Annotated in this window: 43 protein-coding genes and 1 pseudogene (1 of these 44 running past the window's edge); 27 read left to right on the top strand and 17 right to left on the bottom strand. The window is 44.2% G+C overall.

Annotated features, from left to right (window positions below; all coding sequences use genetic code 11):
• The 5 genes from AB6C75_RS09250 to AB6C75_RS09230 form a co-directional block, all read right to left on the bottom strand.
• Window positions 1-1,346: the 5' portion of a GGDEF domain-containing protein gene (locus tag AB6C75_RS09250; RefSeq protein WP_017096236.1), read on the bottom strand. 799 nt of this gene lie to the left of the window's left edge; only the first 1,346 of its 2,145 coding nucleotides appear in the window; the start codon lies at window positions 1,344-1,346; the stop codon falls past the left edge of the window.
• 319 nt (window positions 1,347-1,665) lie between these two features.
• Window positions 1,666-2,415 carry a phosphate ABC transporter ATP-binding protein PstB gene (pstB, locus tag AB6C75_RS09245; protein ID WP_009845819.1) on the bottom strand — a complete coding sequence of 250 codons (750 nt, stop codon included), beginning with the start codon at window positions 2,413-2,415 and terminating at the stop codon, window positions 1,666-1,668.
• 83 nt (window positions 2,416-2,498) lie between these two features.
• Window positions 2,499-3,362 carry a phosphate ABC transporter permease PstA gene (gene pstA, locus AB6C75_RS09240; protein ID WP_012600195.1) on the bottom strand — a complete coding sequence of 288 codons (864 nt, stop codon included), beginning with the start codon at window positions 3,360-3,362 and terminating at the stop codon, window positions 2,499-2,501.
• Between the two features lie 64 nt (window positions 3,363-3,426).
• Window positions 3,427-4,356 (bottom strand): phosphate ABC transporter permease subunit PstC, encoded by a 930-nt coding sequence (gene pstC, locus AB6C75_RS09235; RefSeq protein ID WP_009845821.1) that lies wholly within the window; start codon window positions 4,354-4,356, stop codon window positions 3,427-3,429.
• A gap of 124 nt (window positions 4,357-4,480) precedes the next feature.
• The gene (locus AB6C75_RS09230; protein ID WP_009845822.1) at window positions 4,481-5,302 is read right to left on the bottom strand and encodes a phosphate ABC transporter substrate-binding protein; all 822 of its coding nucleotides are present in this window, start codon (window positions 5,300-5,302) and stop codon (window positions 4,481-4,483) included.
• A 464-nt stretch (window positions 5,303-5,766) separates the two neighbouring features.
• On the opposite strand from AB6C75_RS09230, the gene AB6C75_RS09225 reads away from it, so the two are divergent.
• The gene (locus AB6C75_RS09225) at window positions 5,767-7,410 is read left to right on the top strand and encodes a methyl-accepting chemotaxis protein (protein WP_009845824.1); all 1,644 of its coding nucleotides are present in this window, start codon (window positions 5,767-5,769) and stop codon (window positions 7,408-7,410) included.
• A gap of 189 nt (window positions 7,411-7,599) precedes the next feature.
• On the opposite strand, the gene AB6C75_RS09220 is transcribed toward AB6C75_RS09225, so the two are convergent.
• Complete coding sequence (locus AB6C75_RS09220; protein ID WP_017101005.1) at window positions 7,600-8,493, bottom strand: lipase secretion chaperone; 894 nt, start codon at window positions 8,491-8,493, stop codon at window positions 7,600-7,602.
• A gap of 39 nt (window positions 8,494-8,532) precedes the next feature.
• Window positions 8,533-9,474, bottom strand: a complete 942-nt coding sequence (locus AB6C75_RS09215; protein WP_012600192.1) for a triacylglycerol lipase — start codon at window positions 9,472-9,474, stop codon at window positions 8,533-8,535.
• 515 nt (window positions 9,475-9,989) lie between these two features.
• Between AB6C75_RS09215 and AB6C75_RS09210 the strand changes: the two genes are divergently transcribed.
• Window positions 9,990-11,237: an SGNH/GDSL hydrolase family protein gene (locus AB6C75_RS09210; RefSeq protein WP_371710124.1), complete on the top strand. Its 1,248-nt coding sequence runs from the start codon at window positions 9,990-9,992 to the stop codon at window positions 11,235-11,237.
• 152 nt (window positions 11,238-11,389) lie between these two features.
• Here the strand turns inward: AB6C75_RS09210 and AB6C75_RS09205 are convergent, their stop codons facing one another.
• Window positions 11,390-12,721 (bottom strand): DEAD/DEAH box helicase, encoded by a 1,332-nt coding sequence (locus AB6C75_RS09205; RefSeq protein ID WP_372107607.1) that lies wholly within the window; start codon window positions 12,719-12,721, stop codon window positions 11,390-11,392.
• Between the two features lie 360 nt (window positions 12,722-13,081).
• Between AB6C75_RS09205 and AB6C75_RS09200 the strand changes: the two genes are divergently transcribed.
• Window positions 13,082-13,348, top strand: coding sequence for an Lpp/OprI family alanine-zipper lipoprotein (locus AB6C75_RS09200; protein ID WP_372107606.1), 267 nt, complete (start codon window positions 13,082-13,084; stop codon window positions 13,346-13,348).
• Window positions 13,349-13,504: 156 nt separating this feature from the next.
• Here the strand turns inward: AB6C75_RS09200 and AB6C75_RS09195 are convergent, their stop codons facing one another.
• On the bottom strand, window positions 13,505-14,479 hold the full coding sequence (locus AB6C75_RS09195) for a L,D-transpeptidase family protein (protein WP_372107605.1): 975 nt from the start codon (window positions 14,477-14,479) through the stop codon (window positions 13,505-13,507).
• A 346-nt stretch (window positions 14,480-14,825) separates the two neighbouring features.
• On the opposite strand from AB6C75_RS09195, the gene deoD reads away from it, so the two are divergent.
• The 4 genes from deoD (at window position 14,826) to AB6C75_RS09175 (ending at window position 20,322) form a co-directional block, all read left to right on the top strand.
• The gene (gene deoD / locus AB6C75_RS09190) at window positions 14,826-15,536 is read left to right on the top strand and encodes a purine-nucleoside phosphorylase (RefSeq protein WP_004732072.1); all 711 of its coding nucleotides are present in this window, start codon (window positions 14,826-14,828) and stop codon (window positions 15,534-15,536) included.
• A gap of 80 nt (window positions 15,537-15,616) precedes the next feature.
• The gene (locus AB6C75_RS09185; protein ID WP_372107604.1) at window positions 15,617-17,086 is read left to right on the top strand and encodes a lactate dehydrogenase; all 1,470 of its coding nucleotides are present in this window, start codon (window positions 15,617-15,619) and stop codon (window positions 17,084-17,086) included.
• 186 nt (window positions 17,087-17,272) lie between these two features.
• Complete coding sequence (locus tag AB6C75_RS09180; protein ID WP_372107603.1) at window positions 17,273-18,742, top strand: hypothetical protein; 1,470 nt, start codon at window positions 17,273-17,275, stop codon at window positions 18,740-18,742.
• Complete coding sequence (locus tag AB6C75_RS09175; RefSeq protein WP_029223713.1) at window positions 18,742-20,322, top strand: GGDEF domain-containing protein; 1,581 nt, start codon at window positions 18,742-18,744, stop codon at window positions 20,320-20,322. The genes AB6C75_RS09180 and AB6C75_RS09175 overlap by 1 nt, the downstream gene beginning before the upstream one ends.
• Before the next feature lie 71 nt (window positions 20,323-20,393).
• On the opposite strand, the gene AB6C75_RS09170 is transcribed toward AB6C75_RS09175, so the two are convergent.
• Window positions 20,394-21,302: a DMT family transporter gene (locus AB6C75_RS09170; RefSeq protein ID WP_029223175.1), complete on the bottom strand. Its 909-nt coding sequence runs from the start codon at window positions 21,300-21,302 to the stop codon at window positions 20,394-20,396.
• Window positions 21,303-21,585: 283 nt separating this feature from the next.
• Between AB6C75_RS09170 and AB6C75_RS09165 the strand changes: the two genes are divergently transcribed.
• The 5 genes from AB6C75_RS09165 (at window position 21,586) to AB6C75_RS09145 (ending at window position 26,523) form a co-directional block, all read left to right on the top strand.
• On the top strand, window positions 21,586-21,981 hold the full coding sequence (locus tag AB6C75_RS09165; RefSeq protein WP_372048880.1) for a DUF3302 domain-containing protein: 396 nt from the start codon (window positions 21,586-21,588) through the stop codon (window positions 21,979-21,981).
• Window positions 21,981-23,111 (top strand): HlyD family secretion protein, encoded by a 1,131-nt coding sequence (locus AB6C75_RS09160; RefSeq protein WP_372107602.1) that lies wholly within the window; start codon window positions 21,981-21,983, stop codon window positions 23,109-23,111. Before AB6C75_RS09165 ends, AB6C75_RS09160 begins: the two co-directional genes overlap by 1 nt.
• A gap of 326 nt (window positions 23,112-23,437) precedes the next feature.
• Window positions 23,438-23,986: an ECF-type riboflavin transporter substrate-binding protein gene (locus tag AB6C75_RS09155; protein ID WP_009845837.1), complete on the top strand. Its 549-nt coding sequence runs from the start codon at window positions 23,438-23,440 to the stop codon at window positions 23,984-23,986.
• A 6-nt stretch (window positions 23,987-23,992) separates the two neighbouring features.
• Window positions 23,993-25,687 carry an ABC transporter ATP-binding protein gene (locus tag AB6C75_RS09150; RefSeq protein WP_372107601.1) on the top strand — a complete coding sequence of 565 codons (1,695 nt, stop codon included), beginning with the start codon at window positions 23,993-23,995 and terminating at the stop codon, window positions 25,685-25,687.
• Complete coding sequence (locus tag AB6C75_RS09145; RefSeq protein ID WP_012600180.1) at window positions 25,684-26,523, top strand: energy-coupling factor transporter transmembrane protein EcfT; 840 nt, start codon at window positions 25,684-25,686, stop codon at window positions 26,521-26,523. Before AB6C75_RS09150 ends, AB6C75_RS09145 begins: the two co-directional genes overlap by 4 nt.
• A 152-nt stretch (window positions 26,524-26,675) precedes the next feature.
• Here the strand turns inward: AB6C75_RS09145 and glgB are convergent, their stop codons facing one another.
• The 3 genes from glgB to AB6C75_RS09130 form a co-directional block, all read right to left on the bottom strand.
• Window positions 26,676-28,856, bottom strand: a complete 2,181-nt coding sequence (glgB, locus tag AB6C75_RS09140; RefSeq protein WP_372107600.1) for a 1,4-alpha-glucan branching protein GlgB — start codon at window positions 28,854-28,856, stop codon at window positions 26,676-26,678.
• 175 nt (window positions 28,857-29,031) lie between these two features.
• Window positions 29,032-31,212, bottom strand: a complete 2,181-nt coding sequence (gene malQ, locus AB6C75_RS09135; protein WP_009845841.1) for a 4-alpha-glucanotransferase — start codon at window positions 31,210-31,212, stop codon at window positions 29,032-29,034.
• Between the two features lie 176 nt (window positions 31,213-31,388).
• The gene (locus AB6C75_RS09130; RefSeq protein WP_086050576.1) at window positions 31,389-33,842 is read right to left on the bottom strand and encodes a glycogen/starch/alpha-glucan phosphorylase; all 2,454 of its coding nucleotides are present in this window, start codon (window positions 33,840-33,842) and stop codon (window positions 31,389-31,391) included.
• Between the two features lie 566 nt (window positions 33,843-34,408).
• On the opposite strand from AB6C75_RS09130, the gene malT reads away from it, so the two are divergent.
• From malT to sstT, 7 genes and pseudogenes are all read left to right on the top strand, one after another.
• The gene (malT, locus tag AB6C75_RS09125; protein WP_029223176.1) at window positions 34,409-37,117 is read left to right on the top strand and encodes an HTH-type transcriptional regulator MalT; all 2,709 of its coding nucleotides are present in this window, start codon (window positions 34,409-34,411) and stop codon (window positions 37,115-37,117) included.
• A 556-nt stretch (window positions 37,118-37,673) separates the two neighbouring features.
• Window positions 37,674-38,594, top strand: a complete 921-nt coding sequence (locus AB6C75_RS09120) for a DUF368 domain-containing protein (protein ID WP_371710114.1) — start codon at window positions 37,674-37,676, stop codon at window positions 38,592-38,594.
• Between the two features lie 203 nt (window positions 38,595-38,797).
• Complete coding sequence (locus AB6C75_RS09115; RefSeq protein WP_371710113.1) at window positions 38,798-39,238, top strand: hypothetical protein; 441 nt, start codon at window positions 38,798-38,800, stop codon at window positions 39,236-39,238.
• Window positions 39,235-39,831 carry an SCO family protein gene (locus AB6C75_RS09110; RefSeq protein WP_372107599.1) on the top strand — a complete coding sequence of 199 codons (597 nt, stop codon included), beginning with the start codon at window positions 39,235-39,237 and terminating at the stop codon, window positions 39,829-39,831. Before AB6C75_RS09115 ends, AB6C75_RS09110 begins: the two co-directional genes overlap by 4 nt.
• A gap of 114 nt (window positions 39,832-39,945) precedes the next feature.
• The gene (locus AB6C75_RS09105) at window positions 39,946-40,404 is read left to right on the top strand and encodes a copper chaperone PCu(A)C (RefSeq protein WP_065678499.1); all 459 of its coding nucleotides are present in this window, start codon (window positions 39,946-39,948) and stop codon (window positions 40,402-40,404) included.
• A gap of 522 nt (window positions 40,405-40,926) precedes the next feature.
• Window positions 40,927-41,990 (top strand): annotated as a pseudogene (gene rsgA, locus AB6C75_RS09100) (ribosome small subunit-dependent GTPase A).
• Between the two features lie 427 nt (window positions 41,991-42,417).
• Window positions 42,418-43,635, top strand: coding sequence for a serine/threonine transporter SstT (sstT, locus tag AB6C75_RS09095; RefSeq protein WP_009845849.1), 1,218 nt, complete (start codon window positions 42,418-42,420; stop codon window positions 43,633-43,635).
• A gap of 418 nt (window positions 43,636-44,053) precedes the next feature.
• Here the strand turns inward: sstT and AB6C75_RS09090 are convergent, their stop codons facing one another.
• From AB6C75_RS09090 to AB6C75_RS09080, 3 genes are all read right to left on the bottom strand, one after another.
• The gene (locus tag AB6C75_RS09090; protein WP_372107608.1) at window positions 44,054-45,304 is read right to left on the bottom strand and encodes a tetratricopeptide repeat protein; all 1,251 of its coding nucleotides are present in this window, start codon (window positions 45,302-45,304) and stop codon (window positions 44,054-44,056) included.
• 309 nt (window positions 45,305-45,613) lie between these two features.
• Complete coding sequence (locus tag AB6C75_RS09085) at window positions 45,614-46,543, bottom strand: LysR family transcriptional regulator (protein ID WP_372107598.1); 930 nt, start codon at window positions 46,541-46,543, stop codon at window positions 45,614-45,616.
• A gap of 26 nt (window positions 46,544-46,569) precedes the next feature.
• The gene (locus tag AB6C75_RS09080; RefSeq protein ID WP_009845852.1) at window positions 46,570-47,010 is read right to left on the bottom strand and encodes an Lrp/AsnC family transcriptional regulator; all 441 of its coding nucleotides are present in this window, start codon (window positions 47,008-47,010) and stop codon (window positions 46,570-46,572) included.
• A 141-nt stretch (window positions 47,011-47,151) separates the two neighbouring features.
• On the opposite strand from AB6C75_RS09080, the gene AB6C75_RS09075 reads away from it, so the two are divergent.
• Window positions 47,152-47,736 (top strand): LysE family translocator, encoded by a 585-nt coding sequence (locus AB6C75_RS09075; RefSeq protein ID WP_029223716.1) that lies wholly within the window; start codon window positions 47,152-47,154, stop codon window positions 47,734-47,736.
• Window positions 47,737-47,789: 53 nt separating this feature from the next.
• Here the strand turns inward: AB6C75_RS09075 and AB6C75_RS09070 are convergent, their stop codons facing one another.
• Window positions 47,790-48,179: a DUF1294 domain-containing protein gene (locus AB6C75_RS09070; RefSeq protein WP_017101556.1), complete on the bottom strand. Its 390-nt coding sequence runs from the start codon at window positions 48,177-48,179 to the stop codon at window positions 47,790-47,792.
• 377 nt (window positions 48,180-48,556) lie between these two features.
• Between AB6C75_RS09070 and pulA the strand changes: the two genes are divergently transcribed.
• The 7 genes from pulA to AB6C75_RS09035 all read left to right on the top strand — a co-directional run.
• The gene (gene pulA / locus AB6C75_RS09065) at window positions 48,557-52,270 is read left to right on the top strand and encodes a pullulanase-type alpha-1,6-glucosidase (RefSeq protein WP_372107597.1); all 3,714 of its coding nucleotides are present in this window, start codon (window positions 48,557-48,559) and stop codon (window positions 52,268-52,270) included.
• 272 nt (window positions 52,271-52,542) lie between these two features.
• The gene (locus tag AB6C75_RS09060) at window positions 52,543-54,309 is read left to right on the top strand and encodes an alpha-amylase family protein (protein WP_372107596.1); all 1,767 of its coding nucleotides are present in this window, start codon (window positions 52,543-52,545) and stop codon (window positions 54,307-54,309) included.
• A 224-nt stretch (window positions 54,310-54,533) separates the two neighbouring features.
• Window positions 54,534-54,938: a DUF6088 family protein gene (locus AB6C75_RS09055; protein ID WP_017104303.1), complete on the top strand. Its 405-nt coding sequence runs from the start codon at window positions 54,534-54,536 to the stop codon at window positions 54,936-54,938.
• Window position 54,939: 1 nt separating this feature from the next.
• On the top strand, window positions 54,940-55,893 hold the full coding sequence (locus AB6C75_RS09050; RefSeq protein WP_102249439.1) for a nucleotidyl transferase AbiEii/AbiGii toxin family protein: 954 nt from the start codon (window positions 54,940-54,942) through the stop codon (window positions 55,891-55,893).
• Window positions 55,894-56,392: 499 nt separating this feature from the next.
• The gene (locus AB6C75_RS09045) at window positions 56,393-56,857 is read left to right on the top strand and encodes a cupin domain-containing protein (protein WP_017104305.1); all 465 of its coding nucleotides are present in this window, start codon (window positions 56,393-56,395) and stop codon (window positions 56,855-56,857) included.
• Between the two features lie 27 nt (window positions 56,858-56,884).
• The gene (locus AB6C75_RS09040) at window positions 56,885-57,250 is read left to right on the top strand and encodes a VOC family protein (RefSeq protein ID WP_017104306.1); all 366 of its coding nucleotides are present in this window, start codon (window positions 56,885-56,887) and stop codon (window positions 57,248-57,250) included.
• Window positions 57,251-57,400: 150 nt separating this feature from the next.
• A partial coding sequence (locus tag AB6C75_RS09035) for a transposase (RefSeq protein ID WP_170961672.1) occupies window positions 57,401-57,671 on the top strand: 271 nt, incomplete at its 3' end.

The raw sequence follows: 57,671 nt of genomic DNA, 5'->3' as shown, positions 1-57,671 counted from the left end.
GCCGTCCAGCCAACCCCGACAATATTGTAATCATGATAAATAGGGACCGATTCTTCAAAAGCGACTTGGTTAGGGTAAGTACGAGCTGCAGACACAATGTCACGCTCTACCAGCTCTGATCGATAATAAGACTCATCGACAATATCGCCTTTTATATCGGTACCCCAAGTACCTTGCATGTAACTGCAATTTTTATCGGTAAGGAAAACGGCTAATCGATCAATGCCTAAATGCTGAATAGCAAAACTGACGGCGGACTTACACACAGCACTGACGCTATCGCAGCGAGACAACTCAACCATACTCGAATGCAGCATTCGGATGTTCAGTTCTTGGCGTTTACGAATGTATATCTGAGACAGCAGAGAGCCGAACGATTCAAGCATCTGCTTTTGGTAATTGGTGATTGGCGAGCGGTGAATGTAGTTGTCCATGGCAATCCAACCTACGGGTTTATCCCCTTCACGCAAAATAAGCATGCCATTCCACCCTTGCCCTACAACCTTACCTTCAGTGTAGAGTGGAGCCTGTTCAATAACGACCAAGTTAGTGTGGTTGTCAGACAATGCCTCGATATATTCCGATTCAAGCTGATGCAGGTCATATTGAGTGTGATGTTCGCTGTTTGTTTTTCCTAGTTCATCGGTGCCGTAGGTGCCACTAAAACAACGTTTTTTCATATCAAGCAACATAAATATGGCGCGATCAAAACCAAGTCTATCGCGTACCGCCTCTACCGATGCTTTGTAGAGTGCATCCAATGATTCAGGGTTCGAGAGCTCTAACGCCACCTGATGAACCAATTTCATATTCTCGACAAACAACTCTCGAAGCTTAATTTCATCAAGATATTGCGCTTCACGTGTATCCCTATGCTTAATCTCGATAGCTGCATTTTTTTCTGCGCGAATACACTGCCAGCGAGCCGCCGCTAATTGAAGGCCATCCAGCCCTTGGTCAAAGGTTTGATTAACTTTTTCTGCGATGCAATTTTGAATAATTAAATAAGTTCTACAGGCTGGGGCGTTGTCGAGCATCATGATGAACGACTCTCCACCAAGCGCTTTACTGTGATCCCACTTGCACGTATTGAGCGACATCGGTAACACACCGTCTGCAGTGTCGAACTGTGAAACCCATGGCCAAAATGTTGAAGGGTAATGATCAAGAGAGGTTAATTCACCGTAGGAAAACAACGGTAACGAGTCGCTTTCTGGTATTGGCTCTGAAAATATTCCGATCCCTTGGGGACCAAGCATTTTAATCAGGTAGTCAAACAGAGACTCAGCCAATAAACGGTGGTCACGCGTAGCAGATATCTGTTTTGCAAAGGCTTTAACATGCACGGCGTTGATCCATTGGCTAATAAGAATAACGCAAAAATACAGAAGCCTTGATATGCAATCAATGTAACTAAAAATGAGATGTTAAGTGGGTCGCAATTTGACCTTTTGCATTATCACAAGCATGAGAAGGACTACAAAAATGGGATTTCCTGCCCAAAATTTCGTCGACATGTGATGCTTTTTAACAGCATAAAAAAGCCCCACCTAAAGTGGGGCAAAACTTCCATCGCTTATAGTTATAGTGATAATTCTGTAAATCGAATCGATTATCTAACCTGCGTTTCAGTTAGTGGTATTGACCACGTTATCGATTAAGCAATTAACCAAAGTCACCGTTTACATAACCTTTAGTGCGATCATCTTTTGGTTCGCTGAAGATAACGCTGGTTTCGTTGTGCTCTACAAGCTCCCCCATTAGGAAGAAAGCCGTACGGTCGGAGATACGACGAGCTTGCTGCATTGAGTGCGTTACGATAACGATAGTGAAGTTCTTCTTCAGATCTTCCATCAACTCTTCTATTTTATGAGTCGCAATTGGATCAAGAGCTGAAGTAGGTTCATCCATCAAAATTACGTCAGGTTGCATTGCGATGGTGCGAGCAATACACAGGCGCTGCTGCTGACCACCAGACAAACCGAATGCGTGTGCTTTCAAACGATCTTTCACTTCATCCCAAAGCGCCGCGCCGCGAAGTGAACTTTCAACCACTTCATCAATGTGCTTTTTGTCTTTGATCCCTTGAGCACGTAGTCCGTATGCCACGTTTTCATAGATGCTCATTGGGAATGGGTTTGGCTTTTGAAAAACCATGCCGACTTTAATACGTAGATCAGCCACATCGATATTGCCGTAGATGTTATCGCCATCCATCTCAAGAAGGCCGGTGATTTTTACACCTTCAATAAGATCGTTCATTCGGTTCAAGCAACGTAATAGCGTTGATTTACCACAACCCGACGGGCCAATCAAAGCGGTCACTTGGCGCTCTGGCACGGGTAGGTTGATTGATTTAAGCGCTTGGTTTTCGCCGTAAAAAAGGTCTAGGTCTTTAATATTAAATTTGTTCATATTCGTAATCTCGTAATCTCGTAATTCGTCAAAGTCTGTACTGTTTTTGTTTTAGGAGCTCATTTGGCTCTAGAAAACCCTGCTTAGTAAGTTGCAGTATTAAAACGTCTTGCGATCAACTTCGTGAGTGTGTTGATCAGCAGTACAAGAACAATCAGTACTGTTGCTGTGCCGTATGCTTGATTCCATTCTTCAATGGTAAATAGCTCAGTCGTTAACTTATATAAGTGAACGGTTAATGTACGGCCAGAATCCAATAGTGAATCTGGGATACGAGCAACCATACCTGCGGTCAAGAATACTGGCGCTGATTCACCAATAACACGACCAATACTCAGAATAACTGAAGTGATAATACCCGGCATTGCACTTGGTAGAATCAAACGCCAGATTGTGTAGATTTTAGAAGCACCTAAACCATACGATCCTTCGCGATAAGTTTGAGATACCGCCATCAATGCTTCTTCAGTAGTACGTATAATCACTGGAAGAATCAAGATACTCAGTGTCAACGCGCCCGATAGGATAGAGAAACCTAAACCTAAAATAGCCACGAAAAATGTCATACCAAACAAACCGAAGATGATTGACGGAATACCTGCTAATGACTCGGTACAAAATCGAATGATCTTAACTAAGCGACTGCCTACTTTTGCGTATTCAGTCAGGTAGATTGCCGTCATGATACCCAATGGCGCCGCAACCGCAATCGAAGCAATAACCATGTAGATGGTCGAGATGATCATCGGAAAAATGCCGTGCTCATCGCCCGTTCGCGTGTAGTCATCCGTGATGAAATTCCAATCAACGTGCTGTAAGCCGTTTGAGAGGATGTACCACATAATCCAGAACAAGAAGCCCACCGTTAACGCGGCAGCAGCCCATATAAAACCACTCAGAACGGCGTCTTTACGTGCGCGGGCTTTCTTTAACGCGATTTTATTCATCGTCTTACCTTGCAAGTTCGTAGGGTTAGCTTGAGGTGCTACGTTATTTTCTAAAGACATAATGTTACCTCGCCTTCTCACGGTTCAAGTAAAGGAGAATTGCATTCAGAGACATGATGAAAACAAGGAGAACAACACCCGTCGCATATAGCGCACTTGCGTGAATACCACTCGCGTAAGACATTTCAATCGCAATGTTCGCGGTTAGTGTACGCGCTGAATCTAAGATACCTTCAGGCATTGCAGGTGCATTACCCATCACCATAATGATTGCCATCGTTTCACCAAGAGCACGGCCAATACCCAAAATTACGCCCGTCATAATGCCTGAGCGAGCAGCCGGAACGAGCAACTTAAAGATGGTAAAGATCTTTGAAGCACCTAACGCTAAAGAACCTTCTTTGTACGTTCTTGGTACAGCACGGATTGAGGTTTCAGAAACCGTAATTACCGTCGGAAGGATCATCACACCCAGAACAATAATACCCGCCAAAATCGTGTTACCCGCAGGCACTTGAAATACGTTTTGAATCAGGGGAACGATAATAACGAGACCGAAGAAGCCGTAAACTACCGAAGGTATACCCGCTAGCAATTCGACAGCAGGACGAATGATGTCCGCCAGACGCTTTGGCGCGATTTCAGCAATAAAGATTGCCGTTAACACACCAATCGGCACACCGACCACTACTGCACCTAATGTCGATACGACAGATGCCACAATCATGGTAGCAACACCGTAAAGTGCTGGTGGTAGCCAGTTCTGTCCTAGCACGATGCCCGATAGGCCCGCTTCCTGGAACGCAGGGATACTTTCTCTAACGATGAAAAAAGCAATAACAGCAAGGGATACGATGCCGATGATTGCGCTAGTAAGGAATAAGCCGTGAAAAATACGCTCTTTCCAATCTACACGCTTCTTTTTACGTAAGCCGCGTTTCAGTTGAGTCGCTTCGCTATTCATAAGCTGTTCACTATTCGTTGCGATGGTCATAACAAGTCTCACATATCGAAATCCTTAACACGCTGTATAAGCGTACGGATTAACTCGAAGTGGGATAGAAAAGGCTCAGCCTGAAAAGGTAGGCTGAGCAATATTTAATTAATTGAGATATAGATTAGTTAACTGAGATGTAGCCTTTGTTCTCAACAAGAGATTGAGCTTCGTCAGTTAGCATCCAATCTAGGAACTTTTGAGTTTCAGAAGAAGGCTTACCTTCTTTGTAAAGTACTAGGAAAGGACGAGCTACTTTGTAAGAACCGTTCTTAACGTTGTCTACAGATGCTTCAGTACCGTCAATTGCAAGCGCGTTTACTGAGTTATCTACTGTACCTAAAGAGATATAGCCGATTGCGTAAGGGTTAGATGCAACCATTGTTTTTAGTGCACCGTTACCGTTAGCAACTTGAGCACGTTGAGAGATTGCTGATACTTTCGTGCCAGAAATCTTCATTTTAAGAGACATGATGTCTTCGAATGCACCGCGAGTACCAGATGCTGTATCACGAGTGATTGCTACGATTGGCTTGTCCGCACCACCAACGTCTTTCCAGTTTGTTACTTCACCTTTGTAGATAGCCGTTACTTGCTCAGCCGTTAGACCGTCAAGACCATTCTTAGGGTTAACCACGACTGCGATGCCGTCACGAGCAACCACTTCTTCAACTAGTGTTGTTTCTTTCTCGCTATCTTTAAGGTTACGAGAAGACATACCTAAATCTGCACTGCCGTTCTTCGCCGCTTTAACACCAGCAGACGAACCAGGGCCTTGTACTTCGATAAATACGTTTGAATTCGTTTTCATGTATGTTTCAGAGAAAACTTCCATCAGTGGCGTCACGCTGCTTGAACCAACTGCTGAAATAGTTTCTTTAGCTGAAGCTGGAGTCACTGTTAGTGCACCTAAAAGAGCGATTGCACCGATAACTGTCTTTTTCATCACAAATTTCCTTAAGTGGCGTTATTGCCGTTGTGTTTAACTTGAACGGTGCCCACTTTAGAATCTGAATGTGACAGTTGTGTTTCATTAAATTGAAGCCTATATGACAGCTGACATTTATTTTCGTCTTTTTTCGTGTCAAATAACCTTGAAGCAATAAGTTTAAATAACTCATAAACGTTAAACACTTATTTCAATCTATTTAACCCAAATCGTTCAACATTCCACCAATACCGAATATTACCAATTACCACACACCAAACCATAACGGAAAAACCATAGAGAAATAAAGAAAAACGCTCATTTTGCACAATAAATAACCGTAATTTATCAATTACCTATCGCATATATCTAAATCGAATGTATTACTGATTGAATTGTCATTCTCAGTAGTTAGAATCACGGGATAATTATAATAAAAGCAATTGCATCGGCTCATTTACTTATTTATAGAGGGACAATTCATGCGCCAACTTCTCAGTGGCTTATCAATTAAAATACAAATTCTTATTCCAGTACTCTTTTCCGTCGTATTACTTTTGACGGGTGTCATCATCGGTGGTGACAAGCTGGAAAACGCATTTAAAGATGTATCAACAGCAACAGATCAACTCATTCTACATAAAGAAGAACTCAGCGAAATCGTCGACAATAGTTACGGCATGCGCATCAAAGCAATCTATAGCTTGTTCAACCCTGATGATGTAAACACACTCGTTGAAACGCTTAATCAAAAACGCGATCAAAACTCACGCCTACTGAGCTCATTAGACACAGTGCCAGGTATGCAAGATGAAGTCGCAGCAATGAGCAAAGCGATGGACCATTACGTTAACTTTTCACGTAATACCATGCTTCCCCTGTTAAAAGCAAAACACGGTAATTCAGTGCTAACTTCTGACTTTGATACTCGTTACCAAACGGCAATTGACCAATACCGCCATGCAGGTAACGAAATGGTAAAAGCAATCGACAGTCTTTCTAAAAAGCTAAACTTGCTTGCTACTCAACAAGTCCATACCAATGGTCAGCAACACACTAGCACCCTAAATACTGCGACTATTGGGCTTTTAGTGATTCTTTCTATTGCTCTTGTTATTAGCTGGACACTGGCTGGCATCATTGTTAAACCAATCAACAATATTCAGGCAACCATGCGCGAAGTAGCAAAAGGTAACCTGCTAGTAAAAGCCGAAGAACATGGAGACAATGAGATCTCACGTCTTGCGCAAGACGTAAACAAATCCGTTGAGCAATTGCGTGACACGGTAAGTTCACTGTCTCGAATCAGCATCGAAGTTGCGTCAGCATCGACTGAACTAGCTGCTGTAATGACACAATCAAGTGCGAACTCAGACCAAGAGAAGCAAGAAGTGGAACAAGTTGCTTCTGCCGTGAATCAACTTGAGAGCACAGCAGCAAACGTCAACGAAAATGCAGTACAAGCCGACTCCGCGTCTAAGCAAGCTGACGAAATGGCGACACACAGCATGAGCTTGTTTAATGAAAGTAACCAAGCAAACGAGCAAATGGCGATTCAGCTTAGCGAAGCTGCGAACGTTGTTGGCACGCTAAAAGAGCACTCAGAGAAGATTGGTAATGTCATTGAGGTTATTCAAAGCATCTCAGAGCAGACTAACCTTCTTGCGCTTAACGCTGCCATTGAAGCCGCTCGTGCAGGTGAAAGCGGACGTGGTTTTGCGGTTGTAGCTGATGAAGTGAGAATGCTAGCAGCACGTACACAAGATTCGACCAAAGAAATCCAAACCATCATTGAAGGCTTGCAGGTTCAATCTGGAAACGCGAATGAGAGTATGAGCAGTTCGCTGTCTATGTTGGAACATAACCAGACTCTTTCAGGTGAGGTAAGCTCTGCACTTTCAGGCATTGCGAACTCAGTAACGGATATCACGGAGATCAACACTCAGGTCGCCGCTGCTGCAGAAGAGCAAAGCCAAGTGACTTCAGACATTAACCGTAATATCTCAAATATCTACAGCTTAGTAAGCCAAAATGTAACAGGCATTACCCAAGCAGCAGCAGCAAGCCACGAGTTATCAAACCTCGCTGAACAACAAAAGCAGCAGTTGGGCTTCTTTAAGGTTTAAGGAGTAAGGTTTAAGGGCGAATAAGCTTTAAGGTTCAAGCTGTAACGGCTTATGGTATAGGCTCTAGGATACAAAATTTAAGCCTTAAACTGTAAGCACTTACTTAGCATGTACAGATTGCAGTAACCGTCCTTCATTATTAAGCCAACTATTGAGTCATCAGTAGTTGGCTTTTTTAATTTCTGGAGATTACTGATCGCTCTGAGCAGCTCTGATTCTTTCAATCGCTTCTACCCTTCTCAGCTGTTGTGGCTGAAAATGCGTAGTCCGAAGCTGTGCGATAGTCTCTTGTTGCTCAATTTCAGAGAGTTCGGAGTCATTCAAAATGTCATTTCGTTCAACAAAGTAAATTTCTAAAGCTCCATCAAAGTCCGCCCTTTGTTGATCAAGCGCTTCGAGCCTCTGTGTCGCTTCTTCTCCGACCAGTTCGCTTCTTTTCAAGTATTTACCTTGTTCGTCTAGACCTTCTGAACTGGATAGCTGTGGGAGTAATACCTGATTTTGATGACTGGCTTGAACGTAATCTGGCTGTTCAGATAGATAAGACTCAAGCCTTTGCTGATATTCTGACTCGTCTAGCCCTTCTTGTTTCAGAAGTAACTTTTCTAAAGCGATTTCCCTCATTCTGTTGTCATGGGTAAACAAAATACTTATCTCGCTCTCACTGAAAAACTGTGCTTGAAGATCGAGGAGAGCTTGATTCAGTGCACGTAAGTCCTCAGCGGATATAGAGGTGTTGTCGAATTGCACGTCTAATGCTGTCAGTGCCGCCTTGTACTCAAGATACTTGGCAAACAGTGCTTCATCGACAATCGTAGCTTGTGATTGCTCGTGGTGTTTTGCCACATTGTCGCGAATATCTTCGAGGGTTAATTCTGTATTGCCTGACACGAAATATTCCATCATGTCTTTAGCTGACGCACTATCGATTTCGGTATCTTGTTGAGAGCTAACCTTCAATGAAGAAGCGCTTTGTTCGCTGTTATTATATGAACTTGTATCTTCCTTCTTTAGATATAAAAAGACCGCCGCTGTACTCATCAGGGCTATCGTGGTTATCGACAAAATGGCGATCTTTTTCATCATACTTTCCTTATTCTCTTAATGAACGGTTAGTGCTACCTAAAGGCCGGCCAACTTCAATCGATTGGCGTGCTGACGATATAAGGTCACTGGATCGGTCTCAAAAAGATGGTGGATACCCAATAGTCCATTGATCTCGTCTAGGTGATTCATTTTGTAGTCATCACCAATCACTTTGCCCAAATGCGCGCTACATGCTCCCACTAACCCGTCATTAGGTTCATTAAAAGCTAAACCAAGGATTGTCATCGCTCCGTCGGTAGGATCAAGAAGGTTGGTAAAAGTGGAAGAGCCTGTCCATGAATAGTAATAGACACCGTTGTTTGCTTGCCATTCACCATCACCACACTCAGACGTTGGCACGCCTTCAGGGTAAAACTGATTGAATGCAAGCGAACCTTCAGTGGTCAACGCTTCAAGAGACGCAAGGCCATCTTGATCAAGATCCGTTCCACCAGATAATAGGTTGATAAGCGCCGTCAATCCACCAGCCAATTTAACCGCGATACCTTCTGAAACTGACCCTTCAGATACCGTCCCGCGAACAAGGTCTGCCACTTTAGATCCTTTATGAACACCACCAATGCTCGTCACCGAAGCAACAAGATCAGGTCGAACCGATGCGACATAGCGCGCAGTAGGACCACCGTGACTATGACCGACTAGATTCACTTTACTTGCGCCTGTCGCGGCTAATAGCGTCTCGACTTGAGCGAGTAACTGTTCACCACGAACTTCGGAACTGTTGGTAGCTGAAACCTGAGCAACGTATACGCTCGCACCATCTTTTGTTAGAGACTCCGGTACGCCATAGAAGTAATCCACGCCTGCTAATGTATCGAAACCAAACAAACCGTGTACCAGCATAATAGGGTATTTCGTTGCAGTGTATCCGCTGGTTTCTAATGCTGATGCGCTTGTTCCGGCATAGACGCCAAAACTGGATAGGCAGGCTATCGTCCAAATTAATATCTTTTTCAATGCTCTTTCCTTAAACAGATTAGACCTCTGATGAGTAAGGAAACCGTAGATGATGATTTTATAAAACAAAAAGTAACAACTTGATATTTGTGATATTGAACTTGAATTAAACAATTGTGATGAACATAGAAAATGCAACGTCGCTTGATATTACCAACGGGTAAGCTACTGATTAAATTATAATTTACCTCTCACCCTTCTGATAACGTTTTCATTTAGCATTCAATAGACAAGTCATCACATACCGATCAATGACGACGTGTTTGCCTGCGATAGTTCGTTAAAATCAAATGTTAGATATTAGCCATTTCACTTCGAAGCCATTGTTTTTCAATCAAAAAGTGGTTGAAACTTTGACACTTATGCCAGTTATGAGCCGCTAACAACCTGAATGTATTGACGAGAGCTATTGGTTTTAGATATAGGTCATACCAGTTATCTGCAATTTAGTTATTAAAACAGTCACAAGCAACAACGTTTTGTTTGGCTCACTAAATATAAAAGAGAATACAGTGATGAAAAATACGGCTTTTATACTCGCGTTAACCCTGCCTTTTGGCGCTTATGCTGCTGAAGATTCAATACCGACACCTGAATCCATTACATCCGCACAAGTATTTGGTACACAAGGTTCCGAGACCTATTCTTATGTTCGATGCTGGTATCGAACCGATGCCTCACATGACTCTCCAGCCACCGACTGGAAATGGGCAAAAAAAGAAAATGGTGATTACTACACGATCAATGGATACTGGTGGTCTTCTGTATCCTTCAAAAACATGTTTTACAGTGATACGCCCCAGCCTGAAATCAAGCAACGTTGTGAAGAAACGCTCGACATCCAAAATGATGCCGCAGACATCACTTACTTTGCCGCAGACAATCGCTTCTCTTATAACCACTCGATTTGGACAAATGACAACGTTGTCCAAGCGAACACCATCAACCGTATCGTCACCTTCGGTGATAGTCTTTCTGACACTGGTAACCTATTTAACGGTTCTCAATGGGTTTTCCCGAACGCTAACTCATGGTTTTTAGGGCACTTTTCAAACGGTTTAGTCTGGACAGAGTATTTAGCCAAGGCGAAAGATGTGCCTCTTTATAACTGGGCAGTAGGTGGGGCAGCTGGCACCAATCAATACGTCGCATTAACCGGAGTATATGACCAAGTCACCTCTTACTTAACCTATATGAAAATCGCCAAAAACTACCGCCCAGAAAACTCGTTGTTTACTTTGGAGTTTGGCCTCAATGACTTTATGAACTACAACCGAGAAGTGGCCGATGTAAAGGCCGATTTCAGCAGCGCTTTGATCCGCTTAACGGAATCTGGTGCAAACAATATCCTGCTGTTCACCTTGCCCGATGCAACCAAAGCACCTCAATTCAAATACTCAACTGAACAAGAGATCATTAAAGTTCGTGGCAAGATTTTAGAGTTCAATCAATTCATCAAGACGCAGGCCAAGTATTACCAAAGCATGGGTAAAAACGTGGTGTTGTTCGATGCAAGCGCGTTGTTCGCCAGCATTACCGATAATCCAGAGCAACATGGCTTTCGAAACGCGAGTGATGCCTGTCTTAATATCAATAGAAGCTCAGCAGCCGACTACCTAAAAAGTCACAGCTTAACCAATGATTGCGCAGCGCACGGATCAGACAGCTATGTCTTCTGGGGAGTAACACACCCAACGACCGCCACCCACAAATACATTGCCGACCATATCTTAGCGTATTCATTCTCAACCTTTGATTTCTAAAGCCTTTCGAATGACTCTGTAACCTGAAACAACACCTCTCAGGTGCAGAAACCAGATACAAAAAAACCGCCCTTCATAGGCGGTTTTTATTTACGCTAGCTTGTATAAAGATCTGTTTTTATAAACATAATCTTTTAGCTCACGCGAGTTGATTACTCGTCGTCAGTTTTTGGCGCAACTTTCTTCTTAGGGATAAATACTGTATCACCCACTGCCACATTCTTATGGAAGCTCTTATCGCGCTTAACCGGTTTTTTCGGCGTTTTCTTAGCTTGAGTGTTGGTTTTCTTCTTCGCAGGACCGCCTTTAGCAAAAGCAGGTTTACGCGGCTTAATACCTTTGAACTTACCTTTTAGTCCTTCAAGTACAGAGAAGGTAAGATCTTGTTGAAGGTAAAGCTCAACACGCTTGAAGCTATCCCAGTCTTTTGGACCAACCAAAGAGATTGCATCACCTTTGTTACCCGCACGACCAGTACGACCAACGCGGTGCACGTACTCTTCTGTATGCTTAGGCATGTCAAAGTTAATAACATGGCTTACGTTTGGAATATCGATACCACGTGAAGCAACGTCTGTTGTTACCAAGATCTTGTAAACCGCACGCTCGAACTGGCTCATGATTGCATTACGTTGCGTTTGGTTTAGGTTACCGCTCAATGCCACCGCTTTAAGCTTCTTCTCGTTTAACTTCTCGGTTAGGCGATCAGTATCAGCACGAGTTGCCGAGAAGATCATCACCTGACGGTATTCAGCTTCTTCAATAACACGATCCAGAATTGCTTCTTTATGATCTAGATGGTCACACAGGTAAAACTTCTGAGTGATATCAAGGTGCTGTTCGTTAGAAACACCCACTGAGATGCGTTTAGGCGAATCTAGCATTTCATTTGCAATGTCGTTCACTTCCGCGTGATCAAGTGTCGCAGAGAACATCAACGTTTGACGGCGACGGTGTTTAGCTGCGTTCGCGATACGACGCAATTCAGGTGCGAAACCTAAATCTAGCATACGGTCAGCTTCATCAAGGATCAGCGTTTCAACACCATCTAAAAACAGTGAGCGGTGCTCAAGGTGATCCGCAAGGCGGCCTGGAGTCGCAACAATAAAGCGAGGGTACTTACGCAGAGCCTTAACTTGGTCGTTAAAGTTTTCACCACCCAAAATAAGTGTGGCTTCGTAAGACAGACCACCAAGCATGCTACGCAGCTCGCCATAAACTTGTTTTGCTAGCTCACGAGTAGGAGCCAAAATTACACCACGAGGATCTTTAGCAGAAAACGCTTTTGTTTTTAATGCTTTATGAATCATTGGCAACACAAACGCCAATGTTTTTCCTGATCCCGTTTTTGATGAAGCCAATAGATCCTTACCAGCAATAGCAACAGGGATCGCTTTTGATTGGATCTCTGTCGCCTTCTTGAAGTCGTAATGTTTTAAGTTCTTCAGTAAGCGGTTATCTAAGCCTAAATCTTTAAAGTGCAAAGGACTCTCCAGTCATGATGGTATTGAATAAAATTAATTTAACGTGACATGATACCGCGAAAGTACTTTATAAGGATAGAGATCACAGAAAATTTATCCCTTTATCTCTCGTTTGCTAGCACATTGTATGCATTGATCGTAAAGAAATAACTCTCCAAAACACATCAAAACCGGCTCTCACCCCTCCATCTCATAAACGAGACATAACGTGACGCTCAGCTAATTACCTCAAAAATTTAGTAATTTCTCTAGTTATTGTTTTTGCAGTTAAAAAATTAGTCGCTACAATCATTAATGAAGCGACTATATGATAAAGAATGTATAGCGCATCTTTTGATGATAAATAAGCAAGGAGTTCTTATGAATAAGACGTTAATCGCAGCTGCAGCCTCAGTTTTCATTTTAGCTGGTTGTTCTTCTGAGCCAGAAGAAGCTGCAATGTCACAAATGGATCAATTGACTAACCAAGTTGCTGAGCTAACCACTGAAGTTGAAGCACTTAAAGGCGATAAAGCGGCAGCTGAAATGAAAGCTCAAGAAGCAGCTGCAGCCGCTATGGCAGCAAAAGAAGAAGCGGATCGTGCTAACGACCGTATCGACAACATCGCAGAGTCTTACACTAAATAGTTTGAGAGCTCAGTGCGATTAAGCTGTAGATCAAATCAGTCGCAAAATGCAGTAAATAGACAGCACCACCTCTTAACGGATGTGGTGCTTTTTTTGGGCGTTACTAATTCGAGTAAACAAAGATAAACGCCCCTTATTACAGAAGAGGCAATCAAATTAGAACTCAATCACAGGTGGTGCTATCTCAACAGGCACGCCATTTTGAGCAAATATCACCGCTTTCGCTTTTGAATTTGGTAGATCTGCATCTTCAAGCCACCATTTTAATTCAACGGGGATTTGCAATAATTTCTTAGAGCCGTCGCTTCGCGTCAATGGTTCGTGAGCTTCAACAAACACGCTTCTATCTGGCTCTAAAGACACTTTGATAGGCTCATCGATTATTGTGACTTGCTCACCACGACTAACCTGTTCAAAAAGCCACTCAATATCTTTAGGTTCCATACGGATACAGCCGGAGCTGACTCGCAAGCCTATCCCAAAGTCTTTATTGGTGCCGTGTATCAGATAATCACCTGCACCATAAGCAAGTCGTAATGCATACTCGCCCAGAGGGTTTTCTGGCCCAGCAGGAACCACTTTTGGTAGCTCAATCCCTTTCTCTAGATACTCTTTACGAATTGAGTTTGGAGGCGTCCAAGTCGGATTGGGTCTTTTTTGGCTTATCTTAGTGATCATCTCTGGGGTATCTCGCCCCACTCGACCGATGCCAACAGGAAATACGTGCACCTGATTTTTCTCAGGTTCAAAGAAGTACAACCTTAACTCGGCAAGGTTAATCACAATGCCTTTTCTCGGCGTATCCGGCAGAATCAAACGGCTAGGGATACTTAACACATAACCTTCAGCAGGAAGAAAAGGATCAACGCCTTTGTTTGCCGCCATTAAAGAGAGAAAACCAATATCGTATTGCTTAGCAATGATGGCCAACGTTTCGCCCGCTGCCACTTCATGCTGCTGTATTCTTCCGACAAGACGACTTTCAGTTGGCGGCAACTCAAAAGTTGCAGCAGACACACACGACGAAGCCATCGCTGCCACAAACAAGGTGACCCTCACTAGAGGTAAAGCTACCTTACGTATCTGTGTTCTCATTGAGTGCAAAGGCGTCGAGTTAGCGCAATACGACATACAATTCCTTGGTTTGTCTTTTTATCAAAGTTTAGATTATCGCTGATCAAACGTCGCGACAACGTATTGTTGCTCCAAGCTGATATGCAACAGGCCTTTATTTGTCGTTTTTCGTCTGGACATAGCGTAATTTAACCACACAAAATCGATTGCCTCTAAACTTTCAACATATTTGGTTATCTATATGAATGATACTTTAAAGGTAGAGCAAATTTGTGACAAACATCTCACGGAGCCTCGTTTTAACTCGCTAATATTGCCTCAACAAAACGAATTCAATTCAACAGAATCGGTAATTAATAAAACCCTGTTCCTATAATTACCGTTAAAACTTTGGAGAACGACCATGGCTACACCTCATATTAATGCTCAAGCTGGTGATTTCGCAGAAACTGTACTTATGCCAGGCGACCCGCTTCGCGCAAAATACATTGCAGAAACATTCCTTGATGACGTGAAGCAAGTTTGTGACGTTCGCAACATGTTTGGTTACACAGGCACTTACAAAGGTAAGAAAGTTTCTGTAATGGGCCACGGTATGGGTATTCCATCGTGCTGCATCTATGTACATGAGCTAATTGCTGAGTACGGCGTAAAGAACGTTATTCGCGTAGGTAGCTGTGGTGCGGTACGTGATGACGTTAAACTAATGGACGTTGTTATCGGTATGGGTGCATCGACTGACTCAAAAGTAAACCGCATTCGTTTCAACAACCATGACTTCGCGGCAATCGCTGATTTCGGTCTTCTAGAAGAAGCCGTAAACCAAGCACGTGCACAAGAAGTTCCAGTTAAAGTTGGTAACGTATTCTCTGCAGACCTTTTCTACACTCCAGAAGCTGACCTTTTCGAAAAAATGGAAAAGCTAGGCATCCTTGGTGTTGATATGGAAGCAGCTGGTATCTACGGTGTTGCTGCGGATCTTGGTGCTAAAGCCCTAACTATCCTAACAGTATCTGACCACATCATCCGTGGTGAGAAACTAAGCTCTGAAGATCGTCAAAAATCTTTCAACGACATGATGAAAGTTGCTCTAGAGACTGCAATCAACATCTAACGAATTGATAAGATACATTGAAAAGCGTTACCCCGCAGCCAAGCTCACTTGGCTGCTCAAATAATCCCGAGGGGGAGATCGTGTCTAACGACAAGCTGCCAAAAGATTCGGATGGTTTGCAACTCAACTTTTGTAAAACATTGGCGTGTGACAACTTTGGCTTGAGCGATGCAAAACGGTATGTTTTGCAACACGCAAACCCTAAGCGTCCAGCGATGGTTTGTCGTGAATGTGGAGCTTTCCCCCCCTTACTTAACAATCGTGAAGTGTTAAGCGAACTTCATCGCCTAAGACAACTTCACAGCGACGGGCTCCCTGCTTGTCGTAATGATGATTGCGATAACTTTGGCTTATCGGTTCATACCCACAAACATCTTTATCATGCCTTCGGCTACAGTGGCGATAGGCAGCGTTACAGATGCAAAGACTGCCAATCAACCTTCGTTGATAAGTGGTCAGGATCCAACAAAAAACTTCAGTTTCAAGAGAACCTCATGGGCTTATTGTTCATGGGGTATTCAGTACGTGAAATTTGTAGAAAGTTAGAGATCAATCCAAAGACTTTCTATGATCATGTTGACCATATCGCCAGTCGCTGTCGTCGCAAGTTAGCGATGATCGATGCTCGTTGGGTCAACCATGCTAAAGATTACGAATTCGCTTCTCACTACCAACGCCTGCAACCGAAAAGCAACAATGGTGTGGTATGGATAGCGACTGGCGAGGCACACTCTGGCTACATCCTTTGCCAACACGTCAATTACTCTCAAAATGAAGAACCATCTGGAAGTGCTGATCACAACCCTTATGATGACGTTGCACGCTTTGTGTCTAAAGAGCACTCTTCAGAAGCGAATCTCGAACTTCCTCAGCCGTCTGACAAACTGAAAGAGCGCATTGAGCAGCAATACCAAGTGATTCTTGCGAGAGGTAATGTCGAGGATCCAATGGGGAACCTCACGACATTCAGTTACCCTTCGAAGGGCGCGCTAATTCGACCGCCTTATACTTCCTATGCTCACTTCCTACACGTGCTTGATATGTGTGACGAGAATAAGCATGTCACGATCTATATGCCACAAGACCCATTACTAAGATCTGCCGCTCTAAGCGTTTGCTTGCCGCGTATTCAGAGTCAAAATGTTGACCTTATGTATGTAGAGGAAGACTCAGGTTGGCAAGATGACCAAAATTTTGAAAAGATCGACATCGTTCATATGAGTTGGTGGCGCGATCGTTGGGCTATCGCGAGTCAAGGTGACAGTCAAAAAGGTATCTGCTACCTAACCGGTAACAATCCAGAACCAAAACAGTGGTTTAATACAGCTTCAATTCAGCAAACAAAGTTCTATCAACAACGTTTTCAGTTGTTATTTGATAGCTTCATCAATGAGCCAAGACGTAAACTTCGTCCTGGGGGCATTCTTCCATTACTCGACATATTTAGATCTTGGCACAATCTGTGCTACCAAGATAAGCAAGGGTTGACGGCAGCACAACGCTTAGGTGTGACAGAGCAGCCATTAACTCTTAAGCAATTGCTTTTATAGAAATTTACCATCTAGACAAGCGCTCTAGAACTCATTGATTTCAAAGCAAAAGCATGAGATAACACCCAGAATTGGAAAAGATACGTGTCCCCTTTATGCTCAGCGAGAGATAATTGATGCTTATCCTCAATCACACTCCTATAATGATTGTGTTATCAATATGTTCGATAATTATGGATCTAAGCCTTGGACAAAAATCAGTACCTTCTTGAAACCGAACTAGAACAACTCAAAACTCGCGTTGATTCTGAGCCATTGGTGATCCTAGAGATCGCACAACAATGCCTAGTCAGATCAGAGCAAGTTCTGTTTGAAGAGGGCGCTATACAGTCATTCATGTTAATGGCGAGATGTTGTTGGAACCTTATGGATTACCAGAAAGGTTTAAAATACATCAAGGAAGCCTACAAACGCCAAAGCCGATTAGATACCGATCATTTTCTCCCTGAAATTCTCCACTTGCACGCACTCCAATTCTGGGGACAAGCCAAGTATTACTCCGCCCAACAGTTCTGGATCAATGCATTAGAACAATCTGCACTGGTTGATGAAGTGGAGATTCAAATTGAATGCCTCATTGGCCTTGGCAACATTTGGCGAATGACTCACGAATATAAACTTGCACGCTCTACCCACCAGCTCGCAGTAAAAGTAGCGAATAACAGTCGCATTGGTTGGTTAGAAGGCAAAGCAAAAATACTTCTCGCATGGGATTACTACCTGCTCAACAACTATGTTGAAATGCTGTCGGTACTCGACGGTGCAGAAGAAGCATTAAAAGAATATAAAGATAATACTTGGCACGCTGAAGTATGGGATTTTCGAGGCCTTGCCCTACTTGGCCTTGAACGTTTGGATGATGCAGAACGAGCCACAGCCAAAGCGCACAAGCTAGCAGTAGAGCACAACCTTGTATGGATGAAAGCGCATTCCTACATCAGCCGAGCTAGACTGGAGCTCTTAAGAAAGAGGCCAGGACAAGCCGCCGAGTTGCTAAGGCTGGCAGAAGAGTCAGCAAACGAATTCGATAATGGCGAACTGCTTAGCCAAATTTGTTATCAACAGTCTTTAGTCGCAGAAGAAAATCAAGATTTTGAAGCCGCATTGATCGCTTTTAAGAAGTATCGTCAATATTCTACCGGCATGCTTAAAAAACAAACAAATCGTGTCGGTTTAGACAAAGCGCGCAGTTCAAAACGCCAGCTTGAACAGAGAGCTCGTAAGCTAATTAACCGCATTCGAGGTCAACACGAACACGACCCGGAAAAGCACCTCTCTTATGTCGTTTCCGAAACCTTCTGGTGGGAAAAACTGGTACTATTTAAGACGGAGCTTAAACGCTCTAATCACTGCATCATCATGTTCCATCACATCGATACCGATTACTTAGATGTCTGTACCGAGATAGCACATACCTTGTGTAATCAGAACGACTTCATTGCAAGGCTAAGTTCGGAACGTGTGGCTCTTATGCTTTCCGAAAAAGACGAAGCTGCTGACCAGATCTTCAAAACTCTGACCACCATGCTAGATATCTATCCATGGCACAGAAAAGGATTAAAAGGTTCGAGACCGACCGTCAGCCTCAACGATATTTTGACGTTCCCGTTCACTCTTGAACAACTAGAAGAAGACGATGCTGAGGTAACAGAATGATGGAAACCCTATTAAGCAAGATTACAGATGCAGGTCTAGATCCTTCATCGGTATCGGGTGAAGAGGCGATCATATTCTGGAATCATATTCGCCAACACGTTTCGACGACACAAACAGAACAAGCACACTGTTACATCATCAGCTCTGAGTACCGCGCCGAGTTACAACAAAATCAAACCAGTATTGATGAGTTGAAACTGGCACTCGACCTACTCCACCTTCCTACAGATATAGAAGATATTCTTACTGTAAAGACCAGCTTAAGTAATCGCTTGGTTGAAATTGGTGATTACACGTCGGCACTGAATGAGTTCGTCAGCTCATCGACAATCGCTGTTGAGCACGGGCATATCGATGAATATGTAATGGCTATCTTAGGTATGGGGAACCTGTGTGACGCTTACGGAGATCACAGCAGAGCTCTTCGCTACTACCAAAAAATCAATAGCATAGATCACGCGATAAGCAGTCGATCACTTCGTCTTAAATTCAAGCTTTATATGGTAGCAAGTCTGCTACTGCTCAACCGAATAACGGCGGCCAGCGACTTACTGAACGAATGCGAAGAACTGAGCATTTTAGTGAGTGATAAGCTACTCACAGCTCAAATATTGTTGTATCAAGCAAAAGTGCTCCGTGCTAAGAAAAAGCACCATGAAGCGCTACGTTGTCTGTCAAAGATTCAATATCCAGCCAACAGTACTCAAGCAAGTTGGCTCGCGACCATGACCCGCCTAGAGTTAGCACATTGCTTGAGTGCGATCGGAAAGCAAGACTATGCAAGTATGATCTTGTCGAGCACCCACAAACGTGTGAAGCCCGACTCGTCACCAGTGCTTGCGAAGCGCTTCTATGATTCTCTAAGTGATGTGTGTTTGAATCAAGGTCGTTTTGAAGAAGCGCTGAGCTACGAGAAGAAAGGCTACCGAATTGAAACGGATCTGATGAAGCAGATCCCGATCAGCGAACTTGGTGCAAGCCAACTGCGCCGTCTATCTCGGTTTGAATTACAACTTAAACTCATTCTCTCCGAACAAGAGAACAAAGAGCTTAAAGAGACAACAGAGCAACATAAAAATACAGTTGCTCAGCTACAACAAGATGTTTTCACCGATCCACTGACCGGGTTACACAACCGTCGCTGGTTAGATGTGAAACTGAAAGATCTATTGCTACACGAAACGCCTTTCGCATTAATGGTTATCGATATCGACCACTTTAAGTCAATCAATGATGAACTGAGCCACTTAGTGGGTGATAAAGCGATCGTCAGCGTTTCTCAAGAACTGCGTTCATACTTTAAGTTTAGAGGCGCGTCATGTGTCAGGTTTGGCGGAGAAGAGTTCCTCGTCATCCTTGAGAATACTGACCTTGCGAAAGCAGAAATGCACTCTGAAAATTATCGAGAGCGTATCTTCCAATTTGGGTGGCATGAAATACTCGGCGAGCGCGGTCTAACCGTTAGTATCGGTATCACTTTGCATCGCGATGGAGAAAATACTCAACGTACCTTCTATCGTGCAGACAAAGCCCTATACAGAGCTAAAGCCAACGGCCGTAATCAAGTGTGTACAGAATAGTGCCACGTAGGTCTGTAGGTCTGTAGGTCTGTAGGTCTGTAGGTCTGTAGGTCTGTAGCTAAGCCAGCCTCTTATTGATAAAAGAACAAAGAGATTCCACCTAATGCGGCCAGTGTCCCGATGATACTTTGCTTTGACACCTTCTCTCCTCTAATCGCATAAATCACCAAAATAAAGACCGGGCTGGTCGCTATTAATGTTTGAGCAATCGCTGGGTTGGCATTTTTCAACGCCACTTGCTGAAGCCATAGAGCGAGAAACGTCCCGACAAAGATTGCCCCTAATAACCAAAGTTTATCGAGCTTGGTCATTGCCCATAAATCTCTTTTTATCGACGAGTACGGCTTCTTTTCAACGAAAGGGATAATCAGCATTACGGCAAACACGCCAATCGTCAGGCGAATCAAAGCACCTAACAATGGTGGAATGTCACCCGCCACCAATGCGTAGTGGGAAATCACCACACCCGACGCCTGACAAACACTTGCCATAAGCCCATATCCAATGCCTCCCCACTGTGCTTTGTCATTAGAAATATCATTACCGTTCGCTGATTTCGACGGCTGAAAGACCACAAAGGTCACCGCTAAGGTTGTTATCACAACACCGAGCCAACTTTGCAAAGTGAGTGCCGCGCCAAGAAACATTAATGCCAAAACACCAGAAAGAGGTGGAGCCAGAGATTCCAGCAACAAGGTCTTATTGGCACCAATTCTTTTTAATGCCGCAAAATAAGCACTGTCACCAACTGCGATACCAATGACTCCCGAGATCGCCAAGATCCCAAAATGGTTAGCACTCAGTTCGAATTCAGGCATCGGTATTAACGGCATGACCAACAGCATCATGCCAGAGGCTACAACCCCCTTAACAATGTTCAACTGCATCGCAGAGAAGCGATGTCCAAATTGCCCATAGATCCATGTCGCACATGCCCACACCATCGCAGCGCCAATGGCCGCTAATTCACCTATATACATCCGCATTTATCCTTTATTTTTTGTTGTTATGATTATGGCTATGACTATGCGCATCGTTTGAATCAGAACTGTCATCTTGTCAGCAAGAAATCCGAAATAACCTATTCAAGTTCAATTGGATTTTATAAGATCCATTAGTGATTTTATAAGATCCATTAGTGATTTTATTCTCATTATTAGCAGCAACATATTATTTTCAGATTGGTAAATCATTTTTATAACAATTACTTGGATGATAGCGTAGTATATTTGTAACTAACATCTAACATTACAAGGATCTGTTATGTTTTTAGACTACTTTGCACTCGGTCTACTGATTTTCGTAGCATTAGTTATCTTTTACGGCATCATCGTTATTCACGATATTCCCTATGAAATTGCGAAAGAACGCAATCACCCTCATCAAGATGCTATTCATGTCTCAGGCTGGGTTAGCCTATTCACTTTACACACGATTTGGCCGTTCCTTTGGATTTGGGCTACGTTGTGGCGCAAAGATCGTGGCTGGGGCTTCGCTAAGCTTGAAGAAGAACAACATGATATTCATCACCGAGTCGACACTCTCATCGACCAAGTGAGTGCACTTCAGAGCGAAATCGAACAGCTAAAGCAAGCGGGCACTGAGCAAAACAGCACAGAGAAACAGACAAACAACGTTCAAGATCAGGAGGCTAAGTAATGGATTTACTGCTGATAATGACCTACGCGGCGCTTTGTATTACGATTTTCAAAGTATTCAAAATCCCACTAAACAAATGGACTGTCCCAACAGCCGTACTGGGTGGTGTTGTCCTCATCGGTACTTTGATTCTATTGATGAACTACAACCACCCTTTCACACAAATCGGTAATCAAGTTTACTCAACGACACCGATTGTTTCAGGGGTTCGAGGCAAAGTCATCGAGGTTCCGGTTGAAGCAAATAAGCCTCTCAAGCAAGGGGATATACTTTTCAAAATAGACCCGATTCCTTTTGAAGCTGAAGTTGCTAAGCTGCAAGCCAAAGTAAAAGAAGCGAGTCAAGGAGCCTTAGGTCTAGAGTCGCAAGTTGGAGAAGCCGAAGCTGCCAAAATAAAAGCCATTGCAGAAAGAGATAAAGCACAACGTGAATTCTCTCGATACAAGCGAGGCTTCGAAAGTGGCGCATTTACAGAGCAACAACTCGATACTCGTCGACAGGCATACAAAGCCGCAGAAGCTGCAGTGAAAGTAGCCGAAGCAAACCAACAACAAGCTCAGATCGCACTTAACTCTGAGGTTGGCGGTGAGAATACAGCGGTTGCAGGCTTACTTGCTGATTTACGTAAAGCTGAATTCAATCTTGACCAAACGGTAGTAAGAGCACCAACCGATGGCTACGTAACTCAACTCGCTCTTCGTCCTGGTGTAATGGCTGTACCACTACCATTAGCGCCTGTGATGACCTTTGTTCACACTGAGGCGCAATTCTATACCGCAGCCTTTAGACAAAACTCACTACAACGCCTGCAACCTGGCTACGAAGCTGAGTTTCTATTTAGAGCACTACCAGGAAAAGTATTTAAAGGACGCATTGATGAAGTGATCCCAGCCATTGGTGAAAGCCAATTTCAAGCTCGAGGCACGCTTCTAGGTACTGACGCACTACGTACTAGCGGCCGCGTATTTGTTAAGCTGACCATCACTGATGATCTGTCTGAGTACCATTTGCCTATGGGTACTGCCGTGGAAGTGGCCGTTTATTCTGACAGCTTCACTCACGTATCTATCATGCGTAAGGTGCTTATTCGCATGAAGAGTTGGCAAAACTATCTATATCTAGACCACTAACCGTATCTAGAGCACTAGCTAGAGCTAGACCACTAAACGGTCGTAGATATACGACGACCCCGCTTAACACCTTGTTAACATGAATCAAAAAGCCAGACTCGTTCTGGCTTTTTTGTTGCTTGATTAACCATAAAATTGCGCTTTTTACGTGATATTAATGCGTCTAGATGGAATTTTAGACATCTAGACACTTACCTTCCCTTATGGAAGGGTTCTACTGTATAATGCGCGCCTTATTTTTTATATTTGCCCAAAAAACGTTCTCATTGAGACGCATATTAATAATGGCGAATATTATGCTTTATTTTCAGTATTCGAGGTTATCTATGAACTTTTCAGCTAAAACAGTCGTCGTTATTGCTATTGGCGCGGCACTGTACGGCATTGGTGGTTTACCTATGTTTGGTGTCCCAGTGTTTGCTAACACGACATTGAAACCAGCAATGGCAGTCCTAGCACTGTTTTCTGTTTTGTTTGGCCCTATTGTTGGCTTCTTGGTTGGCTTTATCGGTCACTGGGTAACGGATTTGTTCGCAGGTTGGGGGGTATGGTTAACTTGGGTATTAGGCTCAGGTATTGTCGGTATGGTTATCGGCTTATTCCCAATGATGACTAAGAATCGCCTTCAACAAGGTGAACTGCCAATGAAAGATTTTGCACTGTTCGTGGTACTTGCCCTTGCGGGTAACGTTGTGGGTTATGGTAGTTCTGCGTTCCTAGACACCATCCTATACGCAGAACCGTTTACTAAAGTCTTCACTCAACTGTCTATCATCGCTGCGGGCAACACTATTCTTATCGCAGTGGTAGGCTTCCTGATCCTAAAATCAGTCGCTAAACGTAACAAACAAAGCCGTAACCTGACCGAGGCATAAACGCTAATGACTATAGCATTTTCGAACTTCTCTTTTAGATATGAGTCGCTGGATAAACCGACGCTAAAAAATATCGATCTAAGGATAGAGAAAGGAGAGAAAATCGTCATTATTGGACCAAGTGGTAGTGGTAAATCTACGCTAGGTCAGTGTCTCAATGGTCTGATACCTCATGCAATTAAAGGTGAGGTATCAGGTTCTTTAGAGATCAACGGCAAGAATGTCTCTGAGTTTTCAATGCACGACTATACCGAGCAAGTAGGCACAGTATTGCAAGATACTGACAGCCAATTTGTGGGGTTAAGTATCGGTGAAGATATCGCGTTCGCATTAGAAAACCAGTTGATGTCGAACATTGATATGTACCCGTTAGTTAAATCGACAGCAAAAATGGTCGACCTAGCGGATATGCTTGAGCGCTCTCCTCATGACCTTTCAGGTGGTCAAAAACAGCGAGTATCATTAGCAGGTATTTTAGTCGATGATGTCGATATCTTGCTGTTCGATGAGCCTCTAGCAAGCCTTGACCCTAAAACGGGCAAAGCAACGATTGAGATCATCGACCAACTTCATAAAGAAACCAACAAGACTATCGTGATTATCGAGCATCGCCTTGAGGATGTTCTACATCGCGATATCGATCGTGTGATCTTAATGGAGCGCGGTGAAATAGTCGCGGATATGACTCCGGATGACATCTTAGCGTCCAAGTTACTTGAGACGCACGGTATTCGTGAGCCTCTCTACTTATCTGCACTTAAAGCAGCGAAAGCCCCTCTGACTAACGAAGATAAACTTTCAAACCTCAAAGCTTTGGATTACAAAAGATTCCGCCCAGCAGTTCAAGCTTGGTTTGCTGAGCGCCCAGCACCGGTAGCAGAGAAACAGTACCAGCCTTTGCTCGAAGTTCATGGCTTAACTTATTCTTACGACGGCGAAAAAAATGCACTCGAAGATGTAAGTTTCAAAATTGGTAAGGGCGAGTTTGTCTCGATTTTGGGCAAGAACGGTTCGGGTAAATCCACTATCACCAAACTCATCATGGGTGTGATAGATGCTGATTCAGGTTCTTCCTATCTAAATGGTCAAGACTTATCTGAACTTTCCATCTTTGAAAGAAGCCAAAAAGTCGGCGTGGTGATGCAGAACTCGAATCATATGATCTCACATCATATGATTTTTGATGAGATTGCTTTTGGTCTTCGTAACCGCGGTATGGCAGAACAGCTGGTCACAGAAAAAGTAGAGAACGTTCTTGAGCTTTGCGGGTTAAGTAAGTTCCGCCACTGGCCCATTGAAGCTCTGAGCTATGGTCAGAAAAAGCGTGTAACGATCGCGTCTATCTTAGTGTTGGAGCCCGAACTCCTCATCTTAGATGAGCCAACAGCAGGCCAAGACTACCGTAACTACACATCGATGCTGGCATTCATCCAAAAGCTTAACCGAGATTTGGGCATTACTGTTGTGATCATCTCACACGACATGCACTTGGTTCTAGAATACACCACACGTTCGATCGTAATCGCAGACAGTAAGTTGATTGCTAATGCAGCCATGACGGAAGTGTTTAGTCAGCCATCGCTTTTAGAACGTGCGAACCTTTGCACCACCAGCATTTATGAACTTGCGACTATGATGAAAATCGACGACACCAACGCTTTTATGCAGTACTTCATCGACGACGAGAGAAGCTCGCTATGAATGCATCAAAAGTAAAATTTGGCATCAATTACATTGATACTAAATCACCGTTACACGCATTGAACGGCATCACTAAATTTGTACTTTTTCTCGCTTGGGTCACTGTGGTTTTGACTACGTTCGACCTGAGATTGATTGCGTTGCTTATTGTGACTGGTTTATTCCTGCTAAAGCTTACTAATGTACCTGTGCGCGTTTATAAGCCTTTGTTATTGGGAACGGTGAGTGTATTAAGCCTAAATGCTTTGTTCATGTATCTGCTTGCTCCACAGCAAGGTACAGAGCTCATCGGCAGCGAGACTCTATTGCTGACATTGCCGGGTAACTACTCGCTGAGCCAAGAGACGCTGTTTTATTTAATCACTGTCACGCTCAAATACATGAGTATGTTCCCGATAGCGTTAATATTCGTCTTTACCACGCACCCGACCGAGTTTGCAGCAAGCCTCAACCGTATTGGCGTTCCATACAAAATCGCCTATGCTGTCAGCTTAACACTGCGTTATTTACCTGAAGTTAAAAAAGACTTCATCAATATCATGCACGCGCAACAGGCTCGTGGCGTTGAACTATCGAAGAAAGCACCTTTACTCACTCGCATCAAAAACGTAGCTAAGGTTCTAGGTCCGCTCATTTTTTCTAGTTTGGACCGTGCAGACGAGATTTCAAACGCAATGACGTTACGAGGTTTTGGCAGACATAAGTCACGGACTTGGTATAGCTATGCGCCTTTGAAACGTATCGATTACGTTTGGCTAATGGTTATCGCCTTTATCGTTGTGTTAGCGATCGTAAAACGTGTTTTAGAACCACAATTATTCTGGTATCCATTTTAGGTTTCTCATTGAAAGCGACGCTTAAAGAACGTGCTGCTTGATGTTCTACTTAACGAAATTCAAGCCGTTTTAGAGTGAAAATCGAAACAAAAAAAGGGAGCCTCAGGGCTCCCTTTGTCGTCTTTGTGATCACTTACTTACTGTGATTGTTATTAGTTTAATTTGTAAAACACCGTTGAAAGAGGTGGCAAACGCAGCTCAATCGACGTGTCCAAACCTTCGCTTGCTATTGATTCAACCTCAGCAACCTGCTTCACTTCAAAACCGCTGCCTGCGTAATCAGCCGAGTCAGTATTCAGCAATAGCGAGTACTGGCCTTGGGCTGGAACACCTAAGCGGAAACGCTCATGAGGAACGGGCGTAAAGTTAGAAACAACCAACACGCGTTCACCCGACTCACTAATACGTTCATGAGCTAAGATACTTGCTTCAGCAGAATCTTGTAGACGCCATTCAAAACCTTTCGGGTCGAAATCAAGATCGTGCATTGCCGCCTCAGAGCGGTATAGATTGTTCAAATCTTTCGTTAAGCGTTGAACACCTTGGTGGCGTTCATATTCCAACAAGAACCACTGCAGTTGATCATCATGATTCCATTCAGCCGTTTGACCGAATTCAGCGCCCATGAAGTTCAGCTTTTTACCCGGTTGTGCATACATGTAACCCATGTAAGCGCGTAGGTTAGCCGTTTGCTGCCACTCATCACCCGGCATCTTGTTGTGGATAGAGCCTTTACCGTAAACAACCTCATCGTGAGACAGAGACAATACGTAGTTTTCGCTGTGAGCATAAACCAACGGGAAGGTAATCGTATCGTGGTGATATTTACGGTTGATTGGATCTTCTTGAATGTAAGACAAGCTATCGTGCATCCAACCCATGTTCCACTTAAAACCGAAGCCTAAACCGCCCATAAAGGTTGGTGCTGAAACACCTGGGAAAGCCGTCGATTCTTCAGCAATTGTCATCGCATTCGGGAAGTGTTTGTACACTTCTTCGTTCATCCACTTAAGGGTCGCGATAGCGTCGTAGTTTTCATTGCCGCCGTCTACATTCGGAATCCATTGATCATGGCTACGCGAGTAATCGAGGTACAACATCGAAGCAACCGCATCAACACGAATGCCATCGATATGGAATTGTTCGAACCAGTACAATGCATTTGCTACTAAGAAGCGACGAACATGCTCTTTACCTAAGTCGTAAATGTACGAGTTCCAATCTTGGTGCCAACCACGGCGTGGATCTGGGTCATGGAACAAAGGCGTTCCATCAAAGTTAGCTAAACCGTGATCATCACTTGGAAAGTGTGCAGGAACCCAGTCCAGAACAACGCCTAAACCGGCTTGGTGACATTGGTCGACGAAGAATTTGAAATCATCTGGAGACCCCAAACGACTCGTTGGTGCGAACAAGCCTATTGGCTGATAACCCCAAGAGCCGTAAAACGGGTGCTCTGAAACCGGCATCAACTCTACGTGTGTGTAACCGAGATCCGTTAGATATGGGATTAGCTCTGCCGCTAGCTCACGGTAGTTTAGGAATTCACCTTCAGCATTGCGCTTCCAAGAGCCGGCATGCAATTCATAGAATGAAAGGGCTTCTTTGCGCTTTTGCGTGACCGGGCGATTCTGCCATTGAGAATCTTGCCACTGGTAGCGAGCGTGATCGTAAGTCACAGATGAAAAAGATGGGTACTGCTCAGAGTAGAAACCCCATGGGTCAGCTTTATGTGGCAAGCCTTCGCCATCGGGTCCTTTTAATTCAAACTTGTATTGTGCGCCTTCTTCCAGATCAGGAATAAATAAGCCCCACATACCATAATCTAGACGCTGCATTGGGTGGCGCCGACCATCCCAAGCGTTGAAGTTACCCACCAAGCTAGCCGCTGTTGCATGCGGTGCGTACACCAAGAAACGCGTGCCTGAAATCGTCTGTCCATCACGCTCTAGCGTAATAAACTGAGCTCCCATGTGATGATACATATCTTTAGGTGTATGAAGATCCTCATAACTCGCGTACAGATCATGGTATTGGTATGGATCATCGATGATCTGCTCTACTCCATTCCAATCAACCGCAAGCTTGTAGTGAGTAAAACGTAAGTCTCTTTCTTGCTTAAGAATGAAACCACTTTCACCCTCTCGCGCTAACTTAATACGAGGTTCCTTTCCAACAATCAACTCGACTTTATCTGCCCCAGGAATCCACACTCGTAATGAACCTTGTTCAGAAGGTAAGTATGGCCCTAAAAACGCAAATGGGTCTGTGAAGCAAGCCTGTGATAGTTGGGTATATATTTGTTTTTGCTTTGAAATCGAACTTAGTTCCAAAACGCTTCTCCCTAACCAAACATCCAAAAAACATAATACAAAAATGCCCGCTATTAGTGCGGGCAATATAACGACGGTTTATTCTACCAGATGAGCATTCAATATTGAGTGACCGAGGTTGTAGTTTCGTACGGCGTAAGCAAAAAACCACCTCTTTTCAAGCCACTCGACTCCATTACTTAGCTGCTTTTTCTCGTACGTCAGTTAGCTTAGAGGCGATACGATTCACGCCTTCATGAGCGAAGATTTCGTCCAAGTTCATTGATAGTTTACGACGCCAGTTAGGGTACTCATCGACCGTACCAGGGATGTTAACGGGCTTATCCATTTCTAGCCAATCTTCCAACTGAACACTCAGGAGTGTTGAGCCACCAGCCGCAACGTGCAACTGAAGCGCTTCAGCAAGATAAGAATCCATCGGTACTTGACTTGCATCACGCCCAACACCTTCTGGTAGGAAGCCATGCCATGCCACTGAGTCTAAGATACCTTGCTTGCACTCCAAGCGGTTATCGAACAAAGTTTCTAGCTGTTGTGCGTCTGGGTATAAACCAATCTCTTGACCCATTTTCAAGTCATCACAGTGCCAGAAGCCGCGAAGCGTTGGCATATCGTGAGTACACAGTGCCGCCATCGATTGTGACGCGTAGTGCTTAGGAGAAATAAAACCACCGTCATTTTCTGATGTTTCGAAGAAGAATACTTTGTAAGAATGCACGCCAGCATCAGCAAGGATGTCTACGATTTCATCCGGTACCGTGCCTAAGTCTTCACCGATAACGCTGCATTGGTAACGGTGAGATTCAAGCGCCAGAATAGACAGCATGTCTTGCACTGGGTAGTAGATGTACGCACCTTTCGTTGCGTTCTCACCCTTTGGAATCCACCACAAACGCAGCAGACCTAAAACATGGTCAATACGCAATGCACCACAGTGCTTCATGTTGGCACGAAGTAGTTTGATGTAAGCGTCGTAGCTGGTTTCTTGAAGTACTTCTGGGTTAAGTGGCGGTAAGCCCCAGTTTTGGCCTAGAGGACCAAGAATATCCGGTGGAGCACCAATGCTCGCATCCATCACTAGGTTGCCTTCATCAGCCCATGTCTCGCTGCCAGAATCTGCAACGCCTACCGCTAAATCACGGTAAAGGCCAACCGCCATGCCTTTCTCTTCAGCAAGAGACTGTGCATCGTTGATTTGGCAATCGGCTAACCATTGTAGGTACATGTAGAGATGCACTTGATCTAGGTTATCTTTGATGTATTTCTGGGTCGCAGGGCTTTCAAATGTGCGGAATTTCTCTGGGAATACAGGCCAGCCCCACATACCTGAATCTTCAGCATGCAGTTCACCGTGCAGAGCATCAAACGCCGCTTGATGCATCAGGCTTTCACCGCCCTCTTCAACGAACGCTAAGAACGCTTGTGCGCGGTCGCTGTTTTTGTCTAGATGACGAGTCTTAAATTCTGCGAATAGCAGAGGTAAGATGCTCATCTTCAGCTCAGACACTTCAGTGTAATTCACCCAGTGCGCTTCACGAGCTTTCTGTAGGCGCTGCTGGAACTCGGCGCTGCCTACCGTTTGTTGCGCTTCCGCGCTTAATGCGAACTCAGGAACTGAACTCACATCAATGTATAAGACGTTCAACCAACGACGTGAAGACGGGCTGTATGGGCTCGCACCTTCCGGGTTCGCAGGGAACAGTGAGTGAATTGGGTTTAGACCAACAAAGTCACCACCGCGAGACGCGATATCCGAAACAAGCTGTTTTAGGTCACCGAAATCACCAATACCCCAGTTGTGCTGAGTTCTTAGCGTGTACAGTTGAACACTTGGTCCCCAAAGCTTTTTGCCTTGCTCAATGGGTGACTGCTTGAAGCACGCTTTTGGCGTAATAATCAACGTCATCTCGTAAGGTTTCTTACGGCGCTTACGACTCACAATGAGCTTGTGATAACCCCATGCCAAATCACTTGGCAATGCAAACACTAAAGGGCCACCCTCGGCACGCTCGTCACGAACGACTTGAGATTGAAGATAGCCTTCAAGTACCTCTCCTTGCTCGGTTTCTAAGCGCCAGCTGAACTCACTTTCACGAGCACTCACACCCAGATTGAGTGTCACTTCTACTGGCTCACCGTCACGCAAGACAAGAACCGGGTCTAATACATCTTTTCTGTGCTTTCTTTCTGCAGATTTAAGCAGTGCATCATCGCTGCTTGTATCGTAGCCCAATGAAGCCAATAGAGACGTAATCGTCTCTTCTGATACTTGTGCTTCATCGCCCCACGCACTAACGTAACTATCAGCAATATTTGCCATTTCTGCGACTTGTTTTAATACGGTCTGTTCTTTCATCGCTCTCTCCGAAAACGTTCTGACGCTTTCAATTTTTGTAGGGTTGTCTATTTAATTTTTACTAATCAATTAGCTTGTGACAATCAGTTTGTAAGCATTGCTATCTGAATAAGCCGTCTATTTGCTCACAAGCTAATTGAGCCAAGGCAAAAACTGCCTTGGCTACTTTGCAACTATTAACGGTTAACCGCTTCAAGTTTCCAAATGTTGTTCACGTAGTCGCGAATTGAGCGGTCTGATGTGAACTTACCAACCAATGCCGTGTTAAGAATCGCTTTCTTAGCCCAACCAGCTTGGTCTTTGTATTGTGTGCCCATGTCTTCGTGCGCTTTCACATAAGATGCGAAGTCAGCAAGACATAGGTAAGGGTCACCACCGTCTAGTAGGCTATCAAACGTTGCACGTAGAAGACCGGGTTGACCTGGAGTGAACTCATCGCCAGTCAGTAGATCTAGAGATGCTTTCAATAGTGGGTCTGCATTGTAGTAATCGTATGGGTTGTAACCCTGAGCTTTCAGTGCAACAACACCGTCAACTTCTAGGCCGAAGATGTAGATGTTTTCATCACCAACTTCTTCACGAATCTCAACGTTTGCACCATCCATCGTACCGATAGTTAGAGCGCCGTTTAGAGCCATCTTCATGTTGCCCGTACCTGAAGCTTCTTTACCAGCTAATGAGATTTGCTGAGAAACGTCTGCCGCAGGGATGATGATTTCAGCCATGCTTACACGGTAGTCAGGAATGAATACCACTTTCAGCTTGTTACCGATGCGAGGATCGTTGTTGATCTTCTCTGCAATCTTGTTAACCGCGAAGATGATTTCTTTTGCTAGGTGGTAACCCGGTGCTGCTTTCGCTGCGAAGAAACATACGCGTGGCTCACACTCAAAACCAGGTTCGTTAAGAATACGGTGGTACAGAGACAGAATGTGTAGCAAATCTAGGTGCTGACGCTTGTATTCGTGCAGACGCTTAATTTGAACGTCGAAGATAGCGTTAGTATCTAGCTCGATACCCATATTCTCTTGAACCCAATCCGCAAGACGCTGTTTGTTTTCTTTCTTAACAGCCATAAATTCTTTTTGGAATTTCGCGTCTGTTGCAAACTTAGCGATGCCTTCTAGCTGCTCAAGTTTTGCTGGCCACTCAGAGCCAATCTTACCTGTGATTAGATTAGATAGACCTGGGTTACAGAACTTCAACCAACGACGTGGCGTGATGCCGTTCGTTACGTTAGTCAGTTTACCTGGGAAGATTTCGTTGAACTCTGGGAACAAGTCTTTCTTAACAAGTTGAGAGTGAAGTGCCGCTACACCATTTACTTTGTAAGAACCAATCACACATAGGTTTGCCATGCGAACCATGCGGTGGAAACCTTCTTGGATGATAGAAAGCTTCGCTTGTTTCTCACCGTCACCAGGCCACATCTTGCGAACTTCTTGCATGAAGCGGTGGTTGATTTCAAAAATGATTTCCATGTGACGTGGAAGAAGACGGTTGATCAGCGATTCTGACCAAGTCTCTAGCGCTTCTGGAAGTAGTGTGTGGTTCGTGTAAGCGAACGTATGTGCACTGATTTCCCATGCTTGATCCCAAGATAGACCTTTCTCGTCGATCAGGATGCGCATTAGCTCAGGAATCGCAATCGTTGGGTGCGTATCGTTAAGCTGAATTGTTTCTTGCTTAGGCAGATCTTCTAGAGAGAAACCTGCTGCTTCGTGACGGCGTAGAATATCGCGAACTGACGCTGCTGAGTGGAAGTACTGCTGCATTAGACGCAGTGTCTTACCTTTTTCGTGGTTGTCGTTCGGGTAAAGTACTTTAGTGATGTTACCTGCATCGATTAGCGAGTGTTGCGCTTCGAAGTAATCACCGTTGTTAAAGCTTGCTAGTGAGAATGGTGCAATTGCCTGACATTCCCAAAGACGCAATGGGTAAACCGTGTTTGACTCGTAACCTACGATTGGTAGATCCCAAGGCATTGCTTTTACTTCCATACCTGGAACCCAAGTACGAACTTCTTTACCGTCGATGAATTCAACTTCTACATGACCGTAAAAACCAATGTGTTGTGCTAGCTCTGGACGAGCGACTTCCCATGGGTAACCTTCAACACCACGCCATGCGTCTGGTGCTTCTTGTTGACGACCATCTTGGAAAGACTGTTTGAATAGGCCGTATTCGTAGTGAAGACCGTAGCCTACTGTTGGGTACTCTTGTGCAGCACAAGAATCCATAAAACAAGCAGCAAGACGACCAAGACCACCATTACCTAGCGATGGGTCGCGTTCTTCTTCTAGAAGGTCAGTTAGGTTTTGGCCTAGCTCTTCCATTGCATGAGTAATCTGTTCGTACAGACCCATGCTGATCAGGTTGTTACCTGTTAGACGACCAATCAAAAACTCTAATGAAAGGTAGTTAACGCTCTTCGCGTTTTTGATTTTTTCATCATTTTCAGTTTCTAGCAGATCAAATGTTGTCAATTCTGCTAGCGCACGCCCCATTGCTAGGTACCATGCGCGGCTATCTGCTGTTTCAATCGTTGTTGCGTAAGTTGCAGATAAATGCTTTTTAACGCTTTCTTGGAACGACACTTTATCGAAAGTTTTTTGCTGAGTTGGTTTCATTTCAGAAATCTCGCTTTTAATAGTTCTAATTCATCTGTGACATATCGTGCATGGTCACCATTAACTAAACATCCTCCCGTTAATACGACTAACTAGGAGTAGATGAGAGGGCGTAGGGGGCGTACCGATGTAAGGTTAGTGATCTGACTCTCATGTTCTAACTTCGAACAAAAAGTTGGAGTGACTAAGATCACAAGCTCCCGTTCGATAACTTAACGTTAATTGATGTGAGTTTTATTTAACCGGAATAAACTGATTAGCAAATCTGAGTTTGAGATCACGAAATTATTTTCCATATCTCATCTTTTGCATAAATCTCAGTGTAAGACCGAACAAAGTCACATTCACAAACCACCACGCAACGTGAGCAAAGTCTCAAATTAAGGGCGTAGAAAGCCAAAAACATGCAAGACCGCAAGGTTTCTGAGGAGAATCATAGTCGGTGCCATTTTTCTTCACGTAACATAAGCACAGACTTAAGTAATTAGGCAGATGTGATTGGGCAACTCTTTTACGGTTTTAGAATCCCCAAAACATACGCCACGGAATAGGTGAAAAACTTCGACATGTGGATCCCTTCGAAACTGACTCGTCCCGGCCGCTTACATAATGCAATCCTACGACCTAGGGTTCTCGATCTGCTCCAGAACGCAGATTGCTATAAGCTTGTATTGTTCCGTTCTCCTGCGGGCTATGGCAAGACCACCATGGCTGCACAGTGGCTGTTAGATAAGCCGAATGTGGGTTGGTACAGCATCGATGATAGTGACAACGATGCCTTCCGTTTTATCAACTACCTACTCCAATCACTCAATAAAGCGACTCAAAATTCCTGTCCCAATGCCCAAAAACTGGCAGAGAAACGACAGTTTTCATCGCTGCATTCTTTATTGAGCGAAGTATTCGCCGAGATGTCGGACTATCATCATGAATGTTTTCTTGTTTTAGACGACTACCATTTAGTCAACAATGATGACATTCAAGAAGCAATGCGCTTTTTCCTCAAACACATGCCCGACAATCTCACGCTAGTTGTAACCAGTCGTGGTACACCACCCCTAGGTACGGCAAACCTGCGCGTTCGAGACTTAATGATCGAATTAGGTAATGACTCGCTGGCTTTTGATACCGAAGAGACGACGCGCTTTTTTAATCAGCGTGTTGCCGATGGTATTGATGACACAACGGCAGACAGTATTTGTACCTATGTAGAGGGTTGGCCTTCTGCACTTCAACTTATTGCGCTACAAGCCCAACATCAAAAACGCACGCTGGCGCAGTCTGCTGAGTCCTTCTCCCACTTTAATCAAGCCCATCTTTGGGACTACTTGGTTGAAGAGGTTTTCGACCTGTTAGACAAAGAAACTCGACAGTTCTTGATGCAGTGTTCAGTGCTTGACCACTTCAACGACGAACTGGTTTGTGCGCTAACGCAGCGTGAAGACGCACTGGGTATGATCGAATCATTAAATCGATTCGGTTTATTCATCTACCCGCTTGAAGGCGAAAAGAACTGGTATCGTTTCCATAACCTGTTTGGTGAATTTTTGGCACATGAGCGTCAAGCTCGAATCCCTCAACAAGAAGCAGAGTTGCACCGAAGTGCCGCGAAGGCGTGGATTAAACAAGACACACCACACCAAGCACTACGCCATGCACAGCGCGCTGAAGACCCAGAACTGATCATTCAAATACTGACAGACCACGGTTGGCCGATGTTCAACCAAGGCGAGCTTTCCTCGTTAGAGATGGCGATCAAGCAACTGACTACGGATCAACTTTACAGCGACCCTAAACTGTCCATGTTACGAGCTTGGCTAGCACAAAGTCAGCACCGCTACGAACAAGTAGGGACATTATTGGAAGAGGCTGAAACACAATATCAAGCTCGAAATATTGAACTCGACACTCAACAGCAAGGGCAATACAACGCCCTACGCGCGCAAGTTGCGATTAACAGTAATGAACCTGAAAAAGCCTTAGAATTGGCAGAGCTTTCGCTAAGTCAGCTGAACACCACCGTTTATCGTAGCCGAATTGTCGCCACGTCTGTTGTTGGTGAAGTCAATCACGTAATGGGCAACTTGAGCCGTGCACTGCCGATGATGCAGCAAACAGAAAAACTTGCACGCCAGTACCAAGTTTACCACCAAGCGCTTTGGGCGATTCTACAACAGAGCGAGATCTTAATTGCACAGGGTTACGTTCAAGCGGCATTCGAGCTGCAAGACAGTGCGTTCAAATTGATCGAAGAACACCAGCTAAAATACGTGCCTCTGCATGAATTCTTACTGCGTGTTAGAGCTCAAATATTCTGGTGTTGGAACCGATTAGATGAAGCGGAAGAGTGCTGTTACAAAGGCTTGGATATCCTTGGTCACCATTCGCCAAGTAAGCACCTTCACAGTTATTCAATGTTGGCTCGTATTTCACTGAGTCGCGGTGAAATTGATAAAGCATCTAAGTTTATCGACCAAATTCAGCACCTTTTGCGTCAATCGACTTACCACGTGGACTGGACGGCGAACGCTTCTCTTTCTTTGATTCTTTTTTGGCAAGTAAAAGGCAATAAAGAGGCGATACGTGATTGGTTGAATGTGGCTGTTCGACCTGAATCGGCAAGCAACCACTTCTGCCAACTGCAATGGAGAAACATCGTTCGCGCTCACATCATTCTCGAGCAGTATGAAGAAGCGGAAGAAGCGCTGACGTTCCTTAAGAGTGAAGCCCAGCGTTCACACCTGATTACAGACACCAACCGAAACTTGATCGTTGAAGCCGTGTTACGTACACAAATTAACGATGAAGACAGCGCACGCGTGCTACTTGAAGAAGCGCTTCATATGACTAACCAAACCGGTATGGTCGGCAACTTCTTAGTAGACGGCGGGACTATCGGACATATCTTGGATAAGTTGAGCAACAAGCCTGGCTTAGGTGACTTAGAACGCCATCGCGCTCAACAGATCATGAAAGATATCTCGACCACCCAACGCAGCCGCTCGGTTCACTTTGATGAAGACTTTGTTGAAAACTTAGTCAATCACCCAAACATTCCTGAACTTGTGCGCACAAGCCCACTCACCCAGCGTGAATGGCAAGTACTTGGTTTGATTTATTCAGGGTTCAGTAACGAGCAGATAGCTCAAGAACTCGATGTAGCAGGTACCACCATCAAGACTCACATCCGTAACCTTTACCAAAAGCTAAACATTGCTAACCGCAAAGAAGCGATCAGCACAGCGGAGAATTTACTGCAGTTGATGGGGTACTAAACGATTCGAGATTAATTCGAGAAAAGCTTAAGCTAGTCGCCGATGGTGACTGGCTTTTTTTTCGTTTGGAGCATGGGGTTAATAGCAGATAACTGATCATAAAGAGCCAAACGACAGACAAAAAAATAGCCAACCGCAATAATCGCGATTGGCTCTATATATTTGTGAACAAATCATAAGTTCACTAACAACGTCAGTTGGCTAGGTGACCCTCGGCTTAAGAAGGGTCAATGTATATAATGCAGTTAGCGTGCCAACTTTAATTCAGCCGTTTTATACGCCCTGCATCGCATAAAAACCTCTAATTCATGATGCGAATTGCAAAGTGCATTTGCATAATGCAACCAAGATGCAATATCGATAGAAAACAAGTTTCACTGAAGCCGATAATAATAAGACGCCAAGCAGTTGTATTTTAAATGTAAGGCAGATGTTCACATCAACGTATTGCCTTACAATTAAAGAGGTAATAAAGCACCTCGCCAAAGGCATATTCATACTTTTTTTACACTAAAGTTTGTATACTGCACAAAATCATCCTCAACTCTATGAAGCAATGAACTACTTAAGTACTTTTTTCAAAGGCATGGCAATGGGCGCAGCAGACGTTGTTCCTGGCGTGTCGGGCGGAACCATCGCATTCATCACTGGTATCTACGATACGCTGCTAGAAAGCATTCGCAGAATTAACCCTAGCGTACTTGGCTTATGGAAACGCGAAGGCTTCAAAGCCGCGTTTAATCACATCAATGGTTTCTTCCTAATTTCACTGTTCGCGGGCGTATTCACGAGCATTACGACATTCGCAAAATTGATTTCTTGGTTATTAGTCACCCACCCTGTTCCACTGTGGTCTTTCTTCTTCGGCCTGATCTTGGTGTCGGTTTTCCATATTCTTAAGCAAGTAGAGAAACGCGATATGATTCGCTTCGTGTTTTTGCTGCTTGGCGTTGCTTTCGCTTATAGCATTACCGTGCTTAAACCGCTGCAAATGGAGCCAACCAGCATCAACGTATTGATTGCGGGTGCGATTGCTATCTGCGCGATGATTTTACCCGGTATTTCAGGCAGCTTTATTCTGCTCCTGATTGGCATGTATGGCCCCGTGCTTGGCGCCGTTAAATCATTTCAAGTCGATGTACTTGCGCTATTCCTTGCGGGCTGTGTGATCGGACTGCTGACTTTCTCACATGTACTGTCTTGGCTATTGCGCTCATTCCGCGACTTCACATTAGTATTCTTGACTGGTTTGATGATCGGTACACTGCCGAAGATTTGGCCGTGGAAAGAAACGATCAGCTGGCGTACAAACTCTAAAGGTGAGCAAGTTCCTCTGATTCAAGAAAACTTGTCACCGTTTGATTTTGAAGCCGTCACTTCTCAACCTTCACAGCTAGTAATGGCTATTGTGATGATGCTTGTAGCGATTGCTCTGGTCCTTGGGTTAGAGAAATTTGCAGAGCGCAACGCTGACTAATCATTCAGCCAACTTCTGGAAAGCGTTTAGAACGGATAATGCTTAGAAAGACTAAGCTCACGCCCCTATGACACAGACAAAAGCGAAGCCAATGGCTTCGCTTTTTTAGTTCTACCATACGCACAAAATTACTTTTTGATACAAGCACATATTGAGGGATATGATAACATCGCCGCTCTTATAAAATTAGATGAGAACACGACATGCACTCTGCATTAAAGGTTGCTGCTCTTGGGATCGCTCTCGTGGCAGGCTTTTATGGGCCGCAAGCAATTCAGCAATTTGAATCAGCGATGGAGCGAGCCTCTGCTGAAGTTAACTTAGATGATTACTGCATGCTTTCCACCACATCGTGTGAGCAAAATACAGTTACGATGACACTTGATCGCGAGACGGCTCAACCTCTGGCTCCCACCAAAATCAAAGTAGTGTGGGAAGGCGCAGCCTCTGACACATTAATGCTGTCGCTTACAGGTTTAGAGATGGAAATGGGCTCGGCACGTTTTCAATTAAAAAACATTGACAATAATACCTATGAAGGTGATGTAATTTTACCTGTATGTACTTTAGACAAGATGACATGGATCGGTGAGCTCACTGATGGTGTCGATACTGTAAATCCGGCAATAAGGATGGCAAGATGAGTAGAAATTGGTCGTTAGCATTGGTTGTCGCTTTTGTCCTTGGCTTTGGCGTTAAAAGTTATCTTGATGGGCAAAACGAAGCTCAAAAACAACACGCGGCAAAACAACAATTCTCCACGACAATCCTTTTCGGTAAAGATAACCAGCCAACTGAAATCTTTGACCAAACCGATGACAGAATTCGTATCGTTTATTTTGGTTTCACACGTTGTCCAGATGTGTGCCCTACTTCTCTAGCAATGTTAACCGGAGCACTTAACCAGATTTCTGATGAAGCAAAATCCAAGATTCGCCCGATGTTTGTTTCTCTCGATCCAGAACGTGATGCCGCTGAAGCCTCATACGAATACGCACAATACTTCCACCCAATGATGGAAGGATTAAGTGGCCCGTTAGATGTGACAACAACGCTTGCACACAACTACGGTGTTATTTTTAGAAAGACCAAGCTTGAAGGTTCAGAGTTGGAATACACCCTAGACCACAGCTCATATTTCTATTTTTTAAAACCCGATGGCACGCTGATTACCAAAGTGCCGCATACGTTAACGCCAGCGCCAATTGTTGAAGCTATTAACACATTAACGCGCTAACGTACCAAGTCATCAGCGACGAGAAACAACGTGTACAAAAATAAAGAACTTAACGAATAAAGTTCGAACAAAAAGTCAGGTCCCAGACCAAAACAAAAAATTAAGGACAACAACATGAAGTTAAAAGCACTTGCTCTAGCAGGCTTATTGCTCACTCCTCTTGCTCAAGCGAATAACGACATTATGGTTCATGACGCGTACGCGCGCGCAACCCCGCCTTCAGCAGTGAACAGCGCGGTATTCACGACTCTGATGAACCATAGCGATAAAGATCGCGCTATTGTTTCTGCAACAACATCAGCAGCAGGAAAGGTTGAACTTCATGATGTTATCGTTGATGGCGACGTAATGAAGATGCGTCAAGTTCAAGCGATCACCATCCCTGCAAATGGTAAAGCTGTACTTAAACCAGGTAGCTTACACATCATGTTGTTTGACTTAAAAAGCAGCCTAAAAGAAGGTGAACAAATCAAAATGACACTGACCTTCGCAAACGGTGAAACACAGACCTTTGATGCGCCAGTGAAGAAAGTGATGAGCGGCATGAAAAAGATGAATCACGATCATCATTAATCAGATTCACTATCGATGAAATAATTTAAGCCACGATGACTTCTCGCCATCGTGGCTTTTTGCTAAACTGAGCTCGCTTTTTATTCAAAGCCTGACCACATTAATAACCAAGGAGAATAGAAGATGATTGTAATGAAGACACTAAAACTGGCAGTAAAAGTAACGCGTTAACTTGTTTGGTTAATCCAACTTAAATACCGATCGACCAATTTATCGTCACTCTTTGACGACCGCACACTTTTACCCGGTTTACTATTGATCGTAAGTGATCAATTCCTGCATGCCTGTAAAGCATGACTCAATCCGGGGTCCTATCTATTTGAATTCGACCCAAACTCAAAACATTTTTGGCGTCTCGACGCTTTTAATCTCAGCAACGCTTTTTGGTCTCATTAACTCTTTTGATCTCATCAACAATAAGAGAGCTCACAAGAAGTTAATGCTCTCATAAGACTTTAATGCAGTGATAATACTTTAATGCTCTCACAAGAAAAGAAAGCTCGCACGTCTGGGTAAATAGACATGAATTCACAAAACGCATTTTCTAATCCAATGTCACTTCAACAACTTGGATGGCAACCTGTATTCCAACAACAACTGACACTCGAAGACTATGACCAATCCGTCATTGCTCGTATTACTGCGCACCATCGCAGCGGCTATACACTAGCGTCAGAACAAGGCGAAATCGCTCTCCCTATCCATCAAAACCAACCCTCAATGACGGTAGGCGACGGGTAATCTTGAACTCTGAACTGCAATTCGGCCGTTTATTAGACCGTCAATCACTCTTCAGCCGTAAAGCTGCAGGTAGCCGTGTCGCTGAACAATATATCTCAGCTAACATCGACACGGTTTTTATCGTGGTTTCGTTAAATAACGACTTTAATCTAAGCCGTATTGAACGCTACCTAGCGCTCGCCAATGAAGCACAGGTTGAAGCCGTTATCGTACTCACCAAGAAAGACTTGTGTGATGACTACGAAGACAAAGTACAACAAGTGCAAAGCTTAGATTCTATGCTGATGATCGAAGCGGTGAATAGCCTAGACCAAGACTCAACTCAAGTTTTGTCGCCTTGGTGTAAAACGGGCAAGACTGTGGCTTTAATGGGTTCATCCGGTGTGGGTAAATCTACCTTAGTCAACTCATTACTTGGTGAGGCTGAACAAGCCACAGGTGGCATTCGTGAAGACGATAGCAAAGGCCGACACACAACCACATCACGATCGCTCCACTTGCTAACATCGGGAGGCTTACTGCTCGATACTCCAGGAATGCGAGAGCTACAACTTGCTGACTGCGCTGAAGGCGTGAGTGAAACCTTTTCTGATGTGGAAGAGTTAGCCATGCATTGCCGATTCTCTGATTGTCATCATGAATCAGAACCGGGTTGCAAGATACGCAAGGCGATTGAAAGTGGAGAATTGTCTGAGCGACGATTTGCTAACTATCGAAAGTTATTGCGAGAACAAGCCCGAAATGGCGCCTCGTTAGCGGAACAACGCGCCAGCAATAAGCAGCTTTCCAAGATGTACAAAACCGTACAATCAGAAGGCCGCAATCTTAAAAAAGCGTCTGACTAAGGTTTAAGGTTTAAGGTTAACAGCTATAAGCTGTATTTAAGATAACCTAACTTAAGATAACTTTAATTTAAGACAATGAGCCCCATCGTGTTAATCACGTGGGGCTTTTTGTTTCAATTTGATAATGGTGTGGTTATTTATGCACACAATGTTCTTTTATATAACCGTTTACATTTCTACATTTGCAGTGTTTTGAATCTATCAAATGAGAATCAGCAGATTTATAGCTCAATCAAAATACATTTATTTAACATTTAGCTCTAAAAACACCACATAGCGCAAACAATAACCCTAAAAGTAAACTATCCCTAGACACCCTCTTAGATCCCGCTAATATGACCGCCAATTCCGCTAGTGTATAGTTGGATTTGGTACAACTTCATAAAAAGATACATCACTATAATAAATTAACAATTGCAGGTATTTTATGCAAAATCACAACATGCTCGCCCGCATCGCTCGTGGAAATCTCGTTCTACAGATCCTTGCTGGTATTGTTTTCGGTGTCGTTCTCGCCATGGTTTCTCCTTCAGCAGCTCAAGATGCAGGCCTATTAGGTAGCCTGTTTGTTGGTGCTCTGAAAGCTGTTGCCCCAATTTTAGTATTCATTCTTGTTGCAGCTTCTATCGCAAACCAAAAGAAAGGTCAGCATACCCATATGCGTCCAATCATTGTGCTTTACTTGATTGGTACGTTCTCTGCTGCACTGACTGCTGTAGTACTGAGCTTCATGTTCCCAACCACTTTGACACTGGTTGCTGGCGCTGAAGGTGCTAACCCTCCTCAAGGTATTGCAGAAGTTCTTCATACGCTTCTATTCAAGCTTGTAGACAACCCAGTTAGCGCACTAATGAATGCGAACTACATCGGTATTCTTGCTTGGGCAATCGGTCTTGGTCTTGCTCTGCACCACGCATCTGCAACAACCAAAGCGGTTTTCGAAGACCTAAGCCACAGTGTTTCACACATTGTTCGCTTCATTATTCGCCTTGCCCCATTCGGTATCTTCGGTCTTGTTTCTGCAACATTCGCAACAACAGGCTTCGATGCACTGGCAAGCTACGGTCAACTACTAGCAGTACTACTAAGCTCAATGCTGATCATCGCACTTGTGGTTAACCCACTGCTTGTATTTATTAAAACAAAACAAAACCCATACCCACTTGTACTGCAATGTATTCGTGAATCTGGTGTAACGGCATTCTTCACTCGTTCAAGCGCTGCAAACATCCCAGTGAACATGAACCTTTGTAAGAAGCTAAAGCTAGACGAAGATACTTACTCTGTATCAATTCCTCTGGGCGCAACGATCAACATGGCAGGCGCTGCAATCACCATCACTGTGTTAACGCTTGCTGCTGTACACACTATGGGCATTGAGATTGATATCTTCACTGCGATTCTACTAAGCCTTGTTGCTGCAGTATCAGCATGTGGCGCATCGGGTGTTGCTGGCGGTTCACTACTGCTTATCCCGCTAGCGTGTGGCCTATTCGGTATTTCAAACGATGTAGCGATGCAGGTTGTAGCGGTTGGTTTCATTATCGGTGTGATTCAAGATTCAGCTGAAACAGCACTTAACAGCTCAACAGACGTAGTGTTCACTGCTGCTGTATGTAAAGCCGAGCAAAACAAAGAGCAATAAACCTTTAGCTGCTCTGAACCTAAACAGTTCTGAGCTCTAAGCTCTAAGCTCTAAGCTCTAAGCTCTAAGCTCTAAGCTCTAAGCTCTAAAAAGCAAATCGTACATAAACAAAAAGGGAAGCAGATACTTCCCTTTTTTTGTTTGAGTGCTTTACCCGCCGCAGTCAATAATACCAATCACAGTAAGTAAGTGATCAAAAATACTAACGCAGTTATCGAGTGTTTTAGCAAGCTAGGGTGACCAGTTATTTACTACGATTGGTATAACACCTACCGTATGAATAACGGATCACCTTAGCGGCTTAATACAGTCAGTTATAACATCTACACTCATATAACATCGTTGGATTTTTTAAATTGTAGAACTACTCATTTCAGCCATGTTCAGAATACAGGTAATAACTCATAAACACGGTTTATTAATTGCACTTCCAGTTAGACTCGACTGCCGGTTGGCTAAAGTCCAAAGAACCGCTATTAGCGTTAGCTTGCTTATCTTGTGATGCTCGATTCGCGCTTGCCTTGTCACCATCATGGTTTTCAGCCGCCTGTTGGTGATTGTTGCCATTTAAACCTTGAGCACTTGAAGCTTGAGCATTTGAGGCTTCAGTATCCAAATCCGCCTTATCGACACCTAACTCATCACCCTCTTCGTCAGAGGCTTCTTTCACTTTCTTATGTACTGGGATATCGCGTTTGTAGAGCTTGTTGAGCGCTTTAACGATAGAGTGCTTGGTGATTGCTTCTTGCGTCAACTTGGTCATTATTGGCTTAGTCAGAGCCTGTAACCCCACAACGGCATCAACACCAAGATCCCCACCAACTTTATCTCTCAAATACCTCGCATCCGCATAGCCAAAATGAGCCGATAAGAATAACCAGATATACGCGATAGCATTGCCGTGCTCACCATGGTCAATCCACGCCTCACCGGCTTTAAACATCGCTTCTGCGCAGTTTTTTTCAGCTGCCGTTTCAAACCAGTAAACCGCTTCACGATGATTAGCGACAACACCAACACCGTTCAAATAGCTCATACCCAATTTGATTTTTCCGTCTAGGCTATTCTTTTCAGCCGCTTTTCTGTACCACATGAAAGAGCTTTCTGGAGAATAATCTGGGTTCTCTCTATCTAAGCACCAATCCCCCATAAAAAGCATCGCTTCAGTGTTACCACTAGCTGCAGACTCTTCAATATAGGCGCTGCCTTTCGGAAGGTTTTTCTCAACTCCGCGACCAAACACGAGTGCTTTACCCACCTCGAATTTTGCAAGCGGATCATTATCCAGTGCTGATATCGCTAACTGCCAAAAATTGGCCTTTTCTCTTAAAATTAGGTCTTCTTTGCACTTCATACTCAGACGCACAATGCCGTACATGCCGTTGACATTGTCTAAATGGGCAGCTTTATCGTACCAATACAGAGCTTCCTTAAGATTGACTCGTTCGGCCTCTTTCGCCAAATACAGAATCGACGGCACATGCCCTGTTTCAGCCTTAAATTGACGATCTTTTTGCTCTTGGATACGTGCTTTTTCAATCGCTTTTCGGTAAGCGACGGCGCGAGCTTTACGTTCTTGTTCCAAGCGCTTTTTTCTTAGCGACAAAGAGACCAACCAAACAGCAATAAGTATTAACGAAAGAGCGGTCGCACCAATTGCGATTCCCATTGTACTCATAAAATATTTTATCCTAACTCGGCTAATAGCACCCTACACAGGAAAGCAATCAACCTATAGCGAGCAGTATGTTTGAATGACAGGGAAAAGCGCAGTTATTAAAACGTTCCGCCCTAAAATGAATTTTGTTCAGTATCTCAGGAATACATAATGATAAAAAGCCTACGAGTATCTATCCGTCAGCACTCCATTAATGCTGTGATCCCGCTCGCTTTTTCTCTATAAGTCTTGGGGCGTTACTTATTCTATCTTATCTATCTTATCTATCTTATCTAGCAGCTTATGGCCTAGACTTTCCAACTAACCTTGCTGCATCTTCTCCCAAATGGTCGGAGAGCCAATATAGTCTTGAACCGTAGTAATGAACTCTTTCACCAATTTGGTCTGCTTACGATGCGGATACACAGCATAAATAGCCGTATCAACCGTCGATATTGCATAATCAGGAAGTAACGTAACCAAGCCCAACTCTTTCATTGAGGCATACAAGTTTGATTGGTCAAGGAAGCCATAACCTAAGCCATCTTTTACGCAAGACACCATGGTGCGAACATCACTGACCTTATAGTTGCCACGAATCGTCAGGCTTTGGAAAGTGTTACCATGTGGCTCTTCACTTATACGCAGATGATCAACCGTCATATCGCCATTGGTATAGATAACCGCAGGTAAAGAGAGCAAATCTTGTGGCGTCTTTGGCTCACCGTGCTTTTTCACAAAGTCGTTCGATGCAACGAGCATGAAGTTACTGTCGGCAATCTTCTTGGCAATCAAGTTGGATTCAACGAGCTTACTGAAGCGAAACGCGATATCAAACTGCCCTGCAATAATATTCGCGATCTTGTCGTCTAGTGACAGCACAATCTGAACATCCGGATACTTTCTCATGAACTGAGTAATAATAGGTTGCAAGTATTGCTGACCAAAATAGATCGGCGACGTAATTCGTAACACACCTTTGGGCTCAGATTGGTACGAGTCGGCAATGCCTTGAATCTGATTAATAGTATCTTTCAGTACATAGGTTTGCGCAAGAATATCTTCCCCTGCCGACGTCAACGAGAACGAACGCGTAGAACGGTTGAGCAACTGAACACCTAAATCTTGTTCAAGCTTTTTTATCTGTTTAGAGAGCGATGAGTTGTCCATATCGTGTAAAGTTGCCGCTTTGGTAAACGACCCTTGTTGAACCACATCTAAGAACAACAACAACTGGTTAGTATTTGGCACTGCGCCTCTCCTGAAATAAAACTCGACTAACGTTCATCTTTGGGGGTGTCCATCACAACCATAGTCGTAATAGATTGCACCTGAGCACATTCCCCAAGCACATCGGCATGAAACTTCTTATAGCCCGGTAGATCTTTTGTTTCTACCCTTAGCAAGTACTCATTGGCACCAGTAATGTTGTGGCACTCCACCACCTCTTTTTCCATACTGACGTGCTGTTCAAACTCTAGCTGAGCCGCTTTGCTATGGCTCGATAAGCCAATCGAAACATAAGCAATAAAGCCAACGCCCATCAGTCCATTATCCAGAACCGCACGGTAACCTTGAATGATCCCTTTACGCTCGAGATCCTGTACTCGCCTTAAGGTCGCTGAAGCCGACAATCCTATACGTTCTGAAAGCTCAATGTTGGAGATTCTGCCGTCCAATTTAAGCTCTTGCAATATCCTTTCGTCAAATCTATCCATAAGTACTTATTATTGTGCATTAAGTGATAATTGAGGAAATAAAAGCACATAATTGCCTCACTTTCCACCTACTATGTTTCTCAACACGTGAAAGTCATGACCGGTCAGTCACTTCGTTCATTTTACTGCTGGAGAATCACAATGCCTTTAGAACAACTTAGCGCACTTGCCTTGTTTGCGTTTGTCTCGACCTTCACACCAGGTCCAAATAACATCATGCTCATGACATCAGGAGCCAATGTTGGCTTCGCCCGTACTATTCCGCACATGCTGGGCATTGCACTGGGTTTTGCAGCCATGTTGCTATTGGTTGGCTTCGGCTTAATGGGGATTTTTAACGCCTATCCGGTCTCTCACCAAATCTTGAAATACCTGAGTCTTGCTTACCTCGTGTACCTTGCGATTAAGATAGCATTGAGCGGCAAAGCCAAAAGCACCGAGGCTTACAAACCCATGACTTTCATTGGCGCAGCGAGTTTTCAGTGGGTGAACCCTAAAGGCTGGTCAATGGCGCTGACGGCAATTTCAGTGTACAGCAGTGGTAGTTCATGGTGGGAGCTCGCGATCATCGCCAGTATATTCACATTAGCCAATTTGCCTTCTGTGACATTCTGGACAGCGGCAGGTAAACAACTGCAACACTGGTTAACAACACCAGTACGCATCAAAAGCTTCAACTATGGTATGGCAGGGTTACTTTTAGCATCGACGATTCCGATGATCTAATCGACTTACTTTATCTATTGATGGTTAGTACACCGGTGCAACCATCCGTTTCTTTAAAAGAGCTTAATAATCTCACTTAGCCATTGACCAAATGTCGCCTGCCCGCTCGGCGTTAACGTCCAGACAAAAGCCACAACATTAAGTGACACCGTCACGAAAAATACAAATCTAAATGGTTGCTTCTGCGTTTTATGACGCAGTTTATCTTGAGCAATTAACGCCCCTAACCAACCACCAGCAACAGAAAAAATATGCAGAGTTTTCTCTGGTACACGCCAATTACCATTGATTGCCGCTCTCTTGTCCTTCGCGTACACAAAAAACGTCACTATTCCGATAACTAAATACCACACCAAGAGCGCTTTTGAACTTTCTGAAAACAACGCAGATACCGCTACCAATACCAGATAAGTAATAGCGATTTGAATAGATGAAGACAACATCAACTCCTTTGGATAATGAACAACATAGCGTCACCATTCCACATTAAAGACTCACTAAGGCTATTTGAGGCGAATGAGTACAAACTTTTTTTGATAGGAAAAACAACCTACGAGTGAAGTGCCACTAAGCTCACATAAATAAGGCGTAGTTATCACCCCTAGCGACTACTCCTATCTTCTACGCCTATGGCTAACCAACTGTATTTTATGAGCTATTGAACCAATAAAAAAGCGCGTTAACCACCACAATCCGTGATATCGACACTAGGTTTCCTATTTTTACGGATTAAAAATAACTTAATACATAAGCGTCACAAATAGTGGAGCATCGTTAAGCCTAGGATATTCATCTTCGTAAAAAATATGGATATCAAAACGTGAACGAAATAAATACCAATAAACACGAGATTCTACAAAGTACCTTGAAGATTGCAAAAACAACGAGCTTCAATATTGCGCAAACAAACACCTTTAAACGTTCAGCTTTAACTAAGGCGATATTGCCTCTCGTCACCGCGACCTTGATAGCAGGCTGTGGAAGCGACACTAGCAAAACAAACTCTGACAGCAATAGTCTATATAAAGCCGCTGAAAACGAAGTTGTTATTTATTACAAACGTGATGTTGCAGCGGCTCGCGCTTCTGGCTCGACCTACGACGGCTGGGGGCTTCATCTTTGGAATGGTGAAGGTTGTACGAGCACTGACTTAGTCGGCATGGGATTAGGTAACAATGGGACTGACTGGGATGTACCTTATGAATTCAAGGGCATCAATGATACCTATGGCGCCTACTACGTATTGAAAGTCGACCCAGATGCATCCGACCCTCATAAGTGCATCAACTTCATCTTGCATAATGGCGGCGATAAGGCGTTTGGCAGCGCCAACTCGAAAATTGATCTCACCAAACTGAGTCAATCTCAATCTGTATTCGGTTTCCATGGCAGCAGCGCGCTGTACTACGAACCGATTTCAGAACGCCCAGTTAAGATTGATGGCCAGAAGGCACATTGGTTGGACTCAAACACAATCGCTTGGGAAGCAGCAGACGGTGCCGATTATCTCAAGTTGTTCTACGCACTCGATAACAGCATCACGATAAACGATGATAAGGCGATCGTCGGTGGGCAGGCCGTTGAACTCAAAAAAGATGGCAAGCTATCCTCTGCATTAAAAGAACGCTTCCGTCATCTAGCAAGCCTACCCGCTTTATCAATTGATGTTGACGCCAGCACGCTGCGCACCATCTTGAAATCTCAGATCATTGTTGTTGCGTATAATGCGAATGGCGACGTTATCTCTTCAACTGAAGTTCAAAAGCCCGGCGTACTTGATGCTGTATTTGCCAACGAAGAGGCCGGTAACGCAATCGGAGAAACACTGGGGGCGATTGTGGAAGGCAGCACGACGACCTTCAAACTTTGGGCTCCTACTGCGCAAGATGTTGGGCTCGTCCTCTACAGCGAAGACCGACAAAGTTCAAAAGTGATCCCAATGACGGAAAGCTTGGAATCAGGAATTTGGGCAACGGATTCAATTTCTAACGCCGTGAATAGTTATTACCGTTACCAAGTGAAGGTCTACCACCCAACCACTGGTAATATCGAAACTCGCCTTGTGACCGACCCATACTCACTCGGCTTGTCGAAGAATTCAGCATACTCACAAGTGATTGACCTTGATGATTCAACACTGATGCCACAAGGTTGGGCTGGGTATAAGCGCCCAACGGTGAAGAAAGACGAAGACCACGTACTGTACGAATCACACCTTCGTGATTTTAGCTTCAGTGATAAGTTAGGTACAGCAAGCTTAAACGGCAAGTACCTAGCGCTAACAGAAGCCGATCGTGAGTCAGTAAAACACTTGAAAGCTCTGAAAGATGCCGGTTTAACTACGCTTCATATCTTACCGGCATTCGATATCGCTACCATCAATGAAGATGACGCGAGCCGCGTGGATATCACCGACACCGTTGGCAAACTCTGTAACGTAAAACCAACAGCGACTTTATGCGGCACCGAAGATGCAAACAAAACCATCGAAGCCGTACTCAACAGCTATAACTCTTCAACAGGCGATGCCCAAGCTCTAATGAACGATCTGCGTATGTTAGATAGTTTCAACTGGGGCTACGACCCATTTCATTACACCGTTCCAGAGGGAAGTTACGCGACAGATCCTAACGGTTCAAAACGTATTCTAGAATTCCGTCAAATGGTTAAAGCTGCGCACGACATGGATCTGAAACTGATCATGGACGTGGTTTATAACCATACCAATGCGTCTGGCGTGAACGATAAGTCCGTACTGGATAAGATCGTCCCTGGGTATTATCACCGCCTGAATGTGAACACAGGTGGCGTAGAAACCTCAACGTGTTGTGATAACACCGCAACTGAAAACCTAATGATGGGTAAGTTGATGGTCGACTCACTCAAGGTATGGGCTGACGACTATAAGGTTGATGGTTTTCGTTTTGATTTAATGGGCCACCAGCCAAAAAGCGTAATGGTTGAAGCATTGAAAGAAGTGCGCAAGATCGACCCAAATACCCTGTTCTATGGCGAAGGTTGGGATTTTGGCGAAGTAGCAAACAACGCTCGCTTCGAACAAGCCAACCAGATCAATATGGCAGGCACCGAAATTGGCACCTTCTCTGACCGTTTGCGTGATGCAGTACGCGGCGGTAGCCCATTTGATGGCGGTGTCGATTCTGAAGGTAAGCACCCACTTCGTTTTAACCAAGGCTTCGGTAACGCCGCGTTTGCCAACGAAGAAACCAAGGTTGATCAAGATTCAGTCAACGGTCGTTTACACAACCAAGATCTTGTGCGCTTAGGCATGGCCGGTAACTTAGCCGAATACGTATTACTGGATTACAAAGGCGATACCAAACTGGGCAAAAACGTCGACTACAACGGCGCACCTGCCGGCTACACCAAAATGCCGTCAGAGAACATCTCTTACGTTTCCAAGCACGATAACCAAACTCTTTGGGATAACAACGCTTACAAAATCGCCGAAGGTACAAGCTCTGCTGAACGTGCTCGTATGCAGTCTGTATCGCTCTCGACCGTCATGTTGGGCCAAGGTATCCCGTTCATCCACATGGGGTCTGAACTGTTACGTTCTAAATCAATGCAGCGTGATTCTTACGACTCTGGCGATTGGTACAACCGTGTGATGTTTGATGGTACTGGCAATAACTGGAATGTTGGCTTACCTCGTGAAGACAAAGATGGTGCCAATTGGGAACTCATCAAAACCATCATTGCCGACAGCACAGCCAAGCCTGCAAAAGAGGATATTGACCTCACCAAGCAGCAATTCCTAGAGTTGTTAAAAATCCGCAGATCAAGTGAACTGTTCCGCTTAGACACAGCAGAAGAAGTCATGAAGCGTGTCGACTTCCGCAATGTGGGCAAAGATCAAATCGAAGGCCTGATCGTGATGTCTATTGATGACGGAATCTCCACAGGCAAAGACCTAGATCCAACCGCTGATGCGATTGTGGTTGTTGTAAACTCAACGAGTAAATCTCAATCGTTCAAGATCACGGGAGCGACGGGCTTTACACTCCATACCATTCAGAAGAACTCTGCCGATGACATCGTCAAAGGCGCCACCTTTTCCGCTGAGACTTTCACCGTACCGCCATTAACCACCGCTGTGTTTGTGCAAACTCAAGGCGCGTCACAAGGTGCTGGGTTATCGGTTGATAACTCACAAAAGGACGTATCTAAGATTCCGCCATATGGCAAAACGACCGTCTATGTACGTGGTGCAATGAACGGATGGAACCCGACGGACGCATGGGCGATGAACTTCGTTGGTAACGGCGTTTACTCTGTCAGTAGCGCTCTGGCTGTGGGTGAATATGGCTTCAAGTTTGGCGGTTCTACTTGGGGTATCTTGGATATTGGCTGTAACTCCGTCGACTTAGCTCAGGGCTCGATCAACATTGGCAGCGAAGGCGACTGTAAGTTAAATGTAACCGAAGCCGGCAACTACACATTCACACTGAATGCGATTCATCAACTCAATGACAGCGCAGAAAAAGCCGTGGTATCTGTGACGAAACAATAAGCTTCACATTCACATAATCATCACAGACGAGCCTGTTTTTTTGGGGAAAAGCGAGGGGAGGTATTAACCTCCCTTTTTTTGAGCAGCCGCTCACATACCGCTGCAACTACGCCCCGATTTTCTTACCCAAGGAGGATAAAGCCGCATTCTGATTACGCTAGCCTCCTAACGATAACTTCTATACCAAACATAACGTCTATATCAAACATAACGTCTAGCACAACTTCAATGGCAAAGCCTTACACCTCCACTTCTCAAGATGGAATATAAGTATGTACAACAAGAAACATTCAATCTATCAAGTTTTTACCCGTTTGTTCGGCAATCAGAATACACAGAACACACCTTGGGGAACCATTGAACAAAATGGCGTAGGCAAGTTCAGTGACTTCACCAATAAAGCGCTGACAGAAATTAGAGAACTCGGCATCACTCATATTTGGTACACCGGAGTACCACATCATGCTGTGATCAACGACTACAAGCACATCGGCATCTCAGACGATCATCCAAGCGTTGTGAAAGGACGGGCTGGCTCACCTTATGCCGTCAAAGATTACTACTCCGTAAACCCAGATCTTGCTGACAATCCAGCGCAGCGTTTACAGGAATTCGAAGCCTTGATCAAAAGAAGCCATGACAATGGTTTGAAAGTCATCATTGATATCGTCCCTAACCACATTGCCCGTAATTACCAAGGCTTGAATAACCCAGAAGGCGTACGTGACTTTGCCGATCAAGATGACACGACTGTTGAGTATCATCGCAACAATAACTTCTATTACATTCCTGACAGCACATTTGAACTGCCCGAGATCGACCCTGCGTTCATTCCTCTTGGTGGCGAACAACACCCGAATTTAGCCTCACCGTTTCTTGAATCCCCAGCCAAATGGACAGGAAACGGATCGCGCTTGAGCAAACCCAACTTCGACGATTGGTATGAAACCGTAAAAATTAACTATGGCGTGCGACCAGACGGTTCAAAAGACTTCCCTGAACTACCGGACGATTACGCGATGCGTGATCACCTCGCCCACTACCATTTCTGGCAGCACGTTGATGTGCCGGATTCATGGATTAAGTTTCGAGACATCGCCTTATATTGGTTAGAAAAAGGCGTCGATGGGTTTCGCTACGATATGGCAGAAATGGTACCGGTCGAATTCTGGAGCTATCTCAATTCATCAATAAAAGTAAAGAATCAAGACGCCTTTTTAATGGCGGAAGTGTATCAACCGGACCTTTATCGTGATTACATTCGCTTGGGTAAAATGGACTACCTGTATGACAAAGTCGATCTTTACGACGGCCTAAAAGCAATCATGCAAGGTAAGGCTTCAACGGCAATCATCCCTGAGATCCAACATCAAATGATGGACATCGAACACCACATGATGCACTTCTTAGACAACCACGATGAGCAGCGTGTCGCGTCTCCTGAGTTTGTTGGTAACCCACACATCGCCAAACCAGCCATGTTAGTCAGTGCGCTATTAAGTAGCTCTCCCACCATGATTTACTTCGGGCAAGAAGTCGGCGAATCGGGCGCGGAGAACGCAGGCTTTGGGCAACCTTCTCGCACGTCTATATTTGACTACATCGGTGTTCCTCAACATCAAAAATGGATGAACGGAGGAAAGTTCGATGGTGGGCAGCTCAACGATGACGAAAAGCAACTCAGACTCTTCTATCAACAAGTGATGACCTTTTCACTGAATCATTCATCGATGACCGGAGCGTACCAAGACTTACACCAATCCAATCAGCTAAGTGATTCTGTTTATGCTTTCTTGCGTTTTGATAGCCAAGAACTGGTTATCGCCGCGGCTAACTTCAGCCAAAGCAAAACAGACCTCATTCAGCTGAAGGTGACGGCAGAGGTTATTCAAAAACTAGGCATCGCTGACGGAAGCTATACGCTCCAAGAACATATTGAAGGCGTCCAACAACAGACGCTGTATGTGGAAAATGGTGTCGGTTACTTCAGTGCAGAATTAAAACCCCTAGCCGCTTTCGCTTGGGTGTTAACCCTTTAATCAACCGTTATAAAAGTAATAAAGGGATGACTCACAGTAAGGTTAGGATACCATTTATAGGAAGGTCACTTTTCAAAATCATTAGAATAATATAAATAAAACAATAAATTATGGTCTTGTTTTTATTTTTCACGCCGCATGTCTTCCTTTTGATATGCCGTATTTCTTCCTGTCATCATAAGGTTGCGTTATACTACCCACACGTATGAAAGCAGGAGGTTCAAATGACAGCAGTTGAACGCGTTTATCAAAAGATAAAGCGCTCAAGACGTTATGTTTTTGAGCGCAAAGACTTTGATGGTTTTGCTAGCTACGACCAAATCGGTCGAGCGTTAAGGCAGTTAGTTAAGCAAGGTGAGTTAATCAAACTTGGTTATGGTCTATACACAAAGGCAAGAATGAATAGTCTAACCGGCAGACCCATGCCCACAAACCCTGGCGGAAGCGATGCTTTGATGCGTGAAATTTTAAAGATGAAAGGTGTCGATTTTGAGATGGACAAACTGTCTTTACAAAGCCTAGCTGGTAAAAGCACCCAAATCCCATCCTCCATTCAATACTCGTGGAATCCTAAACAGTTTAATCGCAAGTTGGCTGTCGGTAACCGAGTATTAAACTCACCGAGTTAATATGGAAAAACTAAAACAACAATTCCTTGAGGTTTCAGATGCGCTTGAGCTCGGAAACCCAGCCATTATTGAAAAAGATTACTGGGTCGTCGCCTTGCTTGCCGAATTAGCGAAAGTGACTCCGGTGCATCATCAAATGGTTTTTTCTGGGGGCACTGCTCTAGCCAAGTCAAACGTTAAAATCCTGAGAATGTCAGAAGATGTGGATATAAAACTCATTCCCCACCAAGAATTTGGTGAGCTGAGTCGCGGCCAAAAGAAAACCGCCCGCAAGACATGCATTCACGAGATTGAAATGGCGATCACTCAAACAGAGCGATTTACAGTTGAGTCGCGTCTCGTTCGTGATGAATATCGCTATGTTGAACTTGAACTCAGATACCCGCAGCAGTTTAGCCAAGCGCCATGTCTTCGCCCCATCATTAAACTTGAGTTAATAGAGACGATTCCCTTACTGGATGTAGAACTTCGGCCGATCCAATCATTGGTAGCGGAACTGTATCAACAGCCACAAGAAGTAAAAGCGTTTGATTGCGTCTCTATTCAAGCGACCTTGGTTGAAAAAGTGATTTCGATGTTGCGCCGTACCATGTCCGTAAAGCGTGATGCGCAACGTAAGGATGATGCCACGCTTGTACGCCATATCTATGATGTTTACTGCATTTTAAAGACCGAGGCACAGTTGGAAAACTTCGACCTTACAGCAATGACAGCGTTGTTTAACAACGTATTGAAAGAAGATATCGATCGCTTTGGTAATCAACACGCTGAGTTTGTTGCTAACCCCAAACAAGAGCTACAGCTCGGGCTAAAAGAGCTTGAAGATAACCCAGTTTTTCGCCAACGCTTTCAGGACTTTGTTACCCCTATGGTGTTTAACACCGACCCCCATGATTTTGATACCTGCTTTGCCTCATTTAAACGCATTGCGCAGTCGTTAATTAAAACAATCTAACCGATTTGAGAACCCCTCATGCCACACACTAAAATCAATCAAGACCCGCTACACCAAGAACAAGTCAACAAACCGTAAAGTTAGCCCAACCCACTACTCTAGGGCGTTTACGAAGTCTCATTTTTCTACTTTGACTCACTTACTTCATGAGTCAACGAGCAGCGCAACATGCCTATGAGGCAAACCATTGCACTGTCGTGATGTAGTCTGACAGAATCGCTTGGTGATCACATGATAGAAAGGCGGTTAGCTAAATCACTTTTTCCCCAAAGTGTGTAACGACCGATGATTGACTCATTAATGGTGAGTTGATTTTGTAATACATATGCTAACGAACAATCCTAGAGTGCAGGTGTTTTTTTCGTAACCCATCACTCATGTGCGTACAAAAATCACATGACCATCATATATGGCTTGAGTTGCTTAAAAAGGTTGAGCAAGATAGACAGAAGCAAATGACTATATCCCGACTGAAAAGCGTTATGCACAGGGGCAATTAATGACGAAAGCGAAACAAGCATTAAGCATAAAAGGTGATACGTTTAACCCATTTCCAGAGCCATTTAAATCTCGCCTTGGTCAATCTGAATGCAGAAGTTTAGGTGATTCTTTTGGGCTCACTCAGTTCGGTGTGAATCTGGAAGTATTAGAACCGAATGCGCAGTCGGCTCTTCGCCATTGGCACACAAGGTCAGATGAATTTCTTTATGTACTCGATGGTGAGCTATGTTTAGTCAGTGATGACGGTGAGCAGACATTATTTGCAGGAATGTGTATTGGCTTCCCTGCTAGGGTCGAAAATGGTCATCATTTAATAAACCGCAGTAGCGAACAAGCTAAATTTATAGTTATAGGGAGCCGAGTTGCAAAAGACGAAGCCCATTATCCAGATGATGATTTCAAATGGATTGTTGAAAGTTCTGGTGAATGGACTCCCTCTAGAAAGGACGGCACACCATACTAGTTACTGTTAAATAGTAGGAGGGAGACTATGATTCCAACAGCGATTCTTATTCATGTTCAAAATGTCGCATTGGGCATCGAGTGGTATCAAAAAGCCTTTCCTACAGCTGTCTCTGTTTATCATCCTAGTTTCGACTTTACCGTGCTCAATTTAAACGGTTTTTCTCTTGAGATAGTACAAGCAGACGAAAAAGTAGGCTCGGGTAAATGCGGGACAGTTTTATATTGGTCGGTAAACAACTTAGATAAAGCACTGGATCATTTTGAAGAACTTGGTGCAAAACTGTATAGAGGCCCAATGGCAATTGAAAATGGGCTTTTTATGTGTCAAATCGAAGACCCGTTTGGCAACTTAATTGGCTTGCGTGGGGCGACCACGTTGCAAGTGGTTTAAATGGATTATAAAAGGCCTTATATGTCATATCAGTTTAGGAGGTAAAATGGACATTTTGATCGAACAAGAAAGGCTTTGTTGCGTAATTCAGTGGAACTAAATCCAGAACCTACGATCTGATCAGCTACATTCACTCCCTCTCGTAGCCCTATGCCTAAACCTCGTTATAAAACAACCAACTGGAAGCAATACAATCAATCACTCATTAACCGTGGCTCTCTGACCTTTTGGATTGATGAAGAGGCGATAAGCGGCTGGGCGCAAAGCAAACAGAATAAGCGCGGGAGGCCGCGTCGGTTCAGTGATTTAGCTATCACGACAGCACTCATGGTGAAACGAGTTTTTTCTATGCCATTGAGAGCGCTGCAAGGATTTATCGACTCGATATTTAGGTTAGCCCATGTACCGTTAAGTTGTCCGC

The organism is Vibrio sp. 10N.237.312.B06 (assembly GCF_041464685.1).
GTDB lineage: Bacteria > Pseudomonadota > Gammaproteobacteria > Enterobacterales > Vibrionaceae > Vibrio > Vibrio tasmaniensis_A.
Note: the sequence above shows the minus strand (reverse complement) of the source record. Positions and strands in the feature narration are given on the sequence as shown.

Coding starts and splice junctions, on each gene's coding strand:
- AB6C75_RS09145 (WP_012600180.1), top strand. CDS start 25,684: ATGAATGCATCAAAAGTAAAATTTGGCATCAATTACATTGATACTAAA.
- AB6C75_RS09170 (WP_029223175.1), bottom strand. CDS start 21,302: ATGTATATAGGTGAATTAGCGGCCATTGGCGCTGCGATGGTGTGGGCA.
- AB6C75_RS09165 (WP_372048880.1), top strand. CDS start 21,586: ATGTTTTTAGACTACTTTGCACTCGGTCTACTGATTTTCGTAGCATTA.
- malT (WP_029223176.1), top strand. CDS start 34,409: ATGTGGATCCCTTCGAAACTGACTCGTCCCGGCCGCTTACATAATGCA.
- AB6C75_RS09210 (WP_371710124.1), top strand. CDS start 9,990: ATGAAAAATACGGCTTTTATACTCGCGTTAACCCTGCCTTTTGGCGCT.
- AB6C75_RS09045 (WP_017104305.1), top strand. CDS start 56,393: ATGACGAAAGCGAAACAAGCATTAAGCATAAAAGGTGATACGTTTAAC.
- AB6C75_RS09110 (WP_372107599.1), top strand. CDS start 39,235: ATGAGTAGAAATTGGTCGTTAGCATTGGTTGTCGCTTTTGTCCTTGGC.
- AB6C75_RS09115 (WP_371710113.1), top strand. CDS start 38,798: ATGCACTCTGCATTAAAGGTTGCTGCTCTTGGGATCGCTCTCGTGGCA.
- deoD (WP_004732072.1), top strand. CDS start 14,826: ATGGCTACACCTCATATTAATGCTCAAGCTGGTGATTTCGCAGAAACT.
- AB6C75_RS09055 (WP_017104303.1), top strand. CDS start 54,534: ATGACAGCAGTTGAACGCGTTTATCAAAAGATAAAGCGCTCAAGACGT.
- AB6C75_RS09200 (WP_372107606.1), top strand. CDS start 13,082: ATGAATAAGACGTTAATCGCAGCTGCAGCCTCAGTTTTCATTTTAGCT.
- AB6C75_RS09225 (WP_009845824.1), top strand. CDS start 5,767: ATGCGCCAACTTCTCAGTGGCTTATCAATTAAAATACAAATTCTTATT.
- AB6C75_RS09090 (WP_372107608.1), bottom strand. CDS start 45,304: ATGGGAATCGCAATTGGTGCGACCGCTCTTTCGTTAATACTTATTGCT.
- AB6C75_RS09130 (WP_086050576.1), bottom strand. CDS start 33,842: ATGAAACCAACTCAGCAAAAAACTTTCGATAAAGTGTCGTTCCAAGAA.
- pstB (WP_009845819.1), bottom strand. CDS start 2,415: ATGAACAAATTTAATATTAAAGACCTAGACCTTTTTTACGGCGAAAAC.
- sstT (WP_009845849.1), top strand. CDS start 42,418: ATGCAAAATCACAACATGCTCGCCCGCATCGCTCGTGGAAATCTCGTT.
- AB6C75_RS09080 (WP_009845852.1), bottom strand. CDS start 47,010: ATGGATAGATTTGACGAAAGGATATTGCAAGAGCTTAAATTGGACGGC.
- AB6C75_RS09120 (WP_371710114.1), top strand. CDS start 37,674: ATGAACTACTTAAGTACTTTTTTCAAAGGCATGGCAATGGGCGCAGCA.
- AB6C75_RS09070 (WP_017101556.1), bottom strand. CDS start 48,179: ATGTTGTCTTCATCTATTCAAATCGCTATTACTTATCTGGTATTGGTA.
- AB6C75_RS09230 (WP_009845822.1), bottom strand. CDS start 5,302: ATGAAAAAGACAGTTATCGGTGCAATCGCTCTTTTAGGTGCACTAACA.
- pstA (WP_012600195.1), bottom strand. CDS start 3,362: ATGAATAAAATCGCGTTAAAGAAAGCCCGCGCACGTAAAGACGCCGTT.
- AB6C75_RS09155 (WP_009845837.1), top strand. CDS start 23,438: ATGAACTTTTCAGCTAAAACAGTCGTCGTTATTGCTATTGGCGCGGCA.
- AB6C75_RS09105 (WP_065678499.1), top strand. CDS start 39,946: ATGAAGTTAAAAGCACTTGCTCTAGCAGGCTTATTGCTCACTCCTCTT.
- AB6C75_RS09050 (WP_102249439.1), top strand. CDS start 54,940: ATGGAAAAACTAAAACAACAATTCCTTGAGGTTTCAGATGCGCTTGAG.
- AB6C75_RS09040 (WP_017104306.1), top strand. CDS start 56,885: ATGATTCCAACAGCGATTCTTATTCATGTTCAAAATGTCGCATTGGGC.
- AB6C75_RS09060 (WP_372107596.1), top strand. CDS start 52,543: ATGTACAACAAGAAACATTCAATCTATCAAGTTTTTACCCGTTTGTTC.
- malQ (WP_009845841.1), bottom strand. CDS start 31,212: ATGAAAGAACAGACCGTATTAAAACAAGTCGCAGAAATGGCAAATATT.
- AB6C75_RS09075 (WP_029223716.1), top strand. CDS start 47,152: ATGCCTTTAGAACAACTTAGCGCACTTGCCTTGTTTGCGTTTGTCTCG.
- pstC (WP_009845821.1), bottom strand. CDS start 4,356: ATGACCATCGCAACGAATAGTGAACAGCTTATGAATAGCGAAGCGACT.
- AB6C75_RS09160 (WP_372107602.1), top strand. CDS start 21,981: ATGGATTTACTGCTGATAATGACCTACGCGGCGCTTTGTATTACGATT.
- AB6C75_RS09150 (WP_372107601.1), top strand. CDS start 23,993: ATGACTATAGCATTTTCGAACTTCTCTTTTAGATATGAGTCGCTGGAT.
- AB6C75_RS09195 (WP_372107605.1), bottom strand. CDS start 14,479: ATGTCGTATTGCGCTAACTCGACGCCTTTGCACTCAATGAGAACACAG.
- AB6C75_RS09220 (WP_017101005.1), bottom strand. CDS start 8,493: ATGAAAAAGATCGCCATTTTGTCGATAACCACGATAGCCCTGATGAGT.
- AB6C75_RS09175 (WP_029223713.1), top strand. CDS start 18,742: ATGGAAACCCTATTAAGCAAGATTACAGATGCAGGTCTAGATCCTTCA.